Source organism: Kitasatospora sp. NE20-6 (assembly GCF_045862635.1).
This window is the reverse complement of sequence record NZ_BPRL01000053.1, coordinates 1-57671: the sequence shown is the minus strand read 5'-3', so window position 1 is coordinate 57671 and position 57671 is coordinate 1. Positions and strand designations below refer to the sequence as shown.

The window sequence follows — 57671 nt, the reverse complement described above, 5'->3', positions numbered from 1 at the left end:
GGCCACGGGGGGACGTCCTTGTCTGGGTCTCGTGGAAGGACTGGCGGGTGACACGGGACGGGGCACCGCGCGCACTGTCCAGTGTGCGCGGTGCCCCGGGGGTTCCGGGCGGCCGACGGGGGTGGTGCCGGTCGCCGGAGGGGTGCTGTCAGAGGTCCGGGTGGAGCGGGTGCTGCTCAGAGGTCCGGGTAGAGCGGGTACTTCGCGGCCAGCGCGGTGACGCGGTCCTTGAGGGCGGCGGCCTTGGCCTCGTCGAAGCCCGGCAGCAGGGTCTCGGCGATGACGTCGGCGACCTCGCGGAAGTCGTCGGCCCGGAAGCCGCGGGTGGCGAGCGCCGGGGTGCCGACGCGCAGGCCGGAGGTGACCATCGGCGGGCGCGGGTCGTTCGGGACGGCGTTGCGGTTGACCGTGATGCCGACCTCGTGGAGGCGGTCCTCGGCGTCCTGGCCGTTGAGCTCGCTGTTGCGCAGGTCGACGAGGACGAGGTGCACGTCGGTGCCGCCGGAGAGCACGGAGACGCCCGCGTCGACGGTGTCCTGCTGCAGGAGGCGCTCGGCGAGGATCTTCGCGCCCTCCAGGGTGCGCTGCTGGCGCTCCTTGAACTCCTCGGACGCGGCGACCTTGAAGGCCACGGCCTTGGCGGCGATCACGTGCTCCAGCGGGCCGCCCTGCTGGCCGGGGAAGACCGCGGAGTTGATCTTCTTCGCCCACTCGGCCTTGGAGAGGATGACGCCGCCGCGCGGGCCGCCCAGGGTCTTGTGGGTGGTGGTGGTGACCACGTCCGCGTACGGCACCGGCGAGGGGTGCAGGCCCGCGGCGACGAGGCCGGCGAAGTGCGCCATGTCGACCATGAGGAGGGCGTCGACCTCGTCCGCGATGCGGCGGAACTCGGCGAAGTCCAGCTGGCGCGGGTAGGCGGACCAGCCGGCGATGATCAGCTTGGGCCGGTGCTCCTTGGCGAGGCGCTCGACCTCGGCCATGTCGACCTGGCCGGACTTCTCGTCGACGTGGTACGCGGCCACGTTGTAGAGCTTGCCGGAGAAGTTGATCTTCATGCCGTGGGTGAGGTGGCCGCCGTGCGCCAGGCTCAGGCCCAGGATGGTGTCACCCGGCTGGATCAGCGCGAACATCGCGGCGGCGTTGGCCTGCGCGCCGGAGTGCGGCTGCACGTTGGCGTGCTCGGCGCCGAACAGCGCCTTCACCCGGTCGATCGCGATCTGCTCGGCGACGTCGACGTGCTCGCAGCCGCCGTAGTAGCGCTTGCCGGGGTAGCCCTCGGCGTACTTGTTGGTCAGGACCGAGCCCTGGGCCTCCATGACCGCCACCGGGGCGAAGTTCTCGGAGGCGATCATTTCGAGGGTGGTCTGCTGGCGGTGCAGCTCGGCGTCGACCGCGGCCGCGATCTCCGGGTCGAGCGCGTGCAGGGACTGGTTGAGAACCGTCATGAGGTGGGATCTCCCCGTGGGCGGAGCGGGCTGGGGCCAGGGTGGGGCGGCCGCTGCGCTGCGGCCGCCCCCGGGGTGGAGCGGCGGTCAGGCGCCGGTGAAGGCGGTGTACGCGTCGGCGTCGAGCAGTTCGTCGGTCGCCTCGACGCGGACCTTGAACAGCCACGCCTCGCCGAAGGGGTCGCCGTTGACCAGCGCGGGGTCGTCGACGACGCCCTCGTTGATCTCGACGACCTCGCCGGTGGCCGGCGAGTACAGGTCGCTGACCGACTTGGTGGATTCGAGCTCGCCACAGGTCTCACCCGCGGTCACCGTGTCGCCGACGGCGGGAAGCTGGACGTAGACGATGTCACCGAGGGCGTCGGCGGCGTGCTTGGTGATGCCGACCGTCGAGACACCGTCCTCGGCGGCCGTCAGCCACTCGTGCTCCTTGGTGTACTGCAGGTGCGTGGGGTTGCTCATGGCGTCATTCTCCAGGATCGCAAGAGGGTAGGGCGGAGCCGTCCGCTGAGCGGACCGGGCTGTGGTGCGGGGAACGGGCTCAGCGGGCGCGCTTGTAGAACGGCAGCGCCACGACCTCGACCGGCTCGGGACGGCCGCGGACGTCCACCGCCACGGCCGTGCCGGGCCCGGCGTGCGCGGCGTCCACGTACGCGATCGCGATCGGCTTCCCGAGGGTGGGCGAGGGTGCGCCGGAGGTGATCCGGCCGATCACGGCGCCGTCCGCGTCGACCACGGCGTACTCGGCGCGCGGCACCCGCTTGCCCTCGGAGACCAGGCCGACGAGCTTGCGCGGCGGCGCGGACTCCGCCTCGGCGGCGGCCTGCTCCAGCGCCTTGCGGCCGACGAACGCGCCGTCGTTGGTGGTCTTGTCGAAGCGCACCACCCGGCCCAGGCCCGCGTCGAACGGCGTCAGGTCGGTCGACAGCTCGTGCCCGTACAGCGGCATGCCGGCCTCCAGGCGCAGCGTGTCGCGGCAGGACAGGCCGCACGGCACCAGGCCCCTGTCCGCGCCGGCGCCGGTGAGGGCCTGCCACAGGTGCTCGGCGTCGGCGGGGGCGCAGAAGACCTCGAAGCCGTCCTCGCCGGTGTAGCCGGTGCGGGCCAGCCACACCTCACGGCCGGCGACGGTGGCGGGCAGCAGCGCGTAGTACTTGAGGCCCGGCAGGTCGGCGTCGGTGACGGAACCCAGGATGCCGTTCGCCTCCGGGCCCTGCACGGCGATCAGCGCGTACGCGTCGCGGTCGTCGCGGACGGTCGCGTCGAAGCCCGCGGCGCGCTCGGTCAGGGCGTCGAGCACGACCTGCGCGTTGGAGGCGTTGGCGACCACCATGTACGCGTCCTCGGCGGTGCGGTAGACGATCAGGTCGTCGAGGATGCCGCCGTCCTCGCGGCAGATCATGGTGTAGCGGGCGCGCAGCACGCCGAGGGCGGAGATGAAGCCGACCAGCGCGTGGTCGAGGAGCTCGCCGGCCTGCGGGCCGCTGACGGTGATCTCGCCCATGTGCGACAGGTCGAACAGGCCGGCCTTCGTGCGGACGGCGAGGTGCTCCTCGCGCTCGCTGCCGTAGCGCAGCGGCATGTCCCAGCCCGCGAAGTCGGTCATGGTCGCGCCGAGCGAACGGTGCAGCGCGTCGAGGGCGGTGTGGCGGAGGGACATGACGGCAGGACTCCTAGGCTGCTGAAGGGCATGCTGGGGTGGAGTCTCCCCGTCTGTCGTCAACAACCTGAGAGCTTCACCGCCTCCTTCCAGGATGGCGGCTTGCACCGTGGGTGGGCGCACGGCGCGGCCGTGTCCACTTTCCAGATGTGCCTCGCCCGTGCGGTATCTGTGCCTGAGAGATTCCGGGGAGGACTTGCTCCTTCGGCGCCGGCCACACCCCAGGGGCGTTCCGGACTCTCCCGCGCGGGTTCGAGCGGCCTGTATGAAGTTGGTGGTGTCGAGCGCGCTCATCATGGCATGCCGCCGGGCCTGATGGGAGAGGGGGGCGGCCCGCTAGGCTCTGTGCAGGGGTCGATCGAAGGGGCGGTTCATGGGGTATCCGGCGGGCGAGGCACAGGCGTGGGCCGCACCCGGCACGGCGCCGGAGGGCGGCAGCTGGCCGTCCAACGAACTGGAGCAGGTGCTCACCGCGGCGCTCGGCGACCCCGGCGCGACCCCCCGCGTGGTGGAGGTGCTCGCCCGCAGCCAGGTGTGGATCCCGCTGCCGGCCGGCGCCGACCCGCAGGGCGCCTCGCTCGACCTGCCGACGATCGAGCTGGCCGGCACGCCGTACGTGCCGGTGTTCTCCTCGCAGGAGCAGTTCCTCCGGCACGCGCCCGGCATGGCCTTCGCGATCGCCCCGGTGTGGGAGTTCGCCCGCGGGCTGCCGCCGGGCATCGGCATCGCGGTCAACCCCGAGGCGCCGGTCGGCATCCCGGTGCCGCCGGAGGGCGTCGGCGAGCTGCGCCGCGGCCCGCGGGACGAACGCTGGGCCGCCGAGCCGCTCTCCGAGGGCGCCGCCGTCGCGTTGCGCGAGCCCGAGCCGCACCAGGAGCCGTACGCGTTCCTGGCCGCCGCGACCACCGAACTCGCCTCGCTGCGCGGGGTGCTGACGGCCCGGCGGACCCTCGCCCGGGTCGAGGCCGACCCCGTGCAGCTCTACGTCGGCGTGCAGCTCGACCCGGCCGGGCCGGCCGATCCGGCGGCCGTCAACGAGGCGCTGGGCCGCGCGCTCGCAACCGCGCCGCCCGCCTGGGGCGTCCACCTGGTGCTGCTGGACATGGTCGACGACCCGGTGGTCGAGTGGCTGCTCACCCGGGTCGCCCCCTTCTACGTGCGCGGGTGAGCGACCTGGCCGGGAGACCGTGCGGGGGTGTGCGGCATGACGCGTGTCCGCCCCGCGCAATAGGGTGCTCCCCGGGAGTCCGGACGAACGGCGGAACACGCGACAAGACGGGGCACGGCGACGTGAGCGAGCGGAGCGAGGCGGGCGCATGAGCGCGGGAGCGGCAGACGGCGGGCCGGGCCGGTGGGGCCAGGCACCCGTGGCGCGCCCCGGCGGCGACCCGGGCGGCATCGAACGTGCCCTCGGCGCGGTCGCCCCGGAGCGTTACGACGCGTACGAGAACCTGCTGCGGGCGCTCGCCCAGGGGCAGGTCTGGATGCTGCTCTGGCACGGCACCCCCGGCAGCCCCGACGCGCAGTACGGCAACATGGACATCGGCGGGCACGGCTACGCCCCCGCCGCCACCTCCCCCGAGCAGCTCGCCGCCAGCGGCTGGGCCCGGGCGCACGAGGTGGTCTCCGGCGCGGAGATCGCCGGCGCGCTGTTCCGCACCCGCTGGGGCCTGTGGCTCAACCCGCACGTCCCCGGCGGCGGGGTCGGCATCCCGTGGGCCGACCTGAGACGGGTCGCGCTCGGCCTGGACCGGCTGCCGGCCGGGCCGCTGCGCATCTCGGAGCCCCGGCTCGACGCCCCGCAGTTCTGGGCGATGCTGGAGCAGCAGGCGGCCGAGATCCGTCCGCTGCGCTCGCTGCGGCGCGCGTGGGTGCAGCCGGCGCTCGGCGAGCCGTACGTCGCGATCGGGCTCGACCTGTACGACAACTCGCCGCCGTCGGTGGAGGCGGCGCGGGCGCTGGTGCAGCGGGCCGCGGCGCTCGTCCCGGACGGGACGGCGGTCTCCACGGTGGCGACGGCCGACGAGTTCGACCCGGTGGCGATGTGGATGCGCGCCAACGCCCGTCCCTTCTTCGACCGCGACACCCGGTACGGGCACCCGCAGCAGGCGGCCCCCTACCCGCCCTACGGTTACTCTCCGCAGTCGGCCCCGGGTCCGCAGGGATGGCCGCAGCAGCCCTGGCCGGGCTACCCGGGCCGCTGACCCGCAGCACCCGGCGACCCGTTCCGCCCCGTCCCGCCACCGCCTCCGCGCGATCTCCTCGCGCAGCGTCATGCCCAGGTGGTGGCGGGTTTCCGCCGTTGGCGGGCTTTGGTCAGTGGGCGTCTTGACCCGAATGTTTCAACCGTGTGAAGACGCCTATTCGGGCCCGACACGGGTGCATGCCGACAGATCACAGTTGGGCATCCTTCGGTTGCCTCCTCTGGCGGAACGACACCCCGATGACAGAGAGTGCTGCCCAACGCAGTGCGCGTGCCGACCCCCACAAAGGTGAGCGCGCCCTCGGCCGACCACGCGCGATGTGCATGCCGCGCCCGGCGCCCCGCACCAACCGCACCACCTGCAACGCCGTCAGACCGCCCCGTCCGGACCCCCGGACGACCGAGCGGCGGTCCGTGGCACCCCGAAAACGAAACCTGCACCGCCGCACCGGCGTACGGAACCACCGCACCGCTCTGCACCGCACTGTCGCGCACTCCGGACCGACCGAGGTCCGGGCCCGGACCGGGCCCGGGTCGCCTCGCCGGCCGGAACCGTGGGCCGGCCACCGTCGGCGAGGGGAACGAACTGACTCATGACCACACCCACCGAGACCACCGGCACCACGGTCGGTCCCGCCACCGCACCGGCGACGCGCATCGAGGGCCGTTCCCTCGGCCGGATCGCCTGGACGCGCTTCAAGCGCGACCGGCTGGCCGTCGCAGGCGGCGTCGTGGTGATCCTCCTGATCCTGCTGGCCGTCCTGGCCAAGCCGATCGAGGCGGTGTTCGGACTCGACCCCAACGCCCTCCACCAGGACCAGCTGGACGCCAACCTCGGCGGCATCCCGTTCGGTGACTGGGGCGGCATGAGCTGGGACCACCCGCTCGGTGTCGACGTCCAGTACGGGCGCGACATCATGACCCGCATCATCGAGGGCTCCTGGGTCTCGCTGCTGGTCGCCTTCGGCGCCACCGCCCTGTCCAACATCATCGGCACCGTGCTCGGCATCGTCGCCGGCTACTACGGCGGCTGGGCCGACACCGTCATCAGCCGGATGATGGACATGTTCCTGGCCTTCCCCCTGCTGCTCTTCGCGATCGCCATCTCCGCCTCGCTGCAGGACGGCGCGTTCGGCCTGCACGGCACGCCGCTCCACCTCGCCGTGCTCATCTTCGTGATCGGCTTCTTCAACTGGCCCTACATGGGCCGGATCGTGCGCGGGCAGACGCTGTCGCTCCGCGAGCGGGAGTTCGTCGACGCGGCCCGCAGCCTCGGTGCGCGGGGGCCGTTCATCCTCTTCCGCGAACTGCTGCCCAACCTGGTCGGCCCGATCCTCGTCTACTCGACGCTGCTGATCCCGACCAACATCCTCTTCGAGGCCGGCCTGAGCTTCCTCGGTGTCGGTGTCGCCCCGCCGCAGGCCTCCTGGGGCGGCATGCTCAGCGACGCGATCACCTACTACCAGGTCGACCCGCAGTTCGTGATGGTGCCCGGCCTGGCGATCTTCGCCACCGTGCTCGCCTTCAACCTGCTCGGCGACGGGCTGCGCGACGCCCTCGACCCCAAGAACAACTGACCCCCGGTCAGGTAGTCCCCACCGTCAGTCACCGTCCCCCAAGGGGTTGATCACACCCATGCGCAGGACCCGTATCACCGCACTGACCGCGCTCGCCGCAGCCACGGCGATCGCCCTGACCGGCTGCACCAGCAGCAAGGGCACCACCGGCAGCGACAGCGGCGCGGGCTCCGGCACCGCCGGCGCCAACGCGGCCACCACGAAGATCGTCAACGTGTCGGACAAGAAGGGGGGCACGGTCGTCTACGAGCACTCCGACGTGCCGGACTCCTTCGACCCCGGCAACACGTACTACGCGTACATGTACAACTTCTCGCGCCTGTACGGCCGCCCGCTGACGACCTTCCAGCCGGCCGCCGGCGACGCGGGCAACACCGTCGTCCCGGACCTCGCCGAGGGCCTCGGCAAGGTCAGCGCCGACGGCCTGACCTGGACGTACAAGCTGCGTGCGGGCCTGAAGTACGACGACGGCACCGCGATCACCTCCAAGGACGTGAAGTACGCGGTCGAGCGCTCCAACTTCGCGCCGGACGTGCTCTCCAACGGCCCGACGTACTTCCACGAGCTGCTCAAGGACAACGACACCCCGTACCAGGGCCCCTACAAGGACAAGAGCCCCGAGGGCCTCAAGTCCATCGAGACCCCGGACGACGTGACAATCGTCTTCCACCTGAAGCAGGCCTTCGCGGACTTCGACTACCTGGTCTCCGCCCCGCAGACCGTCCCGGTGCCGCAGGCCAAGGACACCGGCGCCGACTACGTGAAGCACATCGTGTCGTCCGGCAGCTACAAGTTCGAGAGCTACGAGGACGGCAAGGAGGTCGTGCTCGTCCCGAACACCAACTGGGACGCCAAGACCGACCCGATCCGCAAGCAGCTCGCCGACAAGATCCAGGTCAAGCTGAAGATCGCACAGGCGACCATCGACCAGGACCTGCTGGCCGGCAACGCCCAGGTCGACCTGGCCGGCAAGGGCGTCGACCCGCAGACCCAGGCCAAGCTGCTCCTCGACCCGAAGCTCAAGGCGCAGACCGACAACGCCTACGGCGGCCGCCTCGTCTACACCGCGATCAACTCCAAGGTCGCGCCGTTCGACAAGATCGAGTGCCGCCAGGCCGTCCAGTACGCCATCGACAAGGTCTCCGTGCAGACCGCGATCGGCGGCCCGATCCGCGGCGACATCGCCTCCACGGTGATGCCCCCCGACATCGCGGGCCACCAGGACTTCGACCTGTACAAGACCGAGGGCAACAAGGGCGACGAGGCCAAGGCCAAGGACGCGCTGAAGGCCTGCGGCAAGCCCGAGGGCTTCACGACCAACATCATGGCCCGCCAGGACCGCTCCACCGAGGTGGCCGCGGCCACCGCGATCCAGGCGGCCCTGAAGAAGGTCGGCATCACGGTCGAGATCCAGCAGTTCCCGCAGGGCAAGTACTTCTCCGACTTCGCGGGTGTGCCGGCCTACACCGACAGCCACAACACCGGCCTGATCATGATGCAGTGGGGCGCCGACTGGCCGACCGGCTACGGCTTCCTGCAGCAGGTCGTCGACGGCCGCGCGATCAAGAAGTCGGGCAACACCAACCTGTCGCAGCTGAACGACCCGGCGATCAACAAGCTCCTCGACGACGCGATCGCCAACCCCGACCGCGCCGCCCGCGAGAAGATCTACGCCGACATCGACAAGAAGACCATGGAGGCCGCGGTCATCGTGCCGCTCACCTACTACAAGGTCTTCCTCTACCGCCCGGTGAGCGGCAGCAACTACGGCTCCACCCCCGCCTTCTCCGGCGAGTACGACTACCTCAACATCGGTCTCTCCAAGTAAGACCTGGCTCCACACCCTGAAGGCAGGTGAAGGCAGCGGCGCCCGCCTCCGGCCCGGACACCCCGGGCGGAGGCGGGCGGCCGCCGCCGACCGACTATGTTCGCCTACATCATCCGAAGGACGGCCGCGGCGGTCCTGCTGCTCCTCGTGGTCAGTGCCGTCACGTTCGGCATCTTCTTCCTCCTGCCGGCCCTGGCGGGGGAGACCACCGACCAGCTCGCCGCCCAGTACGTCGGCAAGAACCCGAGCCCCGAGGCCATCGCCGCGGTCAAGCAGAACCTCGGCTTCGACCAGCCGCTGTACGTCCAGTACGGCCGGTTCCTGAAGGGCCTCGTCACCGGCGCCGAGTACAAGTTCGGCCCCGACCCGGTCAGCTGCCACGTGCCGTGCTTCGGGTACTCGTTCAAGAACCACGTCGAGGTGTGGCCGGAGATCGTCACCCGCATCCCCGTCACGTTCTCGCTGGCCGTCGGCGCCTCCGTCCTCTGGCTCGTCTTCGGCGTCTCCGCCGGCGCGGTCTCCGCGCTCAAGCCGAAGTCGCTCTTCGACCGCCTCTCGATGGGCATCGCCCTCGCGGGCGTCTCCAGCCCGGTGTTCTTCACCGGCGCGCTGCTGCTCTTCCTCTTCCACTTCACGTGGCCGATCTTCGGCAGCGTCGAGTACGTCGACTTCACCGCCGACCCGATCGCCTGGGCCACCCACCTGGTGCTGCCCTGGATCTCGCTGGCGTTCCTGTACTCGGCGCTCTACGCCCGGCTCACCCGCGCGGGCATGCTCGACACGATGAGCGAGGACTACATCCGCACCGCGCGGGCCAAGGGCCTGCCGGAGCGGCAGGTCGTGGTGCGCCACGGACTGCGGGCCGCACTCACGCCGATCATCACGATCTTCGGCATGGACCTCGGCCTGCTGCTCGGCGGCGCGCTGATCACCGAACAGGTCTTCTCGCTCAAGGGCATCGGCGCCTACGCCGTCGCCGCCATCGGGGAGAACGACCTGCCGAAGGTGCTCGGCGTGACACTGGTCGCCGCCTTCTTCATCGTCCTGTGCAACCTGCTGGTGGACCTGCTCTACGCCGCCGTCGACCCCCGCGTGAGGCTCTCGTGACCGACCTTGTGAAGCCTTCCGCGGACGCCTTCCTCTCCGTGCGCGACCTGCGCATCCACTTCGACACCGACGACGGCCTCGTCCGCTCGGTCGACGGGGTGAGCTTCGACCTGGAGCGCGGGAAGACCCTCGGGATCGTCGGCGAGTCCGGCTCCGGGAAGTCCGTCACCTCGCTCGGCATCATGGGCCTGCACCGCTCCAAGCGGGCCCGGATCTCCGGCGAGATCCACCTGGACGGCGAGGAGCTCGTCTCGGCCGACCCGGACCGCGTCCGGCGGCTCCGCGGCCGCAAGATGGCGATGATCTTCCAGGACCCGCTGACCGCCATGCACCCGTACTACACGGTCGGGCAGCAGATCGCCGAGGCCTACCGGGTGCACCACCCGAAGGAGGGCCGCAAGGCGGCCCGCAGGCGGGCCGTCGAGATGCTCGACCGGGTGGGCATCCCCCAGCCCGACCGCCGGGTCGACTCCTACCCGCACGAGTTCTCCGGCGGCATGCGCCAGCGCGCGATGATCGCCATGGCCCTGGTCAACGACCCCTCGCTGCTCATCGCCGACGAGCCGACGACCGCCCTCGACGTCACCGTCCAGGCGCAGATCCTCGACCTCATCCGAGACCTCCAGCAGGAGTTCGGCTCGGCCGTCGTCATCATCACGCACGACCTCGGCGTGGTCGCCGAACTCGCCGACGACATCCTCGTGATGTACGGCGGCAAGCCGGTCGAGCACGGCCCCGCCGTCGACCTCTTCGAGGCGCCGGAGCACCCGTACACCTGGGGCCTGCTCGGCTCGATGCCCCGCCTCGACCGGGAGATCCAGGACCGGCTGATCCCGGTCAGGGGCACCCCGCCGAGCCTGATCAACGTGCCGTCCGGCTGCGCCTTCCACCCGCGCTGCCCGTACGCCGGGCAGACCGGCGGCCGCTCCTCCACCGAGGTGCCCGTGCTGCACGAGTCCGGCCCCCGGCACCTCGCGGCCTGCCACCTGCCGATCGCCGACCGGCAGCGGATCTTCGCCGACGAGATCGCGCCGCGGCTGTGACCCGGCCGCCAGTACCAACCTCAGGAGACAACCGATGACGGACTCGTCGACGGCGGCGATCCCCGCGCCCGCACCCGCGCCCGCACCGGACCGCGAGCCGCTGCTCAGGGTGACCGGCCTGACCAGGCACTTCCCGATCGCCAAGGGACTGCTGCGCCGCGGCAGCGGCGGCGCCGTCCGCGCGGTGGACGGCCTGGACTTCGAGATCAGGGCCGGCGAGACCCTCGGCGTGGTCGGCGAGTCCGGCTGCGGCAAGTCCACCATGGGCCGGCTGGTGACCCGGCTGGACGAGCCCACCGGCGGGAAGATCGAGTTCGAGGGCACCGACATCACGCACCTCGGGGCCTCGGCGATGCGCCCGCTGCGCCGCGACATCCAGATGATCTTCCAGGACCCGTACTCCTCGCTGAACCCGCGGCACACCGTCGGCACCATCGTCGGTGCGCCGTTCCGGCTGCAGAAGGTGGCCACCGAGGGCGGCGTGAAGAAGGCCGTCCAGGACCTGCTGGAGCTGTGCGGCCTCAACCCGGAGCACTACAACCGCTACCCGCACGAGTTCTCCGGCGGCCAGCGGCAGCGCATCGGCATCGCCCGCGCCCTCGCGCTCAAGCCGAAGATGATCGTCGCCGACGAGCCGGTCTCCGCGCTCGACGTGTCGATCCAGGCGCAGGTGGTCAACCTCCTCGACGACCTGCAGAACGAGCTCGGCCTGACCTACCTGATCATCGCGCACGACCTCTCGGTGGTCCGGCACGTCTCGGACCGGGTCGCCGTGATGTACCTCGGCAAGATCGTCGAGATCGCCGACCGCGACGCCCTGTACGGCGCGCCGATGCACCCGTACACGACCGCGCTGATGTCCGCGGTGCCGGTGCCGGACCCCCGCCGCAAGGAGCGCGGCCAGCGCGACCGCATCCTGCTGACCGGTGACGTGCCGTCGCCGCTCAACCCGCCGTCCGGCTGCCGGTTCCGCACCCGCTGCTGGAAGGCGCAGGACGTCTGTGCCACCCAGGAGCCGCCGCTCGCCGCGGCGCGCGCGGGCCACCAGGTGGCCTGCCACTTCCCGGAGAACACCGGCGGGGCGGACCGGAGCCCGGCCTGACCCGCCCGGCCCGACCTCCCGCCCGGCCCGGACGCCTGCTCAGGCGTCCGGGCCGTGTGCTGTCCGGGCCGCGTGCCGTCCGGCCCGCTGCGCCGATCCGGTTGCGGACCCGCCCGTGCAGCCGCTAGGACCGGTGGCATGACCCTTGACTGGAAAGTCGTCGTCGACTGCGCAGACCCGCACCGCCAGGCCGCCTTCTGGGCCGAGGCGCTGGGCTACCTCGTCGAGGACCACAGCGCCCTGATCGCGCACCTCCTCACCGCCGGAGCCGTCACCCCCGACCTGCTCACCGAACAGGACGGCCACCGGGCCTGGCGCACCCTCGCCGCCGTCCGGCACCCCGACGACCCGGCCGACCCCGTCAGCGACGTCGGCCACGGCCGCCGCCTCCTCTTCCAGCAGGTGCCCGAACCCAAGTCGACCAAGAACCGCCTCCACCTCGACCTGCACGCCGGCCCCGACCGCCGCGAGGCCGAGGTCGACCGGCTGCTCGCCCTCGGCGCCACCGTGCTGGCCCGGATCGACGAGCCCGGCACCCGGCACGTCACGCTCGCCGACCCCGAGGGCAACGAGTTCTGCGTGCAGTGATCCCCTGGACGCATGGAAAGCTTCGCGGAGTTCGAACGGCGCGGCTGGGCGCGCCGCAGCAGCACCTACGGTGACGGCTTCGGCGCGATGACCGCCGGCGTGCACGGCACCCTGCTGGACGCCGTCGGAGCCGGCCCCGGCACCCGGCTGCTGGAGGTCGGCTGCGGCACCGGGCGGCTCGCCGCCCTGGCGTGCGGCCGCGGCGCCGCGACCACCGCCACCGACGCCGTGCCGGAGATGGTCGCGCTCGCCGCCGCGGCCGCGCCCGCCGCCCGGGTGGAGCAGGCCGTGCTGCCGGGCCTGCCGCACCCCGACGGCGTCTTCGACGCCGCGGTCGGCGCCTTCGTGCTCAACCACGTGCCGGACCCGCCCGCGGCGGCGGCCGACCTGCACCGGGTGCTCGCCCCCGGCGGCCGCACCGCCCTCGCCTGCTGGGACACCCTGGCGCGCAACCGGGCCCAGGGCGTCGTGTTCGACGCCGTCCGCGCCGTCGGCGGCACCCCGCCGACGCTCCCCGGCCCGCCGCCGTTCGCCCGGTACGCCTCCGCGGACGGCCTCGCCGGACTCCTCGAAGACGCCGGCTTCCGCCACGTCCGCGTCGACCACGCCCGCTGGACGCACCGCGCCGACCCGGCCGGCTGGTGGCGCGACGTGCTGGCCGGCACCGTGCTCACCGCCGCGCTGGTCGAGGGCCGCCCGCCCGGGGAGACCGAGCGCATCCGGCAGGAGTACCTCCGGCTCGCCGCCCCGTACGCCGCCGACGGCTTCCCGGTCGCCGCGCTCGTCGTGACCGGCACCCGCTGAACGGGGTCATTCGTCCGGACCAGCCGCCGCGGCCTGCTGTTGCACGCCGCCCGCGGCCTGCGTTCACTGACGGTGTCCGGACCCGATCGACGCACGGCCCCGCCCGGTGGCCGGGGGAGTAGGGCAGATGCTCTCAGCACGCAGCCTGTTCCAGGAGATCCACGACGACGACGACGCGTTCCGCCTGTTCTGCAGCATCGCGGCGAAGGGTGAGGACCAGGGCGGCTGGGAGAACGGGCGCATCTCCGCGCTCGTCGCCGACCAGGTCCTCGCCCCCAAGGTCGCCCGGCACGGCGCCGACGAGGACAAGCACGGGCGCATCTTCAAGGCACTGCTGCACAGGCGCGGGCTCGCCCCCGTCGACGTCCCCGGCGACACCGACTACACGATGCGCCTCGAACGCCAGGGCATCGGCCTCGCCCACAGCCGGCTGCGCCGCGACGAACCGCTCACCGAGGAGGACGTCATCGTCTACCTCGCGCACAGCCGCGTCACCGAGCAGCGCGCCTCCGAGCAGATGCGGCTCCTCACGAAGGTCTTCGGCGACCACCCGGACATCGGCCGCGCCGTCCGGATGATCTCGAACGACGAGGACAACCACCTCGCCTTCTGCCACGAGGAACTGCTGCGCCTCGCCGCCGCGGGGCACGGCCGCACCATCCTGCGGCACCTCCAGGAGACCGCCCACGCCGAGATCCGCACCTACCGCGACGTCAGCCTCGCCGTCATGGCCCACATGGGGGTCGTCCTCGACTGGCCGCGCGCCAGGTCCGCGGCCCTCGCGGCGGGGATCCGCTCCGTGTACGCGTGGGAGCGCGCCGCCGGCTGGCACCGCATGACGAGCCTCACCATGCCCGAACGGCTGAACGCCCTCGGCGGCCCCGTCCCGCAGGAGACCTTCGCCTGACGCGCCGCACCGCCCGGCCGCGCCGCACGGCCGCGGGGGCCGCTCCCGGACCGCCGGAGCGGCCCCCGCCGCCGTGCCCGCCCGCCGTGCCTGCCCGCCGCCCCACCGGCCGGTGCACAACCGGACAATCCGACCAGGGAGGATGAGGCGGTGAGCTCGCAAATCTTCCCCCCGGCGCTGCAGCAGACCGTGGACCTGGTCGGCATCTTCGTCTTCGCCCTGTCCGGCGGCCTGCTGGCCGTCCGCAAGAACATGGACATCTTCGGCATCTGCGTGCTCGCCGAGGCGACCGCGCTCGGCGGCGGCGTGATGCGCGACCTCGTCATCGGGGCGACCCCGGTGGCCGCCTTCAGCAACCTCGGCTACTTCTCCACCCCGCTCGCCGCCGGGCTCGTCGTCTTCTTCCTCCACCCCGAGGTCGAGCGGATCAACCGCGCCGTGCAGACCCTCGACGCGGCCGGCCTGGGGCTGTTCTGCGTCACCGGCACCATCAAGGCCCACGACTTCGGCCTGGGCTTCGTGGCCAGCGTCGCCCTCGGCATGCTCACCGCCGCCGGCGGCGGCGTCATCCGCGACCTGCTCGCCATGGACCCGCCCGCCCTGCTGCGCTGGGACCGCGAGATCTACGCGGTGCCCGCCCTGGTCGGCGCCACGCTGGTCGCCCTGCTCATCGCCGCCGGCCGGCTCACCCCGCTCAACGCCTGCGCCGCCGCCCTCACGGCCTTCGTCATCCGGATGCTCGCCCTCAGGTACGGCTGGCGCGCACCACGTGCTTGGCACCGCAACGGTTCTCGCACCAGCGAGGAGTAGGGGCGCCGCCGTACGCCAGCGAGATCGCCTCGGCCGTGCACAGCAGCTCCGGCAGCAGCCGGCCCAGCTCGGCCTCCGCGGCCAGCCGGCCCGGCGCCGAGATCGAGCACACCGCGATCGACCGGCCCTCGGCGCCCACGATCGGCGCGGCCACGCACGACACGGTCTCCCGGCGGCCCTGCGGCTCCTGGTCGACGGCCCAGCCCTGCCGGCGGACGTCCGCCAGCTCGGTCCGCAGCCGGTCCGCGGACACCGCCGCGCCCGGCCCGGCCGGCGCCCTGGTGCCCAGGTCGTCCAGATAGGCCGTCAGCTGATCCTCCGGCAGGTCGGCCAGCAGCACCTTGCCGACCGCGGTGGCCGCCGCCGGCGCGCGGGTGCCGATCCGGCCGGCGGGGGCGGGGGAGCCGCCGGGCGGCGCCGGGTAGCGGCCCTCCACGCGGTCCAGGCACAGCACCACGCCGTCCTCCAGCACGGCGAGCTGCACGGTGTGCCCGTACCGCTCGTTCAGCGACGCCAGGTAGGGCGCGGCGACCTGGCGGATGTCGATGCTCTCCAGCGCCTGCTGGGCCAGGCCGAACAGCCGGCCGCCGAGGCGGTAGCGGTGGTCGGGCTGCCGGTGCACGAAGCCGTGCTCCTGCAGCGTGCGCAGCAGCCGCAGGGCGGTGGACTTGTGCACACCGATCCGTGCGGCGGCCTGGTCGAGCGAGGCGGGGCCCTCCCCCAGCGAGGCCAGGATCGTCAGCGCCCGGTCCACCGTCTGCGACATCCGTCCACCCTCCGCGGCACGCCAGTGAGCCAGGAGGCTAACGGCGCGTTGCACGGGCTGCAATGGCCAAATCGTGACCCCCGCCACCCCGGGGCCCGGCGCACCCGGTGACGGCCCCTACACTGGGAGCCGCCATGCCATATCTCGACCACGCCGCCACCACGCCGATGCTGCCCGAGGCCATCGCCGCGATGCACGCGCACCTCGGGACGGTCGGCAACGCCTCCTCGCTGCACACGGCGGGCCGGCGCGCCCGCCGGGTCGTCGAGGAGTCCCGGGAGTCGCTGGCCGAGGCGCTCGGGGCCCGCCCGAGCGAGATCGTCCTCACCGGCGGCGGCACCGAGTCCGACAACCTCGCCGTGAAGGGCCTCTACTGGGCCCGCCGGGACGCCGACCCGCGCCGCCGCCGGGTGCTGTGCAGCCCCGTCGAGCACCACGCGGTGCTGGACGCCGTGCACTGGCTCGCCGAGCACGAGGGCGCCGAGGTCGAGTACCTGCCGGTCGACGCGTACGGCCGGGTGCACCCGGCGGCGCTCCGCGAGGCCGTCGAACGCGACCCGGACGGCGTCGCCCTGATCACCGTCATGTGGGCCAACAATGAGGTCGGCACGCTCCAGCCCGTCGTCGAACTCGCCGAGGTCGCCCGCGAGTTCGACATCCCGATGCATGCCGACGCGGTGCAGGCGCTCGGCCAGGTGCCGGTCTCCTTCGCCGACTCCGGGCTCACCGCGCTCACCGTCACCGGCCACAAGATCGGCGGCCCGTACGGCGTCGGCGCCCTGCTGCTGGCCCGCAGCGCCACGCCCGTCCCGCTGCTGCACGGCGGCGGCCAGGAGCGCGACGTCCGCTCCGGCACCCTCGACGTGCCCGGCGCCGCCGGTTTCGCGGCCGCCGCCGCCCTCGCCGTCGAACGCCGCGCCGCCCACGCCTCCGCCGTCGCCGCCCTCCGCGACGACCTCGCCGCCCGGGTGCGGAAGGCCGTCCCCGACGCCGTGCTCAACGGCGACCCGGACCCGGCCGGCCGACTGCCCGCCAACGCCCACTTCTCGTTCCCCGGCTGCGAGGGCGACGCCCTGCTCATGCTGCTCGACGCGCAGGGCGTCGAGTGCTCCACCGGCTCCGCCTGCTCCGCCGGCGTGCCCCAGCCCAGCCACGTGCTGCTCGCCATGGGCGCCGACCCGCTGCTCGCCCGCGCCAGCCTGCGGTTCTCCCTCGGCCACACCTCGGTGCCCGCCGACGTCGACGCGCTCGTCCACGCGATCACCCCCGCCGTCGAACGCGCCCGCAACGCCGGCCTCGCCGCCGCCGCCCGCCGCTGACCGCGGCCGACCCCGTACCCTGGTGGGCATCATGAGTGACTTCCCCGGTGCCCCGACCACCCCCTCCGACGGCCGGCGCCTGCGCGTGCTCGCCGCGATGTCCGGCGGGGTCGACTCCGCCGTGGCCGCCGCCCGCGCCGCCGAGGCCGGGCACGAGGTGACCGGCGTGCACCTGGCGCTCGCGTCCAACCCGCAGTCGTTCCGCACCGGCGCCCGCGGCTGCTGCACCCTGGAGGACTCCCGGGACGCCCGCCGCGCCGCCGACGTCATCGGCATCCCGTTCTACGTGTGGGACCTCGCCGAGCGCTTCCGCGAGGACGTCATCGACGACTTCGTCGCGGAGTACGCCGCCGGGCGCACCCCCAACCCGTGCCTGCGCTGCAACGAGAAGATCAAGTTCGCCGCGCTGCTCGACAAGGCCGTCGCCCTCGGCTTCGACGCCGTCTGCACCGGCCACTACGCCCGCATCGTCGAACTCCCCGGCGGCGCCCGCGAGCTCCACCGCGCCGCCGACGCCGCCAAGGACCAGTCGTACGTCCTCGGCGTGCTCGACGCCGACCAGCTCGCCCACTCGCTCTTCCCCCTCGGCGACACCACCAAGGACGAGATCCGGCTGGAGGCCGGGCGCCGCGGACTCGCCGTCGCCAAGAAGCCCGACAGCCACGACATCTGCTTCATCGCCGACGGCGACACCCAGGGCTTCCTCGCCCGCCACCTCGGCACCGCCACCGGCGACATCGTCGACGCCGACGGCACCAAGCTCGGCGAGCACGACGGCGCGTACGGCTTCACCATCGGCCAGCGCAAGGGCCTGCGGATCGGCCGCCCCGCCGCCGACGGCAAGCCCCGCTACGTGCTCGACATCTCACCCGTCACCAACACCGTCACCGTCGGCCCCGCCGAGGGCCTCGACGTGCACGCGCTCACCGCGATCAGGCCGCGCTGGTGCGGGATCCCCGCCGAGGGCGAGGGCCGCTACACCGCCCAGCTCCGCGCCCACGGCGAGGAGGTGCCCGTCACCGCCGCCGTCGACGGCGGCGAACTGCGGGTGCGCCTCGACGCCCCCGCCCGCGGCATCGCCCCCGGCCAGGCCGTCGTGCTGTACGACGGCACCCGCGTCGTCGGCTCCGCCACCATCGCCACCACCGAGCGGCACGCCCTCACCCCCTGACCGGGGGCGCCGGAAACCCGGTGCCGGGGCCCCGGCGCGCCGTGGTAGACCTGAGGGCCTATGAACATCACCGTCTTCTGCTCCGCGTACTCGCTCGACGGCCGCTACACCGCCCCCGCCGCGGAATTCGCCCGGCTCCTCGGCGAGGGCGGCCACACCCTCGTCTGGGGCGGTTCGCACGCCGGCCTCATGGGCCTGCTCGCCGACGGCGTCAAGGAGGCCGGGGGCCGGCTCGTCGGCATCTCCGTCGACCTGCTCGCGCACAAGGCGTACGAGGGCGCCGACGAACTCGTCTCCGCCCCCGACCTCGCCACCCGCAAGGCCCTGCTGCTGGAGCGGGCCGACGCCCTCGTGGTGCTGGTCGGCGGCCTCGGCACCCTCGACGAGATCACCGAGGTGCTGGAACTGAAGAAGCACGCCCTGCACGCCAAGCCGGTCGTCGTCCTCGACACCGAAGGCTTCTACACGGGCCTGCGCACCCAGCTGGAGCGCATGGACGCCGAGGGCTTCCTGCCCCGCCCGCTCGCCGAGCTGGTCACCTTCGCCACCACCCCCGCCGAGGCCCTCGCGGCGCTCGGCCGGGCCGCCTGAGAGGACGCCCCCGCATGGGCACCCACCTGATCACCGGCGCGGGCTCCGGCATCGGCGCCGCCGTCGCGACCCGCCTCCTCGCCCGCGGCGAGGAGGTCCTGCTGCTCGCCCGCGACGCCCGCCGCGCCGCCCAGCTGCGCGAGCGGTTCCCCGGGGCCGCCACCCTCGTCGGCGACCTCGCCGACCCGGCCAAGCTCTCCTGGGCCTTCGGCCACCAGCACCTGCCCGTCGAGATCGACTCCCTGCTGCACGTCGCCGGGGTCGTCGAGCTCGGCCACGTCGGCGACCTGCCCGTCAAGGCCTGGCAGGAGCAGCTGAACGTCAACGCCGTCGCACCCGCCGAGATCACCCGGCTCCTGCTGCCCTTGCTGCGCCAGGCCCGCGGCCACGTCGTCTTCGTCAACTCCGGTGCCGGACTGACCGCCCACGCCAACTGGAGCGCGTACGCCGCGAGCAAGTTCGCCGTCCGCGCGCTCGCCGACGCGCTGCGCGCCGAGGAGCACGCCAACGGCGTCCGCGTCACCACCGTCTACCCCGGCCGCACCGCCACCCCCATGCAGGAGAAGGTGCACCGCCAGGAGGGCCGCGACTACGACCCCGCGCAGTGGATCGACCCGGAGTCCGTCGCCACCGCCGTCGTCACCGCCCTCGACCTCCCGCGGGACGCCGAGATCACCGAGATCACCGTCCGGCCCGGGCGCTAGTCCCCGCCCGTTAGGCTCGTGCCCGTGAGCACTGAGCACCCCTTCCCCGAGCTGTACGGCGCCGCAACGGGCGTCGGGTCGATGCCCGGCACCGACGCCCGCGAGGCGGCCAGGACGGCCGTCGGCGCCCTGGAACAGCTTCCCCACCTGCCGGAGCTGCCCGCCCGCGGCCCCGGCGCCGACATGATCGGGCGGGGTGCCGGGCTGCTCGTCGAGCTCTTCGCCCAGACCGAGCCGAGCGGCTGGCGGTTCGCCGACCGGCCCGGCCGCGACACCCGCCGCGCGCACTCCTGGCTCGGCGAGGACCTCGACGCCCTGGAGGAGTTCACCCAGGGCTGGGAGGGCCCGGTCAAGGTGCAGGCCGTCGGCCCGTGGACGCTCGCCGCCTCGATCGAGCTCAGGTACGGCGAGAAGGCCCTCTCCGACCCCGGCGCCTGCCGCGACATCACCGGCTCCCTCACCGAGGGCCTGCGCCGCCACCTCGCCGACGTCCGCCGCCGCATCCCCGGCGCCCAGGTCGTGCTGCAGCTCGACGAGCCCTCCCTGCCCGCCGTGCTCGACGGCTCCGTGCGGACCGCCAGCGGCTTCCAGCGGCTGCGCTCCGTCGACCGGCAGGTCGCCGAGGAGGCGCTGCGCTCCGTCGTCCGCGCCCTCGACGTGCCCGTCGTGGTGCACAGCTGCGCCCCCGGCGTGCCGCTGCCGCTGCTGCGCCGTGCCGGGGTCGCCGGGATCTCCCTGGACTTCGGGCTCCTGACGGAACGTGACGACGACGAGCTCGGCGAGGCCGTCGAGGCCGGCACCGTGATCCTGGCCGGTGTGGTGCCCTCCGCCGGTGACGGATTGTCCGACCCGGCCGGTAGTGTCCAGGGTGTCAGGAGGTTGTGGCGCAGGCTCGGGCTCGGCCCGGAGCTGCTGGGCCGCCGGGTGCTGGTGACGCCCACCTGCGGGCTGTCGGGGGCGTCCCCCGCGTACGCCCGGCAGGCGCTGTCACACAGCGTGAAGGCGGCGCGGAGCCTGGTGGACAACCCGGAGTGAGACGGTAGGAGGCGCACGGTGGCGGCTGTCGAGGGCTGGGACGAGGTCCCGGCGGGGGCACGGGAGCGGCACGCCGCGCTGGCGGCCGAGATCGAGGACCACCGGTTCAAGTACTACCAGCTCGACACCCCCGTGGTCAGCGACGCCGAGTTCGACCGGCTGATGCGCGAGCTGGAGGCCGTCGAGGCCGAGCACCCGGTGCTGCGCACCCCCGACTCGCCTACCCAGAAGGTCGGCGGCGCCGTCACCGAGCTGTTCGCCGCCGTCGAGCACCGCGAACGCCTCCTCAGCCTCGACAACGCCATGGACGGCGACGAACTCGCCGCCTGGGCCGACCGCGTCGCCGCCGAACTCACCGGGATCGACCACCACTACCTGTGCGAGCTCAAGGTCGACGGACTCGCCGTCAACCTCACCTACGAGAACGGCCGGCTGGTGCAGGCCGCCACCCGCGGCGACGGCCGGGTCGGCGAGGACATCACCGCCAACGTCCGCACCATCAAGGAGATCCCGCACCGCCTCCGGGGCGACGACGTGCCCGCGCTGGTCGAGATCCGCGGCGAGGTGTACTTCCCCACCGAGGCCTTCGACGCGCTCAACGCCTCCTTCGCCGCCGAGAACGAGCGCCGCACCGCGGAGAACGAGCAGCGCGCCAAGGAGGGCAGGCGCCCGCAGGCGCTCGTCCGGCTCTTCATGAACCCGCGCAACGCCGCCGCCGGCTCGCTGCGCCAGAAGGACCCGCACGTCACCGCGGCCCGCCCGCTGCGCATGGTCGTGCACGGCATCGGCGCGCGCACCGGATTCGACATCGACTGCCAGTCGCACGCCTACGAGCTGCTGCGCGGCTGGGGCCTGCCCACCGCGCGCCACAACCGCGTCGTCGGCACCCTCGACGAGGTCCGCGCCTTCATCCGGCAGTACGGCGAGCAGCGGCACTCCGTCGAGCACGAGATCGACGGCGTCGTGGTCAAGGTCGACGAGATCGCCCTGCAGGGCCGGCTCGGCGCCACCTCCAAGTCGCCGCGCTGGGCGATCGCCTGGAAGTACCCGCCGGAGGAGGTCACCGGGAAGCTGGCCGCCATCGAGGTCGGCATCGGCCGCACCGGCCGGGCCACCCCGTACGCGGTGCTCGCCGAGCCGGTGAAGGTGGCGGGCTCGATGGTGCAGTACGCCACGCTGCACAACCAGCAGGTGGTCAAGGCCAAGGACGTGCTGCTGGGCGACACCGTGGTGCTCCGCAAGGCGGGCGACGTCATCCCCGAGATCCTCGGCCCGGTGTACGACCTGCGCGACGGCAGCGAGCGGGAGTTCGTCATGCCCGCCGCGTGCCCCGAGTGCGGCACCGCGCTACGGGCGATGGCCGAGGGCGACATCGACCTGCGCTGCCCGAACGCCCGGCACTGCCCGGCCCAGATCCGCGAGCGGATCGCCTTCCTCGGCGGCCGCTCCTCGCTCGACGTCGAGGGACTGGGCTACGTCGCCGCCACCGCGCTGACCCAGCCGCTGGACCCGGCCGACGCCCCTGTCAAGGACGAGGGGGACATCTTCGGCCTCTCCGCGGAGCAGCTGCTCCCGATCCGGGTGCTCGTCCGCGACCCGAAGACCGGCATGCCCAGGCTCGACGACACCACCGGCGAGGAGAAGGAGGTCTTCTTCTTCGCCACCACCGCGGGCGAGCCGAAGAAGACCACCGGGCTGCTCCTGGACAACCTGGAGAAGGCCAAGGACCGGCCGCTCTGGCGGTTCCTCAACGGCCTGTCGATCCGGCACGTGGGGCCGGTCGCCGCCCAGGCGCTGGCCAGGGAGTTCCGCGACCTCGACGCGGTCTTTGCGGCCGACGAGGAGCGGCTCGCCGCCACCGAGGGCGTCGGCCCGGGCACCGCCCGCGCCGTCCGCGAGTGGTACGCCGAGGACTGGCACCGCGAGATCCTGGAGAAGTGGCGGGCCGCCGGGGTGCGGTTCACCGAGGAGGGCGCCGAGGAGCAGGGCGAGCGCCCGCTGGAGGGCCTCACCGTCGTCGTCACCGGCACCCTCGCCGGCCACACCCGGGACGGCGCCAAGGAGGCCCTGACCTCCCGCGGGGCGAAGGTGACCGGCTCGGTGTCGAAGAAGACGCACTTCGTGGTGGCCGGCGACAATCCCGGCTCCAAGTTCGACAAGGCCGTCCAGCTGGGCCTGCCGGTGCTCGACGACGCCGGCTTCGCCGTCCTGCTGGCCGACGGGCCCGCCGCCGCCCGCGCCCACCTGGGCCTCGACACCGGTGACGCCGGGGACACCCCCGACGCCGGCGCTGCCGCCGCAGGTGTCACCACCGATGCCACCGCCGTGGCCTCCGCCGACGGCGCCGCCGACACCGCCGGAGCCCCCGCGGACGGGACCGGCGAAGAGGCCGCCGGAGCCTGACCGCCGCATCCCGTTACCTTCCTGACACCGCGTCACGGGGTGCGTCGGCCGGAAAATCAGGCATTCTGTCACTGTCCGGCAGCGGTCTGCCGGTGACGCGCCCAGGGTTGTCCGAAACTCCGCCCTGTCGGCGGACACCGGCTTACCCTTGGCGCAACAGCGAGTCAGGCGGGTGAACGGCGGCGGCCTGGGCCGCCGCTCGTGGGGATCACCGGAATCTGACGTCCACCGGCACCGGGTGCGGTGCCTCACCGTAAGGCGGCCTGACGGGGCGGGGCCCGACGGAGGACTGGGCATATGGATCGTACGACCGGCGGCGCGCCCACACGCCCGCCGCAGGGGGTGGCAGGGGCGGTCCTGCTGCTCGGCGTGCTGCTGGCCGGGGCCGCGCCGCTCATCCCGCTGGCCGTGCTGGTCTACCGGTACGAACCCGAACTGCTGCCGCTGTTCGCCGTGCCGCTGGCCGTCCTCGTCGCCGCCTGGCGGATCGCCCGGGACCGCGCCAGGGACCAGCTCACCGACCACCTCACCGACCTGCCGAACCGTCAGGCGCTGCTCCTCGCCGCGCAGGAGGCCATCGCCCGGCACGACGGCGAGGACGACTACAGCGTCGGCGTCATCCTGCTCGACCTCGACCGCTTCCGGTCGCTCAACGACGCCCTCGGCCACACCGCCGGCGACCGCCTGCTGGTGCACATCGCCCGCCGGCTGCACCGGGCGCTGCGGGCCGGCCACGCCCGGCCCTCCGGCGTCACCTCCCGCTCCGCCCCGGTCGAGGTCGCCGCCGCCCTGTCGGCGCCCGGCCACCGCGGGGCCCGGCCGGTGGTGGCCCGGATGGGCGGCGACGAGTTCGCGGTGCTGCTGCCCGGCCTCGGCGACCCCGAGACCCTGGAGCGGCTCGCCCGCGCCCTCATCGCCGAACTGGCCGCACCGATCCGCCTGGACGGCCTGCTGCTCGTCCTGGAGGCCAGCGCCGGCGTCTGCGTCTACCCCACCCACGCCCGGGACGCCGAGGCGCTGCTGCGCCGCGCGGACGTCGCCATGGGCCACGCCCAGCGCGGCCGCAGCGGCGTCGAGGTCTACCACGAGGCCCAGGACATCGACACGCCCTTCCGGATCGGCCTGCTCGGCGACCTGCGGCGCGCCCTGGAGACCGGCGAGGTGCAGCTCCACTACCAGCCGAAGGTCGCCTTCGACGGCCGGGTGGTCGGCCTGGAGGCCCTGCTGCGCTGGGACCGCCCCGGGCAGGGCCGGGTGCCGCCCGACGAGTTCATCGGCCTCGCGGAGTCCAGCGGCCTCATGCCGCGACTCACCGACTACGTGCTGGAGGCGGCCGTCGGCCAGCTCGCCGCCTGGCGCGACCAGGGCCTGCAGGTGCCGGTGGCGGTCAACGTCTCCCCGCGGGACGTCCTCAACCCCGGCTTCGCCGCCCGGGTGGCCGGGCACCTCACCCGCCACCAGGTGCCCGCCCACGCCCTCCAGCTGGAGATCACCGAGCGGCTGCTGCTCGACGACTCCCGCCGCGCCGCCGAGACCCTCGCCGAGCTCCGCCGCTACGGGGTCGGCATGTCGCTGGACGACTTCGGCACCGGCCACTCCTCGATGGCGCGGCTGCGCAGCCTGCCGGTCGGCGAGCTGAAGATCGACCGCTCGTTCGTCTCCCGGATGGTCGCCGACGACCACGACGCCGCCGTGGTGCGCTGCTCGGTCGAGCTCGCGCACTCGCTGGGCCTGACCGTGGTCGCGGAGGGCGTCGAGGACGACGAGACCTGGGAGCGGCTGCAGGGCATGGGCGTGGACGCCGTGCAGGGCTGGCTCGTCTCCGCCGCGCTGCCCGCCGACCAGGCCACCGCCTGGCTGATGGTGCGGCAGGCCGGCACGCCCCGGGTCGAGCGGCTCGCGCCGCAGCCGCCCGTCCCGCAGGTGCCGCCCGTGCCGCAGCCGCGGTCGCTGCCGGTGGTGCCCGCCCAGGCGGAACTGCCCGCGCCCGCGCCGACCACCCAGACCTGACCTCGGACCCCTCCTTGTTGCGGATGCGGTGACTCCGGTTGAGTGTGACCCTCTGAGCACACACCGGACGCGTCGAAGGAGACCCCGTGAGCGAGCAGCGCACGGTCGCAGTGCTGGCCGGCCTCGCCCTGCTGGCGGGTGCCGCCGCGTGCGGCCAGGCCGGGAACGACCCCGCGGCGGGCGGCGCCGGCCCGGCCGCGGCGACGGCCGCGGGCTCCGCCGGCGGCAGCGGTACGGCCTCCGGCGGCCCGTCCGGCGGCCCGTCCTCCCCGGCGGCGCCCGCCGCCTCGACCGCCCCCGCCAACGGCGTGGAGGCGCTCCCCGCGGGCGAGATCGTCGACCGCTCCGTGGCCGCCCTCAAGGAGGCCCGCTCGGTGCGGATCACCGGCAAGGGCACCAGCGGCGGCCAGTCGGTCACCTTCGACCTGGCCGCCGACGCCGACGGCAACTGCGCGGGCACCATGGGCCTGAGCGGCCAGGGCAGCTTCCGGCTGGTCAAGCTCGGCACCCAGCTGTGGGTGAAGCCCGACGCGGTGTTCTGGCTCGGCCACGGCGGACCCGCCGCCCAGGACCTGGTCGGCGACAAGTACCTGAAGACCACCACCGACAACACCGACTTCTCCGCCATGGGCACCGTCTGCGACCTGGACGCCCTCGGCGGCTCCCTCGCCGACCGGGCGGGCGTCCTCGCGGTCGGCGGCACCACCACCGTGGCGGGCGCCCCGGCGGTCACCGTCACCGGCGACGGCGAGGACGGCCGCAGCACGCTGGCGGTGGCCACCCGCGGCGCGCCGTACCCGCTGCAGGTGGAGCGGACCGGCGGCGCCGAGACCGGCCGGGTCGACCTGAAGGAGTTCGGCGTCCCCGTGCCGACCACCGCGCCCTCGCCCGCCGAGACCGTCGACCTCGACGCGCTGAACGGCGGAACCGACGACGGCAGCGAGCCCACCGATCCCGCCGACCCGTCCGATCCCGCCGACCCGTCCGGCTCCGCGGAGCCGTCCGAGCCGTCCGATCCCGGGCCGGTGAACCCCGTCGGCCTGCTGCTCTGACCGCCGGCCGCCGCACCGGGCCCGCGCCCGCGACCGCCCGGCCCGGCGGTCGCGGGCTTCTGCGTCACGGGGCGCCGCGGTGCGCGCCATAGGATGTGTCCCTAGACCAAGAGGACGGGCCCGCCCCCGGTCTCACCCGAACCCGAACCTGAGGATCGCTGCATGCCTGGCATCACGCGCGAGGAGGTCGCCCACCTCGCCCGGCTGTCGCGTCTGGAGTTGCAGGCCGAAGAGCTGGACCACTTCGCCGAGCAGCTCGACGTGATCATCGGCGCGGTCGCCCGCGTATCCGAGGTCGCCGGACAGGACGTCCCGCCGACCTCCCACCCGCTGCCGCTGACGAACGTCATGCGCGCCGACGAGGTGCGGCCCTCGCTCACCCCCGAGCAGGCCCTCTCCGGCGCCCCGGCCAGCGAGGAACAGCGTTTCCGTGTGCCCCAGATCCTCGGGGAGGACTGACCGATGACCGAGCTCATCCACTACACCGCCGCAGAGACCGCCGCCGCGATCTCCGCCGGCCGGGTCTCCGCCGTCGAGGTCGCCCAGGCGCACCTGGACCGCATCGACGCCGTCGACAAGAAGGTCAACGCCTTCCTCCACGTCGACACCGAGGGCGCGCTGAACGCCGCCCGCGCCGTCGACGGGAAGCGCGCCCGCGGCGAGGAACTCGGCCCGCTGGCCGGCGTCCCGCTCGCCCTCAAGGACGTCTTCACCACCAAGGGCGTCCCCACGACCTGCGGCTCGAAGATCCTCGAAGGCTGGATCCCGCCGTACGACGCCACCGTGACGACCCGTCTGAAGGACGCCGGCGTCGTCGTGCTCGGCAAGACCAACATGGACGAGTTCGCGATGGGCTCCTCCACCGAGAACTCCGCCTACGGCCCCACCGGCAACCCGTGGGACCTCTCCCGCATCCCCGGCGGCTCCGGCGGCGGCTCCGCCGCGGCGCTCGCCGCGTACGAGGCCCCGCTCGCCATCGGCACCGACACCGGCGGCTCGATCCGCCAGCCCGGCGCCGTCACCGGCACCGTCGGCGTCAAGCCGACCTACGGCACCGTGTCGCGCTACGGCCTCGTCGCGTTCTCCTCCTCGCTCGACCAGGGCGGCCCGTGCGCCCGCACCGTCCTCGACGCGGCCCTGCTGCACGAGGCCATCGCCGGGCACGACCCGCTCGACTCCACCTCGGTCGACGCCCCCGTGCCCGCCGTCGTCGCCGCCGCGAAGCTCCGCGACGTCCGCGGCATGCGCATCGGCGTCGTCAAGGAGTTCGGCGGCGAGGGCTACCAGGCCGGCGTCATGCAGCGCTTCCACGAGTCCGTGGAGCTGCTGCGCGAGCTCGGCGCGGAGGTCGTCGAGGTCTCCTGCCCGTCGTTCACCCTCGCCCTGCCCGCCTACTACCTCATCGCGCCCAGCGAGGCCTCCTCCAACCTGGCCCGCTTCGACGCCATGCGGTACGGCCTGCGCGTCGGCGACGACGGCACCCGCTCCGCCGAGGACATCACCGCCCTCACCCGCGAGGCCGGCTTCGGCGCCGAGGTCAAGCGCCGCATCATCCTCGGCACGTACGCCCTCTCCTCGGGCTACTACGACGCCTACTACGGCTCCGCGCAGAAGGTCCGCACGCTCATCTCGCGCGACTTCGACGCGGCCTTCGCGGGCGTGGACGTGCTGATCTCGCCCACCACCCCGACCACGGCCTTCCCGATCGGCGAGCGCGCGGACGACCCGATGGCCATGTACCTGGCCGACCTGTGCACCATCCCGTCGAACCTGGCGGGCAACGCGGCCATGTCGCTGCCCTGCGGCCTGGCCCCGGAGGACAATCTCCCGGTCGGCCTCCAGATCATCGCCCCCGCGATGGCGGACGACCGCCTGTACCGCGTGGGCGGCGCCGTCGAGGCCGCACTCAACGACAAGTGGGGACACCCCCTGCTGGAGGAGGCACCGGCTCTGTGAGCAGCATCGCGAAGGCCAAGGGGTTCAAGCACTCCAAGCCCGGCCTCTGGCTGTCCATCGGCACCACCGCGTTCGGCGCGGTCTCGATCGTCAAGGACGTCCGGAAGGCCCGCGGCGACCACGACACCCTCAAGCTGATCAACGCCCTGGTCGGGGCCGCCGCCCTGATCACCGGCACCGCCCTGCTGCTGCGCGAGCTCAAGCAGCTCGGCGACGACGACGTCCTGCTGGGCTGACGGGCCCGCACCTCTCAAGATTTCAACGAAGGGGGCGCAGTGAGCGCCATTAGCCTGGTCTCGTACGAGGACGCTCTCGCCTCGTACGACCCGGTGATGGGCCTTGAGGTCCACGTCGAGCTGGGGACCAAGACCAAGATGTTCTGCGGCTGCTCGACCGAGCTCGGCGCCGATCCGAACTCCCAGACCTGTCCGACCTGCCTCGGCCTGCCCGGCTCGCTGCCGGTCGTCAACGCGGTCGGCGTGGAGTCGGCGATCCGCATCGGCCTGGCCCTGAACTGCTCGATCGCCGAGTGGTGCCGGTTCGCCCGGAAGAACTACTTCTACCCGGACATGCCGAAGAACTTCCAGACCTCCCAGTACGACGAGCCGATCGCCTTCGACGGCTACCTCGACGTGCAGCTGGAGGACGGCGAGGTCTTCCGCGTGGAGATCGAGCGCGCCCACATGGAGGAGGACACCGGCAAGTCGACCCACGTCGGCGGAGCCACCGGCCGCATCCACGGCGCCTCCCACTCGCTGCTCGACTACAACCGGGCCGGCATCCCGCTCATCGAGATCGTCACCAAGCCGATCCAGGGCGCCGGCGAGCGGGCCCCCGAGGTCGCCAAGGCGTACGTCGCCGAACTGCGCGAGCTCATCCGGGCGCTCGGCGTCTCCGAGGCCCGCATGGACAAGGGCCAGATGCGCTGCGACGTCAACCTGTCGCTGCGCCCCAACGGCACCGAGAAGTTCGGCACCCGCAGCGAGACGAAGAACGTCAACTCCCTGCGCAGCGTCGAGCGGGCCGCCCGGTTCGAGATCCAGCGCCACGCCACCGTCCTCACCGACGGCGGCACCATCGTGCAGGAGACCCGGCACTTCCACGAGGAGAACGGCAGCACCACCGCCGGCCGGATCAAGGACAACGCCGAGGACTACCGGTACTTCCCGGAGCCCGACCTCGTGCCGATCGCCCCGGCCCGTGAGTGGGTCGAGGAGATCCGGGCGTCGCTGCCCGAGCTGCCGCGGGTGCGCCGCGCCCGTCTGCAGGCCGAGTGGGGCCTGTCCGACAAGGACATGCAGGCCGTGCTGAACGCCGGCGCGGTCACGCCGATCCTGGAGACCATCGGCGCCGGCGCCCCCGCCGACCAGGCCCGCAAGTGGTGGCTCGGCGAGCTCGCCCGCCGCGCCAACGAGTCCGGCACCGAGCTCACCGACCAGCCGATCACCCCGGCCCAGGTCGCCCGGGTCTGCGCCCTGGTCGCCGAGGGCAAGCTCAACGACAAGCTGGCCCGCCAGGTCATCGAGGGCGTCCTCGCCGGCGAGGGCGAGCCGGACGAGGTCGTCGCCGCACGCGGCCTGGCCGTCGTCTCGGACGACTCCGCGCTCGGCGCGGCCGTCGACCAGGCCATCGCCGACAACCCGGACGTCGCCGCGAAGATCCGCGACGGCAAGGTGCAGGCCGTCGGCGCGCTGGTCGGGGCGGTCATGAAGACCACCCGCGGCCAGGCCGACGCGGCCCGCGTCAAGGACCTCATCCTGGCCAAGCTGGTCTGAGGCCCCGCGCTCCCCGGAGCCCGCCCCGTCGCCCCGGCGACCGGGCGGGCTCCGTGCGTCCGGCCCCCACCGGCAGCAGGTCCCGTCGGCCGGTCCCGTCGGCCGGTCCCGGCAACCGGTCCCGTCGGCCGGTCCCGTCGGCCTAAGGCACCCCCGGCCACCGCCTAAGGCCCCGCACCCCGGGGAGATCCGGCATCCTGCCGATGCGGCCTACCCCCCTGGGCGAGGAGGCTCGTGGTCGACGACGAACGAGGGGACCACGATGATCGAGTACGAGCTCGCCCGGCAGCAGCAGGCGGAACTCCACCGGCAGGCCGCCCACGCCCGGCTCGCCCGGGAGGCCGCCGAGGCCGCCCGCGGCGACCGGACACCCGCCCGCTGGCGGCGGTTCGCCGACGGCGTACGCCCGGCCGGCCGGCGCCCCGCGCGCACGGCCGAATGCTGACAGAACGGTACGACCCGGCCGTCCGGCCGGTGCACGGAGGGGAGGACGCCGACGGCGCCTCCCCTCCCGGCCGTCCGGACCGCGGAAAAACCCCTCCGAACCCGTCCGGCCCGTGTGGCATGCTCGCCGCCATGGAGCAGCAGTACTCGGTGAGCCCCGTCTTCGTCGGCCGCGGCACGGAGTGCGAGGCGCTCGCCGCCGCGCTGCGCCGCGCGGACGCCGGCGAACCGCAGGCCGTCCTGGTCGGCGGCGAGGCCGGGGTGGGCAAGACCCGCCTCGTCGAGGAGTTCCTCGCCACGGCCGCCGCCGCGGGCGCCGTCACCGCCCTCGGCGGCTGCCTGGAGATCGGCGCCGAAGGCCTGCCGTACGCCCCGCTGGCCACCGCGCTGCGCCGCCTGCACCGGCTGCTCGGCGCCCGCCTCGAACAGGCCGCCCGCGGCATGGAGGGCCATCTCGCCCGCCTGCTGCCGGACTTCGGCGAGGCCGACGGCGAACCCAACAACGAGTACGGCCGGGCCCGGCTCTTCGAGCACACCGAGCGCCTCTTCGAACGCCTCGGCGCGGAGCGCACCCTCGTCCTCGTCGTCGAGGACCTCCACTGGTCGGACCGCTCCACCCGCGAACTGCTCGCCTACCTCATCCGCACCCTGCACCGCGCCCGGGTGATGATCGTCGCCACGTACCGCACCGACGACCTGCACCGGCGCCACCCGCTGCGGCCCTTCCTCGCCGAGCTGGAGCGCCAGCGCACCGTGCAGCGCCTCGAACTCGACCGCTTCGACCGGCCCGAGGTGACCGCCCAGCTCGCCGGGATCCTCGGCACCGAGGCCCCGGAGCTGGCCCTCGTCGACCGCATCCACCGCCGCTCCGAGGGCAACCCGTTCTTCGTCGAGGAACTCGCCACGGCGCACCAGCAGGGCTGCCTCGCCGGGATGACCGACTCGCTGCGCGACATCCTGCTGGTACGCGTCGAGGCACTGCCCGACGCCACCCAGCAGGTGCTGCGGATCGCCGCCGAGGGCGGGTCCTGCGTGGAGCACGCCCTGCTGGCCGCCGTCCTCGACGAGGGCGAGGAGCGCCTCATCGAGGCGCTGCGCACCGCCGTCGGCGCCAACATCCTGCGGCCCGACCCCGACGGCGAGGGCTACTGCTTCCGGCACGCGCTCGTCCGCGAGGCCGTCTCCGACGACCTCCTGCCCGGTGAGCGCCACCGCATCAACCGCCGCTTCGCGGCCGCGCTGGAGGCCGACCCCTCCCTCGTCGGCGGGGACGTCCGGCCCGCCCGGCTCGCCAACTACTGGTACCACGCGCACGACCCGGCCCGCGCCCTCCCCGCCGCCCTGGACGCTGCCCGCGCGGCCCGCCGCCGCAACGCCTTCGCCGAGCAACTGCGCATGCTGGAACGGGCCCTGGAGCTCTGGGACGAGGTCTCCGAGGAGGACATGGCCCGCACCCTGCGGCCCTACGACTGGGCGGAGACCTACCCCGCCTGCACGTGCGCGAGCAGCACCCACGACGACTCCTGCGACCGGCTGAAGATCGTCGACGTGCTCGCCGAGGCCGTCGTCGCCGCCCGGCGCAGCGGCGAACGCGAACGCGGCCTCAGCCTCGCCAAACGGGCCGTCGGCATGGTCGACGAGGGCCGCAGCCCGCTGCGCGCGGCGTGGTTCCGGATGCAGCGGGCCCGGATGCTCGGCCACCTGCACCGGCCCGGCGGCGACACCGAGCTGGAGCACGCCCGGCAGCTGGTCGCCGACCTCGGGCCGTCCGCGGTGCAGGCCGAGGTGTTCGCCCTGGAGGCCTCCCACGCGATGCTGCGCCGGCCCGGGCCGGGCCACCTGGAGCTAGCCGAGCGGGCCGTGCGGATCGCCCGCGAGGTCGGCGCCGTGGACGTCGAGCAGCACGCCCGGATGACCCTGGCGGGCCTGACCGCCGACTTCGGCGACCCGGCGGCCGCCGAGGCGCTCCTCGCGGACGCGGTGGAGCGCGCCCGCGAGATCGGCACCCCCGACCTCTACCTCCGCGGCCTCAACAACCTGGCCAGCCTGCTCAACGACCTCGGCCGCTCCGAGCGGGCCGCCGAGGCGGCCGAGCGCGGCCTGGAGGCGGCCGGCCGCACCGGCCTGCTCGGCAACACCGGGGCGATCCTGTCGGGCAACCTGGTGGAGGCGCTGATCACGGCGGGCCGCACCCGGCGGGCCGCCGAGGTGCTCGACGACTGGGACACCGACCCGGCGCGGGCCTCCAGCCACGAGTTCCGGCACCGCCTGCACGCCGAGCTCGCCCTGCTGGACGCCGACCCGGAGAGCGCCGCCGCCCACCTCGCGCAGTCCCGCGCGGCCGGGCGCAACGACCAGCCGCAGCACACGCTGCCGGCCGCGCGGGTCGCCGTCGGCGTCGAGGCGCGCCGGGGGCGGCCGCTCGCGGCCCGGGCGGAGCTGCTGGCCGTGCTCGACGCCGGGCTGCCCGCGGGCAGTGCCGGGACCGTCCTGCCGCTGCTCGCGGCCGCCGCGGCGGCCGAGGCCGACGCCCGCGCGCTGCCCGCCGCGGCCGAGGGCCGGGCCGCCGTCCTGGCCCGGATCGCCGCGGCGACGCCGCCGGGCACCGGAGTGCCGCTGCACGCGGGCTGGGCCCGGCTGCTGGAGGGCGAACTCGCCCGCGCGGCCGGCGACGACGGGCGGGCCGCCGCCTCCTGGCAGGCGGCGATCGACGTGCTGCGGCCGTGCGGACCGCCCGGTCCGACGGCCCTGGCCCTGCTGCGGGCCGCCGAGTGCGCCGCCGCGGCCGGGCGGCGCGAGGAGGCGCGGGCGCTGCTGCAGGAGGCCGCCGACCTCGCCGGGAGGGCCGGGGACCGGCACCTGGCGGCGGAGGCCGCCCACCTCGCCGACCGGGCCGGGCTCGCCGCGGCGCCCGCCGGCCCGCGGGTGCCCGTCCGGGCGGCCGGGCCGGAGGCCGTCCTCGGTCTCACGCCGCGCGAGCACGACGTGCTGCGGCTGCTGGCGCTGGGCCGCACCAACCGGCAGATCGCGGAGGAGCTGTACATCTCGCCGAAGACGGCGAGCGTGCACGTCTCCAACATCCTGGCGAAGCTCGGGGTGGCGGGCCGCGGCGAGGCGGCGGCGGTCGCGCACCGGCTGCGGCTCTTCGGTGCGGACGGCCCCGCGCGTGCGGGCGCCTGACGTCCGGCCGGTGGGCCGACCGCCGGGCCGATCGCCGGGCCGACCGGGGGGCGTGACCGGCACAACGGGGCGCACGGCACATTCCGGGCGCCCGTGCCGCCGCCCGCCGGCCCGGCACGGAGGACTCCGTCACCCCCGGCACCATTACTCTAAGTTGAGCATGCGTGCCGTTGAGTGACCGCTGTGGTGTAGTGTCCCGGGTGGGAACACTGGTACGGCACGGCGGAACAGGCCCCCCGCGACGCGACGGTGACGTGGCGTCAGGGTGCTTCTGGTCGCTGCGAAGCCGAGGTCCGGGAGCGGACGAGCCCCGGGCCGGAGGGGGAGATGTCGAGTGAACTCCACCGATGCGCTGCTGCCCGCCGCAGCCCCGGCCTCCGCAGCACAGGACGCCGCCGGCCCGCGCCGCCGGTCCGCGGCGCGCGCCGCCCGCAGGCCCGGCCTTCCGGGGTTGCCGGCCGGCGTGCTGCTCGTGGTCGCCACCGCGTACACCGTCGGGGCGGCCCTCGGCTGGGGGACGCACCAGCTCGCCCTGGTCATGGGTGACTTCGGCCTCGCCGCCGCCGCGGCCGCCGCCGCGCTCTCCTGCCTCGTGCACAGCCTCCGGATCGGCGGCCCGGCCCGGCCGGCCTGGCTGCTCTTCGGCCTCGCCTCCGCCGTCGTGGCCTTCGGGAACGGCGCCTGGGGCTGGTACGAGGTCGTCCTGCGGACCCCGCTGCCGCAGGACTCGCCCGCCGACTACGCCTTCCTGCTGTTCGCGCCGCTCGCCATCACCGGGCTGCTGGTGCTGGCCCAGCGGCCCCGCACCGCGGCCGGGTGGTTCTGCCTGCTGCTGGACGGCTGGCTGGTCGCCGGGTCGCTCTTCACGCTGAGCTGGAGCCTCGCGCTCGGCCGTACCGCGCAGGGCCAGTCCGGCGACCCGCTGGACGTCGCCCTCGCGCTCGCCTACCCGGTGATGGACATCCTGCTGGTCAGCCTGGTGGTGGGCCTGCGCTTCCGGCGGCGCGACGGCAACCGCGCCGCGGTGCACACCGCGATGGTGGCGCTCGCCGTCACCGTCGTCTGCGACGCCCTCTTCACCTCGCCGGAACTGCGCAGCAGCTACCACTCCGGCGAACTCCTGGACGCCGGCTGGTTCGCCGGCAGCCTGCTGCTCGCCTGGGCGCCGTGGTCGCCGGGCGCCCGCCGCCCCTCCCACGAGCACCCCTCCGCGGGCGGCGTCCCGCGGCGCCGGGTGGCCTCCACCTTCAGCGCCCTCACCCCGTACGCGGCCGCCGCCGTCTGCACCGCCGGCATCCTCTACAACGCGCTCGGCGAGGAGCACCCGGTCGACCGCGTGGTGCTCGCCGCCGCCTGCACCGTGGGCCTCGCGCTCATCGTGCGGCAGGGCGTGATGCTGCTCGACAACCTGTCGCTCGCGCAGGAGCTCGCCCACAAGGAGTCGCACTTCCGCTCCCTGGTGCAGGGCTCCAGCGACGTCATCATGATCGCCGGGGCGGACGGCGTGCTCTCCTACGTCAGCCCCGCCGCGCTGGGCGTCTACTCGCGCGACCCGGAGGACCTCGTCGGCGGCAACCTGCTGACCCTGGTGCACCCCGAGGACGTCGACCGGGTGCTCCGCGAGGTGCGCCGCTTCCTGGCCCGCGGCCACCTGCCCGGGCTCGCCGAGAGCACCGAGCCCTCCGCCCGCGTGGAGTGCCGGATCCGCTCCGGCACCGGCGAGTGGCTGCACGTCGAGTCCACCGTCAACCGCCACCGCGACGGGCTGATCCTCAACAGCCGGGACGTCACCGAGCGGGTCCGGCTCCAGGCGCAGCTCCAGCACAACGCCTTCCACGACCCGCTCACCGACCTGCCCAACCGGGCGCTGTTCGCCCAGCGCCTCGGCGCCGCGCTCGCCGGCCCCGCGGGCGGCCCGGCCGGCGCCGGGCGCGAGCCGGACACGGGCCGCACCGGGGCCGCCGTCCTCTTCGTCGACCTCGACGGCTTCAAGGCGGTCAACGACAGCGTCGGCCACCAGGCCGGCGACCAACTGCTGGTGCAGGCCGCGGGCCGGCTCCGGCGGGCGGTGCGCTCCGGAGACACCGTCGCCCGGTTCGGCGGCGACGAGTTCGCCGTGCTCGTCTGCGGCCGGCTCGGCCCCGAGCGGGTCCAGGACCTGGCCGAGCGGGTCCGCGCCGCCCTCTCCGAGCCGTACTGGATCGGCGGCACCGAGCTCGGCGTCGCCGCCAGCATCGGCATCGCCATCGCCCCGCACGACCACGTGCCCGGCGCGGGCCCGAAGGCCGCCACCGACGAACTGATGCGCAACGCCGACCTCGCGATGTACCGGGCGAAGTCCGAGGGCAAGGGCCGGGTGGTGCTCTACCAGGCCGGGATGCGGGCCGACCTGGAGCGCCGGGCCGACCTGGAGGGCCGCCTGCGCACCGCCGTCCGCGAGGGAGGCTTCACCCTGCTCCACCAGCCGGTCGTCGACCTCGCGACGGGCCAGGTCGTCGGGGTCGACGCGCAGGCCCGCTGGCGTTCCGCGCAGGGGCTGCTGCTCACGCCGGCGGAGTTCCTGCGGACCGCGGAGCAGGGCGACGCGGCGGCGAGGTTCGCCCGCTGGATGCTGCAGGAGGCGGTGGCCGCGGCCGCCGCCCGCCGCCGCGAGTGGTCCTGCACCGTGCCGGTGCGGGTGCGCCTCAGCGTCGAGCGGCTCTGCGCGCCCGGCCTGTACGAGGCGGTCGCGGCCGCCCTCCGGGAGACCGGCCTGCCCGCCGGGCAGCTGGTGGTGGAGCTGGCCCGGACGGGCCCGGACCGCACCGCCGACGAGCTCGGCCGGCGGCTCGCCGCCCTGCGCCGGCTCGGGGTGTCGACCGCGGTCGGCGGGTTCGGCGCGGGCAGCGGCTCGCTGGGGGCGCTGGCCCGGCTGCCGTTCGACCTGCTCGGGCTCGACCGCAGCCTCGTGCAGGACGTCGCCGACTCGGCCCTGTCCCGCGCCCTGGCCGGCCACGCGCTGCGGCTGGGCCGCGACCTCGGCCTGGTGACGGGGGCGGACGGCGTGGACCACCCGCGCCAGGCCGCCGTCCTGCGCGAACTGGGCTGCCGTCAGGCGCAGGGCCAGGCGTTCGCCCCGGCGCTGGACGAGACGCGGCTGAGACGGGCGCTGACCCGCCGCGCGTACCCGGTGCCGCGGCCGCTCGGGGCGCCCGCGGGCCGGCGCCCGCACCCCGGCGCGGAGGCCCGACCGGGTGGCCGGCCGGACGGCGGGCAGGGCCGGGGCGGCCCGCTCCACACCGCCTCCGACCTGCCCGAACGCCATGTCGTCGGCGGTCCGCAAGGGGGTCCGCATGGCGAGACTGCGATCCCACCAGCTTGACACCCCATGCCGCAGGGGAGGAAGGTCGGTGCCATGCGCACCCGAATTCTCGTACTTGGCGGGCGCGTCGGCTGAGTGGGCCTGTGTGCTCCACTGCATGAGACCGACGCGCCACCCCTCGCATGCCCTGGGCACGAGGGGTTTTTTGTTGCACGCGAACCGTTCCACCTTCGCCAGACCACTGGCCCCAAACGCCGCAGACCGGGACGATTGGGGCAGAGCCGGAGACCGGCCCACCGCACGGCAGGTCCCTCGACTGCCGGGGCCGGCAGAACCCGAGAAGAGACAGGCAGATGACTGAGCACGCCGCATCCCCCCGCCGCGGGGACACCCCGGCAGCCCACGCTCCGGGTCCCCAGACGACCGTCGAGACCATGACCGGAGCGCAGTCCCTCATCCGCTCGCTCGAAGCCGTGGGCGCGGACACGGTCTTCGGCATCCCCGGCGGTGCCATCCTCCCCGCCTACGACCCGCTGATGGACTCCACCAAGGTCCGCCACATCCTCGTCCGCCACGAGCAGGGCGCGGGCCACGCGGCGACCGGGTACGCGCAGGCCACCGGCCGGGTCGGCGTCTGCATGGCGACCTCCGGCCCCGGCGCCACCAACCTGGTCACCCCGATCGCCGACGCCTACATGGACTCCGTGCCGATCGTCGCGATCACCGGCCAGGTCGCCTCCAAGGCGATCGGCACCGACGCCTTCCAGGAGGCGGACATCTGCGGCATCACGATGCCGATCACCAAGCACAACTTCCTCGTGACCGACCCGGCCGAGATCCCCCGGGTCATCGCCGAGGCGTTCCACATCGCGGCCACCGGCCGGCCCGGCCCCGTCCTGGTCGACGTCGCCAAGGACGCGCTGCAGGCCACCACCGTCTTCCGCTGGCCCGTCGAGACCTCGCTGCCCGGCTACCGCCCGGTCACCAAGCCGCACGCCAAGCAGATCCGCGAGGCCGCCAAGCTGCTGGTCGGCGCCCGGCGCCCGGTGCTGTACGTCGGCGGCGGCGTGCTCAAGGCCCAGGCCGCCACCGAGCTGCGCATCCTCGCCGAGCTGACCGGCGCCCCGGTCGTCACCACCCTGATGGCGATCGGCGTCTTCCCGGACAGCCACCCGCAGCACCTCGGCATGCCCGGCATGCACGGCTCCGTCCCCGCGGTCACCGCGCTGCAGAAGGCCGACCTGCTCTTCACCCTCGGCGCCCGCTTCGACGACCGCGTCACCGGCAAGCTCGACAGCTTCGCCCCCAACGCCAAGGTCGTGCACGCCGACATCGACCCCGCCGAGATCGGCAAGAACCGCCCGGCCGACGTGCCGATCGTCGGCGACGCCCGTGAGGTCCTCGCCGACCTGATCGTCGCCGTCCAGGCCGAGTACGACGCCGGCCACCGCGGCGACTACACCGAGTGGTGGTCGAAGCTCGACGACTGGAAGAAGACCTACCCGCTCGGCTACGAGCCCGCCCCGGCCGGCGAGTTGTCCCCGCAGCAGGTCATCGAGCGGATCGGCCAGCTCGTCGGGTCGGACGCCATCTACGCCGCGGGCGTCGGCCAGCACCAGATGTGGGCCAGCCAGTTCATCACCTTCGAGAAGCCGGCGACGTGGCTGAACTCCGGCGGCGCCGGCACCATGGGCTACGCCGTGCCGGCCGCGATGGGCGCCAAGGCGGGCAAGCCGGACACCCCGGTCTGGGCGATCGACGGCGACGGCTGCTTCCAGATGACCAACCAGGAACTGGCCACCTGCGCGCTCAACAACATCCCGATCAAGGTCGCCGTCATCAACAACGGCTCGCTGGGCATGGTCCGCCAGTGGCAGACGCTGTTCTACAACCAGCGCTACTCCAACACCGTGCTGCACGCCGGCCCGGAGCACGACGGCATCGAGCCGCCCGCCCGCGGCACCCGCATCCCCGACTTCGTGCTGCTCTCCGAGGCGATGGGCTGCGTCGGCCTGCGCTGCGAGCGCCCGGAGGACCTCGACGCGGTCATCAAGCAGGCCATGGAGATCAACGACCGCCCGGTCGTCATCGACTTCATCGTCCACCAGGACGCCATGGTCTGGCCGATGGTGGCCGCCGGCACCAGCAACGACGAGATCCTCGCCGCCCGGGACGTGCGCCCGGACTTCGGCGACGACCTCGACTGAAGCCCCCACGGACAGATAGAGAGCCAATGACCGTCATGTCCAAGCACACCCTCTCCGTCCTGGTCGAGAACAAGCCCGGCGTGCTCGCCCGCATCGCCTCCCTGTTCTCCCGGCGGGGCTTCAACATCGACTCCCTCGCCGTCGGCCCGACCGAGCACCCGGACATCTCCCGGATGACCATCGTGGTCAACGTCGAGGACCTCCCGCTGGAGCAGGTGACCAAGCAGCTCAACAAGCTGGTCAACGTGATAAAGATCGTCGAGCTGGACCAGGCCCAGGCCGTCCAGCGCGAGCTGGTCCTGGTGAAGGTCCGCGCGGACGCCGAGTCCCGCTCGCAGATCGTCGAGATCGTCCAGCTGTTCCGCGCGAAGACCGTCGACGTCTCGCCCGACGCGGTGACCATCGAGGCCACCGGCAGCAGCGACAAGCTGGAGGCGATGCTCCGCATGCTGGAGCCTTACGGCATCAAGGAGCTCGTCCAGTCCGGTCTGGTGGCGATCGGGCGCGGTGCCCGGTCGATCACCGACCGCTCGCTGCGCGCCCTCGACCGCAGCGCGTAGCCGAGCCGTCTCACCACCTGAAGCAACGCCCCACACCCCGCCGGGTCACCGTACGGTGGAGACCGCACCACCCGGCATCACCATCACGCAAGGAGATGTGCCCCCGTGGCCGAGCTGTTCTACGAAGACGACGCCGACCTCTCCATCATCCAGGGCCGCAAGGTCGCGGTCATCGGCTACGGCAGCCAGGGCCACGCCCACGCGCTGTCGCTGCGCGACTCGGGCGTGGACGTCCGTGTCGGCCTCCTGGAGAGCTCCAAGTCCCGTGCCAAGGCGGAGGAGGCCGGCCTGCGCGTCGTCACCCCGTCCGAGGCCGCGGCCGAGGCCGACGTCATCATGATCCTGGTGCCGGACCCGATCCAGTCCGACGTGTACGAGGAGGCCATCGCGCCGAACCTCAACCCGGGCGACGCCCTGTTCTTCGGCCACGGCCTGAACATCCGCTTCGGCTTCATCAAGCCCCCGGCCGACGTCGACGTCTGCATGGTCGCCCCGAAGGGCCCGGGCCACCTGGTCCGCCGCCAGTACGAGGAGGGCCGCGGCGTCCCGTGCATCGTGGCCGTCGAGCAGGACTCCACCGGTGGCGCCTTCGACCTGGCGCTCTCGTACGCCAAGGGCATCGGCGGCACCAAGGCCGGCGTCATCAAGACCACCTTCACCGAGGAGACCGAGACCGACCTGTTCGGTGAGCAGGCCGTCCTCTGCGGTGGCACCGCCGCCCTGGTCAAGGCCGGTTTCGAGACCCTGGTCGAGGCCGGCTACCAGCCGGAGATCGCCTACTTCGAGTGCCTGCACGAGCTGAAGCTCATCGTCGACCTCATGTACGAGGGCGGCCTGGAGAAGATGCGCTGGTCGGTCTCCGAGACCGCCGAGTGGGGCGACTACGTGACCGGCCCCCGCATCATCACCGCCGACACCAAGGCCGAGATGAAGAAGGTCCTCGCCGAGATCCAGGACGGCACCTTCGCCAACACCTGGATCGCGGAGTACAAGGCCGGTCTGCCGAAGTACAACGAGTACAAGAACGCCGACGCCGAGCACCTGCTGGAGACCACCGGCAAGAAGCTCCGCAAGCTGATGAGCTGGGTCGACGAGGAGGCGTAAGCGCCTTCGGAGGTCCTTCCTCCTTGTACAACACGGCTGTTCCCGTCCGGGTGATTTCGCCGGACGGGAGCAGCCCGTGCACCAGCCCGCCGATACACTTCCGAGTGCGCGTCAGGCCCACAGCGTCGTGCGTCTCCTACGCGGCATGCCACCTTCCCCCGCCGATCACGCCACCTACGTGCCGGGGCGAACCGGACAGTTAAGGACAACACTGTCGTGAGCAAATCCGTCGTTCTGATCGCCGAAGAGCTGTCGCCCGCCACCGTCGACGCCCTCGGTCCCGACTTCGAGATCCGGCACTGCAACGGTGCCGACCGCACCGAGCTGCTGACGGCCATCGCCGACGTGGACGCGATCCTCATCCGCTCCGCCACCAAGGTGGACGCCGAGGCCCTGGCCGCCGCGAAGAAGCTGAAGGTCGTCGCCCGGGCCGGTGTCGGCCTCGACAACGTCGACGTCTCCGCCGCCACCAAGGCCGGCGTGATGGTCGTCAACGCGCCGACCTCCAACATCGTCACCGCCGCCGAGCTCGCCTGCGGTCTGCTGATCGCCAGCGCCCGGCACATCGCGCCCGCCAACGCCGCGCTCAAGCAGGGCGAGTGGAAGCGCAACAAGTACACCGGTGTCGAGCTCTCCGAGAAGGTGCTCGGCGTCGTCGGCCTCGGCCGCATCGGCGTCCTGGTCGCGCAGCGCATGTCGGCCTTCGGCATGAAGATCGTCGCGTACGACCCCTACATCCAGGCCGCCCGCGCGGCCCAGATGGGCGTCAAGCTCGTCTCGCTGGAGGAGCTGCTGGAGGTGTCGGACTTCATCACCGTCCACCTCCCCAAGACCCCCGAGACGATCGGCCTGATCGGCGACGAGGCGCTGCACAAGGTCAAGCCGACCGTGCGCATCGTCAACGCCGCCCGCGGCGGCATCGTCGACGAGGCCGCGCTCGCCTCCGCGCTGAAGGACGGCCGCGTGGCCGGCGCCGGCCTGGACGTCTACGCGAAGGAGCCGTGCACCGACTCCCCGCTGTTCGCCTTCGACAACGTGGTCGCCACCCCGCACCTCGGCGCCTCCACCGACGAGGCCCAGGAGAAGGCCGGCATCGCCGTCGCGAAGTCGGTGCGCCTCGCGCTCGCCGGCGAGCTCGTGCCGGACGCGGTCAACGTGCAGGGCGGCGTGATCGCCGAGGACGTGCGTCCGGGCCTGCCGCTCGCCGAGAAGCTCGGCCGGATCTTCACCGCGCTGGCCGCCGAGGTGGCCGTCCGCCTCGACGTCGAGGTCCGCGGCGAGATCACCCAGCACGACGTCAAGGTGCTCGAACTCTCCGCCCTCAAGGGTGTGTTCGAGGACGTGGTGGCCGAGACGGTGTCGTACGTCAACGCCCCGCTGTTCGCGCAGGAGCGCGGTGTCGAGGTGCGCCTGACGACCTCCAGCGAGAGCCCCGAGCACCGCAACGTCATCACCGTGCGCGGCACGCTGGCCGACGGCGGCGAGGTGGCCATCTCCGGCACGCTCTCCGGCCCGAAGCAGATCCAGAAGATCGTCGGCGTGGACGGCTTCGACGTCGACGTGGCGCTCACCGACCACATGGCGTTCTTCACCTACGAGGACCGTCCCGGCGTGGTCGGCACCCTCGGCCGCATCCTCGGCGACGCCGGCATCAACATCGCCGGCATGCAGGTCGCCCGGGACGGCTCCGGCGCGCTCGCGTCCATCACCGTCGACAGCGAGATCTCGCAGGACGTGCTGAACGCCATCGCCGCCGAGATCGGCGCGAAGTTCGCCCGCGCGGTGAACCTCGGCTGAGTCCCTCCAGGGCTGTGACCAGGGCCCGGACCGCTTCGGCGGTCCGGGCCCTGCGCGTTCCCGCCGGTGTTAGCGGGCGTTCGCGTCTCAGATACTAGGAAATCCAACTATTCGTGCAGACATCCCGGCCGGACCGTCGTACGGTGAAAGGGTCATACGGTGAGCCACCCCCGAAGCCCGGGGCGCGTGGCCCGTGTGCGCGCACGTACGCGCATCCGGCAGGCGATCCCTGCCCGCGGCGTACCAACCCTCCCCACCGTCGCGCCCCCGAACGGCGCATGCACCAAGGAGCCGGTATGCCCCCCGTCGCAGACCGCCACGCCCCCACCACCCCCGCCGCCCCCGCGCCGCGCCGCCGCCGGCGCGGCGAACCCGCCCCCCGGCACGCCGCCGACGCGCTGCAGCGCGCACTCGACCGCCGTGACAACGGCGGGGTGACGGGTCATCACCTGCACTGACGACCGCGCTGGGCCGAACGACTGACGTGGCGTCACTCCAACGAGTGCACCATGACCACGGACGAGCGAAAGGGCTCGCCCTCCCCGGCGCGATGATCCTAATTTGGGCCGTCCGGGAGGGTGATCGACGTCCGCGCGGTGCGGGCGGCCGCAGGATCAGGCCACCCCTGCCGGGGAGACCCTCCCGTGCGCATGCCCGCAGCCCTCGCCCTCGCCCTCGTCACCTTCGCCGCCCCGGCCGCCTGGGCCGAACCCGGCCCCGACCGTGCCCCGGCACCACCGGGCACCCCGGTGACCGTCCTGCTGGAACTCGACGCCGAAGCCGCCGCCCCCGCCTGGCAGCGGGCCGCCGCCGACGCCCGGCGGCAGCGCCGCAGCCCGGAGGCCGTCCGGTCGCTGGCGGCCCGGGCCGGCGCCGAGCAGCGCGCCCGCGCCGCCCGCGCCCTCGACGGCCTCGCCGGCTCGGTGCGCGCCGCGGCCCCCGGGGCGCGCGTCGTCTACCGCACCCACACGCTGGTCAGCGGGCTCGCCGTCGCGGTGCCCGCCGCGTCCGTGCCCCGGCTGTCGGCGCTGCCCGGCGTGCGCGCCGTCCACCGGATCGCCCTCAAGCACCGGGCCAACGCCTACTCGGTGCCGCTCACCGGAGCGCCCGCCGTCTGGTCCGGCCCCTCCGGGAACACCGGCACGGGGGTGCGGATCGGCATCATCGACTCCGGCATCGACTACACCCACGCCGACTTCGGCGGGCCCGGCACCACCGCCGCCTTCACCGCCGTCGACGGGGCACGACCCGCACCCGCCGGGCTCTTCCCGAACGCCAAGGTGACCGGCGGCACCGACCTCGTCGGCGACGACTACAACCCGGACCCCTCCGCCGAGCACTACCAGCCCGTCCCGCACCCCGACGCCAACCCCATCGACTGCGCGCTCAACGGCCACGGCACCCACGTCGCCGGCACCGCCGCAGGCCTCGGCGTCACCCGCGACGGCCACCCCTACACCGGGCCCTACCGCACCGGCCTCGACCCGGCCGGGTTCACCGTCGCCCCCGGCGCGGCCCCCGGCGCGCAGCTCCACGCCATCCGCGTCTTCGGCTGCGACGGCTCCACCGACCAGCTCTCCCAGGCCCTCGACCTCGCCGCCGACCCGAACGGCGACGGCGACCTCACCGACCGCCTCGACGTCGTCAACCTCTCCCTCGGCAGCGGCTTCGGCAGCCCCGACGACGCCGACGCGCTCGCCGCCGACCGGCTCTCCGAGCTCGGCACCGTCGTCGTCGCCTCGGCCGGCAACGAGGGCGACGTGTACGGCATCGGCGGCAGCCCCGGCAGCGCCGCCCGGGCCGTCACCGTCGCCGCCTCCGTCGACCCGCACAGCGACGCCGACGGCATCCGGGTGCTCGCCCCCGAGCCGCTCGCCGGCACCGTGCCCGGCCACTGGAGCGCCGAGTACCGCGGCTGGGCCGACCACGACGTCACCGCCGAGCTCGCCCTGCCCGCAGGCCAGACCGACGGCTGCACCGCCTTCGACGCCGCCGACGCCGCCCGCCTCAAGGGCCGCATCGCCGTCCTCGCCTGGCGCAGCAAGGACGCCGACCGGGCCTGCGGCTCCGCCCCGCGCGCCGACCACGCGGCGGACGCCGGCGCGGTCGGCGCGCTCTTCGCCGCCGACGCCGAGGGCCTCGCCGAGATCGCCGGCAACGACCGCATCCCGGCCGTCCTCCTCGCCCGCACCGACGGCGACCGGCTCACCGCCGCGGCCGCCGCCGGCCCGGTCCGCGTGCAGCTCGCCGCCCCCGGCAACACGCTGCACGGCGCCGTCGGCCAGGAGCAGCCCGGCCGCACCGACACCCTGACCGCCTTCACCTCCCGCGGCATCGGCGTGCCCGGCGTCGTCAAGCCGGACGTCGCCGCGCCCGGCGAGACCATCTGGTCGGCCAAGGCCGGCAGCGGTGCCGGCGGCATGCGCGAGGACGGCACCTCGATGGCCGCCCCGCACGTCGCGGGCCTCGCGGCACTCGTCCGCGCCGCCCACCCCGACCGGACGGTCGCCGAGGTCAAGGCCGCACTCATGAACACCGCGGTCGACACCCACCGCGGCGAAGGCCCCGACGGCCCGGTGTACGGGCCCGAGCGCACCGGCGCCGGCCGCGCCGAGGTCGACGCCGCCGTCGCCACCCCCGCCGTCGCCTACGCCGCCGGCGAGGGCGCGGTCGACGGGGCGGTCGGCGTCTCGTTCGGCCCGGTCGCCGTCACCGGACCCACCGAGCTGCGCCGCGAGGTGGAGGTCCGCAACTTCGGCGACGCCCCGCTGACGTACGCCACCGGCTACGCCCCTGCCACCGAGCAGCCCGGCGCCTCGTTCGGCCTCTCGCCCGCACAGGTCACCGTGGAGCCCGGCGGCACGGCCAGGGTCACCGTGACCCTGCGCGTGCCCGGCCGCCTCGACCGCACCCCCGACCCCACGCTCGACCTGACCCAGGCCGGGCACGCGCGCAGCCTGCGCGGCGAGCTCTCCGGACGCCTGCGGCTCACGCCGGTCGGCGCGGACGTGCCGGTGCTGAGGGTTCCGCTGTTCGCCGCGCCCCGGGCCGCGTCCGCCGTCGCGGCCGGTCCGCAGGTCGCCGCACTCCGCGCCGGGACCGAACTGCTGGCCCTGACCGGCAGCGGCGCCCCGACGGCCGACGGCGCCGGCCTGCTGAGCGCCTTCGTGCTCGGCGGGGAGGCGCCGCGCTGGCCGGACTGCTCGGCGGCCCCCGAGCAGCAGCCCGAGGACATCTGCGTGGACCGGCCCGGCGAGCGGGCCGCCAACCTGCGGGCGGCCGGTGCCGCCAGCGACGCGCCCGCGCACGCCGACCCGCTCGCGGAGGGCACCCTCTACCTGGCCGCCGCCCTGTGGGCGCCCGCCCCGACACCCGTCGGGATCTTCGGCGTGCGCGCCTCGCTCGACACCGACGGCGACGGCCGCACCGACGCGATCACCGCCGCCGCCCGGCTGCGCGGCAGCGACGTGCTGGTGGCCCGCACCACGGACGCCCGGACCGGCAAGGAGCTCGACGTCCAGCCGCTGAACGCGCGCTGGGGCGACACCGACACCGCCCTGCTCGACGGCGACGTGCTGGTGCTGCCCGTCCGGCTCTCCGCACTGCCGGGCCTGCGGGCGGGCGCGAGCACCGTCCGGTACGCCGTGTGGACGGCGCAGGTGCTGCCGGGTGCGCCGAGCGAGCAGGACGCGATCGCCTCGATCGGGCTCACCGGGGGCCGTCCCGGCCTGGCCCTCGACGTGCTGCACCCGGCGCTGGACGTCCGGCACGGCGTCGACGGACCGCCGGCGGTCGTCGTGCCGGAGGGGCCGGGAGCGGTGCTGCGGGTCACCCGGAACGACGCCGGGGCCCGGCTGCTACTGCTCCACCACCTCAACGCGGACGGGCGCCGCGCCGAGATCGTCACCCTGCGCTGAGCCCGCCGCCCGGCCCGGTGCGGGCCGGGCGGGGGCCTCGTCCCGCCCGGTCAGCACGGTCTTCGACAGCACGTAGGTGATCGGGATCGCGACCGCTGCGGCCGGCAGCGGCGCGATCCGGTCGTCCATCCGCGCCCATTCGACGAGCACGAAGACGCCGCCGCTCTGCACGAGGTAGTTGGTGATGTTCGGCAGGGGGAAGAGCAGGAACTTCCGCCAGGTCGGCCTGGTGCGGTACGTGAAGTAGGTGTTCATGAAGAACGACCCGACCATGCTGAGGAAGAACGCCCCGGTGAAGGCCGCGAAGTACGGCAGGTGCGGGTGCAGCACCAGGTACAGCAGGTAGAACGTGCCGGTGTTGACCGCGCCGACCAGGCCGAACCGGACGATCTGCCAGAGCTGCGGCCTCACACCGGCTCCCCGGCGCGGTAGCCCTCGGCGCGGAACGCGGCGCGCGGCACGTTGGTCTCCTTGACCAGGAAGTGCGGGCGCCGCTTGGTCTCGTAGTAGATCCGCCCGATGTACTCGCCTATCAGGCCCAGCATCACCATCTGCAGACCGCCCAGGCCGACGATGGCGACGATCAGCGTGACGTACCCGGGGGAGTCGACGCCGTCGATCAGGGCCACGCCGGTGATCCACGCCGCGTACAGCGCGGCGACGCCGACCAGGGCGAGGCCCAGGTAGATGCCGATCCGCAGCGGCCGGTTGTTGAACGAGATCAGGCCGTCGATGCCGTAGTTGAGCAGGGCGCCGAAGTGCCACTTCGTCTCGCCGGCCTCGCGGGCGACGTTCTCGTAGTCGAAGGTGACGGTGTCGAAGCCGATCCAGGAGAAGAGGCCCTTGGAGAAGCGGTTGTACTCCGGCAGTGCGAGCAGGGCGTCCACCGCGGGGCGGGAGAGCAGCCGGAAGTCGCCCACGCCGTCCTGGAGTTCGACGTCGACCCAGCGGTTGACGAGCCGGTAGTAGAGCTTGCTGACCGCGGTGCGCAGCGGCCGGTCGCCCGTCCGGCTGCGGCGTGCGACGACCTGGTCGTGGCCGCGGTCGTAGAGCTCCAGCATCCGCTCGATGAGCTCCGGCGGGTGCTGGAGGTCGGCGTCCATGAGGACCACCGCGTCGCCGGTGGCCTCCTTGAGGCCGGCGAGCATGCCGGCCTCCTTGCCGAAGTTCCGGCTGAAGGAGACGTAGCGGGTGGTGTCCGGGTGCTCGGCGGCGATCTTGCGCAGCCGGTCGAGGGTGTCGTCGGCGCTGCCGTCGTCGACGTAGCAGAGCTCGTAGTCGACGGGGAGCGCGTCGAGGGTCTCCCGGATCGCGGCGTCGAAGAGTTCGACGACCGCTTCCTCGTTGTAGCAGGGCACCACGACGGACAGTCGCACCCGCGCACCTCCGGCCTTCCCGCAGTCGGCGGCCGAACGCATCGCCCCCTGGCCCTGCCTGTCTGAATTCACACAGATGGTACCGGTCCGCCACTCGCCGCAGACGTGTTCCGGCGCCGCAGCGGGGTGACCACCGCCACGCCGAGGAGCACCGCGGCGGCCGCCCCGCTCGCGGCGAGACCGGCCGTCAGGCCCGGCGGACGGTAGTCGCAGGAGACCTCGGACGCCCCGGTGCCGAGCGGGACGCCGATCATCCCCAGCTCGGAGCGCGGGGCGCGGGCGGGCCCTCCGTCCACCGAGCAGCGCCAGCCGTCGACGGCCGGCACCGAGACGAGCGCGGTGCCGATCGACCCGGCCGGCAGCCGGGCGTGCAGGGTGTGGCCGCCGGTGGTGACCTTCGTCGCACCGGTGAGCCCGCCCAGGGCGGCGTGCAGCGCCGTGCGGTCGAGGCAGCCGACCGGCAGGCCGGGGATCTCCGTCCGGTGGGAGGCGCGCAGCCGGACGGTGAGGGTGCCGTCGGCGGGCACCGGGCCGAGTTCGCGGATCGGCATCGCGGTCATCGGCTGCCGCCCCCAGCTGCCGGACGTGCCCCGGGGGCCCATCACGGCGCCGCCGAGCCACGGCGCGTAGAGGAAGGCGGTCCGGCCGGGCGTGCAGGACGCGGCGAAGGTCGTCCAGGTGCCGCCCTTGCGGGTCGCCGGGACCGTCCAGCCGCCGGCGGAGCGGACCGGGCGGGGCCCGTCGGTCCAGCGCGGTTCGGGGGTCTCGTACACGTGCGCGCCGAGCAGCGACTCCTGGCGGCTCCACACCGAGCGGGTGTCCGGGGCGGCGGCGGGGTGCACGGTGACCAGCGGCGCGGCGGGGGAGTGCCGGACGGCGAAGCCGCCCGGGGCGGCGGTGCCGTCGAGGTGGGTGGTGACGCCGAACAGCGCCTGCCCGACCGGGTCGGCCGGGCTGAGGGTGTGCCGGCCCTGGATGTACCAGCCGGCGCCGAGCCCGTGCAGCATCCCGGCGGTGACCGCGGGCAGGTAGCTGCTGTAGTACGAGCCGCCCTCGCCGCCGAGCAGCAGCGGGTCGTTGTTGGCGAACTCGTGCGGGCCGGGGTCGGTGCGGCCCCGCGGCCACTGCTCCTCCTGCTGCAGGGCGTCCCGGGCGTCGAGCGCCTGCGCGGAGAGCGTCGTGCGGGGCACGTAGAACGGCAGCCCGTCGCGGATCTTCGTGACCGCCCAGGTGGTGTGCACCGCACCGGCGAACACCCCCAGCACGAGCAGCACGCCGGCGGACCGGCGCACGAGCGGGCGCGCCGGCCGGCGGGCGAGCGCGAGCAGCGCGCCGAGGACGAGCAGCCCGCCGCCCGCGGTCGCGATCCAGGTCGACCAGCGCACCGAGCTCTGCCCGTGCCCGGCCAGCGCCAGCACGGCGACCAGGCCGGCGCCGCCGAGCAGCGCCCGGGTGTCCGGGCGGCGTGCGAGCGAGACCCAGGCGGCCGTCACCAGCAGGCCGCTGAGCACGAACGAGGCCCGGTAGGGGCTGCCGTTGGGGATGGCCAGCCCGTGCCAGAGCAGGATGGTCGGCTCCCACACGAAGCTCGCGCCGACCAGGACGAGCAGGGCGCACCACCCGGCCCGCTCGGCCGGGCGGACCTTCCGGTTGAACGGCAGCGAGGCGGCCAGCAGCAGGCCCAGCATGCCGACGAAGACGTTCGGCAGCTGGTGGTCGGCGCGGCCGCCGGGCAGCAGCTGCGCGAGGTAGTCGGTGAGGCCGGGCGCGCCCTCGTACACGGCGGGCGGGGCCGGCTGGGACGCCTTGCTGGCCTTGAGCGACACGGTCATGGCGGGTGCGGCCAGCAGGATGCCGACGGCGAACATCGAGGCGGCCCGCCCGGCGGGCCGCAGCCGGGCGCGCACCGGCCGGCCGTCCAGCGCCAGGCGCAGCAGCAGCACGAGGGCGGAGGCGAGGGTGGCCATCGCGGCGGTGTAGAAGTTGCCCGCCCACGCGGCGGCGACCAGCAGGGTGCCGAGCACCCAGTGGCGGCCGCGCAGGCACCAGTCGCAGGCCAGGCCGACGGCGGGCAGCGAGACCAGGCCCCACATCCACATCGGGTCGGGGGATCCGTCGTTCAGCACCCAGGCGCACAGGCCGTAGCCGACCGCGAGCAGGGCCCGCTGCCAGGGCGCGCCCGGGGCGATGCGGCCGAGCAGCACCGTCATGGCGGCGGAGCCCGCACCGATGCCCAGCAGGGTGACGAGGAAGACCGGCAGGTCGACGGCGTCCCGCGGGAAGAGGCCGACCAGCCAGGAGAACGGGTTCATCAGGTAGGTGAAGAAGTCGCCGAGGAACGGTGCGCCGTACCCGCTGTTCCAGTTGAGGAACAGGTCGCCGGTGGACTCGCCGTGCATCAGGTCCCACAGGTGCGCGTGGAACGGCACGAACTGGTTGCCGAGGTCGTTCACCGCCCGCGAGCGGCCGCCGAAGGGGTACGTGCCGCGCAGCGCCGTCGCCAGGCAGAACGCCGACATCGACAGCACCGCCGCCAGGCCTGCGGCGGCCGCCCCGCTGCTCCGGAGGCGGCGCGCGATGGATCCCTGGCTCACTGCGGGGTGCTCCTGTCCGGCCCGTGCGGGCCCCACGGATGATGCGGTCGCGCGGCGGCGGGCCGGGCGGTCACCGAGCATAGGCATGGCGTCAGCCCGCCTGGCCCCACGTGCCGAACGGGGCGCCCGGCACGGGTTGACGCGCGGTGTAGAGGTGGCCGTCGCAGCCGAGCGCCGCGGCGGTGATCCGCCCGTCGGCGTCGGAGGCGAGGGCGGGGGTGTGCGCGAGCAGCGGCCCGTCGTGCTGCCAGTCCCGGCCGTCGGCGCGCAGCGCGGTGCGCCCGCCGTCGTCGCGGACGGCGAGCGCGCCGTCGGCGGCGGCGACCCGTCCGAAGCCGCCGGGCGGCGCGGACTCGGCGACCACCCGCCAGCCCGCGGTGCCCGGGCGCCGTTCGGCGGTCAGCACGCGGGCGCTGCGGGGCTCGCGGAAGTGCACCCGCAGCGCGCCGTCCGCGGCGAGCCGGGCGGTGACGGGCCCGGCCGGCACGGGCAGTCCCGTCGGGCGGGCCGGGCGCAGCGGGCCGCCCGGGGTGTCGGAGGCCCAGTGCGCGACGGTGCGGCCCGGGGCGAAGAGGTGGCTGTTGCCGTCGGCGTCGACCACGGCGCCGAGGCCGTCCTGGACGCCGGGGCCGGCGTCCGGCGGCAGGGACAGCACGGTCCAGGGGCCGTCCAGGGTGCGGACGGCGACCGAGCCGTTCCAGCTGCGGACGGCGACCTGCACGGTGCCGTCGGGCAGGGCCAGCCCGATCGGGTAGCCGGCCTCCATCGAGCGCACCGGATCCGCGTCGTCGGGCGTCCCGAGGCTCTGCCACGGCCCGTACGCGGCCGGCCCGGTCTGCACCGCGGTGACGATCTCGCGGCGGTGGTCGGCCGGGGCGTGGCCGAGCCGGGTGCGGACCCCGAGCAGCCGCAGCCGGCCGTCGGCCTGGCGGAGCGCGTGCAGCTGCCCCTCCATGCCGGTGCCGTCGATGCGGTGCGGGCCCGTCCAGCGGCTGCCGGTGCGGGTCCAGTGCACGGCGGTGCCGTTGAGGAGGGCGAAGGCGGCGAGGCCGCCGCCGGTGAGCGGCTGCAGCCAGGCGCCGCTGCCGGGGGCGCGGTACCGGGTGGACTGGGCCCAGCCGTTGCGCAGCGCTCCGGCGCCGACCTTGCGGTCGCCGCAGCCGGCCGGGTCGCCGCAGTGGCGGTTGTCGGCCCAGCCGTAGCTGTTGAGCGCGACGACCTTGCGGCCGACGGCGGCCTGGTCGAGGTTGTGGGGGAGGACGGCGTTGACGTAGCCGAGGTAGTGCTCGACGGAGGCGGCGCGGGCCTGCCCGCCGGCCCAGTGCCGGGCGAGGGCGGCCTGGGCGAAGTACGCGGAGTAGGTGTGGTCCTGGTGGTCGAGGTAGACCGGGGCGGACTGCGGGGTGCGGCCGGGCTTGGTGGAGTGCTCGGGGTTCGGGTCGAGGGTGCGCACGACGGTCGGACGGAAGTGGTCGAGCACGGCGTGGAGGGTGGCGACGAGCTGCTCGCGGCTGTACCCGGCACCGGGCGGCAGGCCGCTGCGGACGGGCGGCAGGGTGGCCAGGCTGGGGGTCTCGCCGACCCAGAGGCCGCGCAGGCTGTCCTTGCGGTGGAGGCTGACGGAGCGGGCCTCGACCAGGGCGAGCAGGATGAGCTGGACGTGCGGGGCGGCCCGCAGCGTGTGCTGCTCGACCTGGTGGCCGTCGATGTAGCTGACCAGGGATATGTCCCATGCGCCGGTCTCGTCGCCGGTGGCGAGCAGGGACAGGGCGGCGGTGAGGCCGTTGATCCGGGCCCGGGTGTAGGCCGGGCGGTCGGCGCGGGTGACGCGGCCGAGTTCGTTGTGGAGCACGTTGCGGCCGTCCGACTCGCCGTCGGTGAGGCAGACCGTGACGCAGGCGGCGCCGGAGGCGAGCGCGTGGTCGAGGTCGGGATTCATGAAGTAGAGATTGTCGTCGGGATGTGCGATGACGTGCACGAACGACTCGGTGATGTCGTGTGCGGCGAGCGCGGTCGCCCGGACCGGCGCGGCCGGCCGCGCCGGTCCGGGCCCGCGGTCCTCGCGCACGGCCCGTGCGATGCCGCAGCCTGCGGCGGGCAGGGCGAGCGCCCCGCCGGCCATCCAGAGCAGGCGGCGTCTGCGGATCCGACCCCCCATGGTGCTTTCCCCCGTGAATTCCCCGTGCAGATCTGTGGGATTTTAACCGAGCGATTTCCGGTGCGGCCCGGCCCCCCGGTCGGCGACCCTTCCGGGACGTCCGAATAGTGGACATAAGGTGTCATCCACTGGGACGCGGAGTAGGGTCCGGGACATGTCTCGCAGCCTTCGTCTCGCAGTGATCCCCGGTGACGGCATCGGCCAGGAAGTCGTGGCCGAGGGCCTCAAGGTGCTCGGCGCCGCCCTCCCCGCCGACGTGAAGCTGGAGACCACCGAGTACGACCTCGGTGCCCGGCTCTACCACCGCACCGGCGAAACCCTGCCGGACTCCGTGCTGGAGGAGCTCAAGGGCCACGACGCGATCCTCCTGGGCGCCATCGGCGACCCGAGCGTGCCGTCCGGCGTGCTGGAGCGCGGTCTCCTGCTGAAGCTCCGCTTCGCCTTCGACCACCACATCAACCTCCGCCCGGGCAAGCTCTTCCCCGGCGTGAAGTCGCCGCTGGCCGGCGACCCGAAGATCGACTTCGTCGTCGTCCGCGAGGGCACCGAGGGCCCGTACGTCGGCAACGGCGGCACGCTGCGCACCGGTACCGAGCACGAGGTGGCCACCGAGGTCAGCCTCAACACGGCCTTCGGCATCGAGCGCGCCGTGCGCGACGCGTTCGCCCGGGCGCAGGCCCGCCCCCGCAAGAAGCTCACGCTCGTCCACAAGAACAACGTGCTGGTGCACGCCGGCCACCTGTGGACCCGGATCTTCGAGCGGGTCGGCCGGGAGTTCCCCGAGGTCACCACCGACTACCTGCACGTCGACGCGGCGACGATCTTCTTCGTCACCCAGCCCGAGCGCTTCGACGTGATCGTCACCGACAACCTGTTCGGCGACATCCTGACCGACCTCGCCGCGGCCGTCACCGGCGGCATCGGCCTGGCCGCGTCCGGCAACATCAACCCCACCGGCGCGTTCCCGTCGATGTTCGAGCCGGTGCACGGCTCCGCCCCGGACATCGCCGGCCAGGGCAAGGCCGACCCGACCGCCACCGTGCTGTCCGTCGCCATGCTGCTGGAGCACCTCGGCTACGCCGCCGAGGCCGCCGCCGTCGAGGCCGCGGTCACCGCGGACCTCGCCGAGCGCTCCGGCACCCGCTCCACCTCCGAGGTCGGCGACGCGCTCGCCGCCCGAGTATCCGGCTGACGGGCCGGGAACCATCCGTTCCGGCCGCGGGCCGGACCCAGCACAGCAGCCGACCGGCTGTTCGGCACGGCCCTCTGGATGCGAGTATCGACAGTGGGCCGTGCCGTCGTGCGTTCTTCACTCCGGCGGGTCGGCCCCGACCAACCCCACGGTGAAGGACAGACAGTCATGAGTACGCCCACCCAGGCGCCCATCGCGTTCGACCTCAAGCCCTCCGCGCACCCGCTGTCCGACGCGGAGCGCGAGGCCCGGCTGGCCAATCCCGGGTTCGGCCGGATCTTCACCGATCACATGGTCACCATCCGGTGGACCGAGGGCCTGGGGTGGCACGACGCCCAGCTGACGCCGTACGCCCCGCTGGAGATCGACCCGGCCAACATGACGCTGCACTACGGCCAGTCGATCTTCGAGGGCCTCAAGGCGTACCGCCAGGCGGACGGTTCCATCGCCACCTTCCGGCCGGAGGCCAACGCGGCCCGCTTCCAGTCCTCCGCCCGCCGGCTCGCGATGCCCGAGCTGCCGGTCGAGACCTTCGTCGAGGCGGTCGAGCTGCTCGTCCAGCAGGAGCAGGCCTGGGTGCCGGACCAGCCCGAGCAGAGCCTCTACCTGCGGCCCTTCATGTTCGCCACCGAGGTCGGCCTGGGCGTGCGCCCGGCCAACTCCTACCTCTTCATGATCATCGCTTCGCCGGCCGGTGCCTACTTCCCCGGCGGCATCAAGCCCGTCTCCGTCTGGCTCTCCGAGGAGTACGTCCGGGCGGCGCCCGGCGGCACCGGCGCCGCCAAGTGCGCGGGCAACTACGCCGCCTCGCTCATCGCCCAGGCCCAGGCCGCCGAGAAGGGCTGCGACCAGGTCGTCTGGCTCGACGCCGCCGAGCACCGGTGGATCGAGGAGATGGGCGGCATGAACCTCTACTTCGTCTTCGGCGAGGGCCGGGACGCGACCATCGTCACCCCCGAGCTGTCCGGCGCCCTCCTGCCCGGCATCACCCGCGACTCGCTGCTGCAGCTCGCCTCCGACCTCGGCTACACGGTGGAGCAGCGGAAGATCTCCACGGACGAGTGGAAGCAGGCCGACGCCGACGGCACCCTCACCGAGGTCTTCGCCTGCGGCACCGCCGCGGTCATCACCCCCGTCGGCTCGGTGAAGTCCACCCGTGCCGACTGGACCGTCGGCACGGGCGAGCCCGGCCCGGTCACCATGGAGCTGCGCAAGGCCCTGCTGGCCATCCAGGGCGGCCAGGCCCCCGACACCCACGGCTGGCTGCACAGGATCGTCTGACCCGCCGCGCACGGGCGTCCCGCCCCGGCGGGACGCCCGGCCCGGGTAACCTCGGAGTGCTCCGCTCGTCGAGCCGGACGACATCGGAAGGAGCGGCCGTGAGCGCGGTGACGCACGACCTTCACGACACCTGGCCGAGCGGCGACGACGATCTGCTGGAGGCCTTCCTCACGCCGGACACCCCCGAGGGGTTCACGGCGGAGATCGTCGAGGGGGAGATCGTCGTGACACCACCACCCGACGGCGACCACGAGACCGCGATCGGCCGGATCGTCCGTCAGGTCCACCGGCACGGCGAGTACACCACCGTCACCGGCGTGCCGGCGGGGGATCCGCTGCCGCTGCCCGCGCCGTTCGGCTTCACGCTCGCCACCGACCGCCTCACCTGAGCCGTTCCGCATCGCGAGACACCGGCGCCGCATTCCGGATGGTGTGCCAGACTGCGAACGTGTCCTCGCTCTCGCTGATTATTAGCAGCAGGCGCGCCGGTCCGCAGTGACCGCCCCGCAGTACCCGATGCGGAGCGCCCACGAGCGTCCAGACCCGCGCGCAGACCTCTCGCACCCGCGAGGGGTCTTTTGTTTTGCCCCCCGGACCGGCCGGAGCCCCCACAAGGGGCGCAGGGACACCGGGAGCGCGCGGGATGCTGGACAGTGGAGCCGGTCCCCAGACCCGGCAACAGCAGTAACTCCCCGAACGGAGAACCCAGGGCCATGACCGAGGCCAGCACCCCCAACGACAGCTTCCACGTCTTCGACACCACGCTGCGAGACGGCGCCCAGCGCGAGGGCATCAACCTCACCGTCGCGGACAAGCTGACCATCGCCCGGCACCTGGACGAGTTCGGCGTCGGCTTCATCGAGGGCGGCTGGCCGGGCGCCAACCCCCGCGACACCGAGTTCTTCGCCCGCGCCGCCGTCGAACTCGACCTGCAGCACGCCCAGCTGGTCGCCTTCGGCGCGACCCGCCGGGCCGGCGGCCGTGCCGCCGACGACCCGCAGCTCGCCGCCCTCGTCAACTCCGGCGCCCCGGTGGTCACCCTGGTCGCGAAGTCGCACGACCGGCACGTCGAGCTCGCCCTGCGCACCACGCTCGACGAGAACCTGGAGATGATCCGCGACAGCGTCGCGTACCTCCGCGAGCAGGGCCGCCGGGTCTTCATCGACTGCGAGCACTTCTTCGACGGCTACAAGGCCAACCCGCAGTACGCGCTCGCCGTCGTCCGGACCGCCCACGAGGCCGGCGCCGACGTCGTCGTGCTCTGCGACACCAACGGCGGCATGCTGCCGCTCGGCGTCCGGGAGACCGTCGCCGAGGTGCTCGCCGCCACCGGTGCCCGGCTCGGCATCCACGCCCAGGACGACACCGGCTGCGCGGTCGCCAACACCCTCGCCGCCGTCGACTCCGGCGCCACCCACGTGCAGTGCACCGCCAACGGCTACGGCGAGCGGGTCGGCAACGCCAACCTCTTCCCGGTGGTCGGCGCCCTGGAGATCAAGTACGACCGCCGGGTGCTCCCCGAGGGCCGGCTCGCCGAGATGACCCGCATCTCGCACGCCGTCGCCGAGGTCGTCAACCTCGCGCCCTCCACCCACCAGCCGTACGTGGGCTTCTCCGCGTTCGCGCACAAGGCCGGTCTGCACGCGTCGGCCATCAAGGTCGACCCCGACCTGTACCAGCACATCGACCCCGAGCGGGTCGGCAACACCATGCGGATGCTGGTCTCCGACATGGCCGGCCGGGCCTCCGTCGAGCTCAAGGGCAAGGAGCTCGGCTACGACCTCTCCGCCGACCGCGACCTCGTCGGCCGGGTGGTCGCCAAGGTCAAGGAGCAGGAGAACCTCGGCTTCACGTACGAGGCCGCCGACGCCTCGTTCGAGCTGCTGCTGCGCGACGAGGTGCGCGGCCGCCGGGAGCGCTTCTTCACGCTGGAGTCCTGGCGGACCATCAGCGAGCAGCGCACCGAGGGCACGGCCGGCAACGAGGCCACCGTGAAGCTCTGGGCCAAGGGCGAGCGGCGGATCGCCACCGGGGAGGGCAACGGGCCCGTGGACGCCCTCGACAAGGCCCTGAGGGCCGCCCTGGAGCGCATCTACCCGCAGCTCGGCAAGCTGGAGCTGGTGGACTACAAGGTGCGCATCCTGGAGGGCCAGCACGGCACCGGCTCCAAGACCCGGGTGCTCATCGAGTCCGGCGACGGCGAGGCCACCTGGGCCACCGTCGGCGTCGCCGACAACGTCATCGGCGCCTCCTGGCTGGCCCTGGAGGACGCCTACACCTACGGGCTGCTGCGGGCCGGGCTGGAGCCCGACGCCGCCTGACAGGGCCCGGCACGGCCCGGCGGGGCCGGACGCGGAGGGGCCGGCCGGACATGGTGGTCCGGCCGGCCCCTTCCGTCGTCCGCGGTCGGTTCCCGCGGACGGCTCCCCGCGGTCAGCGCAGGCGGGCCAGGAGGGCGTGCTCGACGAGGGTGATGAGGGCGCTCTTGGCGCTGTCCCTGCGTCGGGCGTCGAGGGTGACGATGGGGGTGTCGGGGCCGAGCTGCAGGGCCTCGCGGACCTCGTCGGGAGTGTGGGCCTGGTGTCCGTCGAAGCCGTTGAGGGCGACGACGAAGGGCAGGCCGCTGTTCTCGAAGTAGTCGAGTGCGGGGAAGCAGTCGGCGAGGCGGCGGGTGTCGACGAGGACGACGGCGCCGATGGCGCCG

At 73.9% G+C, this 57671-nt stretch carries 44 protein-coding genes, 2 pseudogenes and 1 riboswitch (1 of these 47 running past the window's edge); of the genes and pseudogenes, 36 read left to right on the top strand and 10 right to left on the bottom strand.

The features are described 5' to 3' along the window. The 4 genes from SNE206_RS29630 to gcvT form a co-directional block, all read right to left on the bottom strand. On the bottom strand, positions 1-6 hold the start of the coding sequence (locus SNE206_RS29630; RefSeq protein WP_407916587.1) for an L-serine ammonia-lyase. Its footprint begins 1362 nt before the window's first position; 6 of the gene's 1368 nt are visible here — the first part of the coding sequence; the start codon lies at positions 4-6; its stop codon lies beyond the left edge, outside the window. A 170-nt stretch (positions 7-176) separates the two neighbouring features. Next, on the bottom strand, positions 177-1445 hold the full coding sequence (glyA, locus tag SNE206_RS29625; RefSeq protein ID WP_407916586.1) for a serine hydroxymethyltransferase: 1269 nt from the start codon (positions 1443-1445) through the stop codon (positions 177-179). An 87-nt stretch (positions 1446-1532) separates the two neighbouring features. Then, on the bottom strand, positions 1533-1907 hold the full coding sequence (gene gcvH, locus SNE206_RS29620; protein WP_407916585.1) for a glycine cleavage system protein GcvH: 375 nt from the start codon (positions 1905-1907) through the stop codon (positions 1533-1535). A gap of 79 nt (positions 1908-1986) precedes the next feature. Further along, the gene (gcvT, locus tag SNE206_RS29615; RefSeq protein WP_407916584.1) at positions 1987-3105 is read right to left on the bottom strand and encodes a glycine cleavage system aminomethyltransferase GcvT; all 1119 of its coding nucleotides are present in this window, start codon (positions 3103-3105) and stop codon (positions 1987-1989) included. Between the two features lie 153 nt (positions 3106-3258). Beyond that, positions 3259-3360: riboswitch (glycine riboswitch) on the bottom strand. A gap of 118 nt (positions 3361-3478) precedes the next feature. Between gcvT and SNE206_RS29610 the strand changes: the two genes are divergently transcribed. From SNE206_RS29610 to SNE206_RS29560, 11 genes are all read left to right on the top strand, one after another. Further along, positions 3479-4273, top strand: a complete 795-nt coding sequence (locus SNE206_RS29610; protein WP_407916583.1) for an enhanced serine sensitivity protein SseB — start codon at positions 3479-3481, stop codon at positions 4271-4273. A gap of 148 nt (positions 4274-4421) precedes the next feature. Beyond that, positions 4422-5309 (top strand): enhanced serine sensitivity protein SseB C-terminal domain-containing protein, encoded by an 888-nt coding sequence (locus SNE206_RS29605; RefSeq protein ID WP_407916582.1) that lies wholly within the window; start codon positions 4422-4424, stop codon positions 5307-5309. Between the two features lie 592 nt (positions 5310-5901). After that, positions 5902-6885 (top strand): ABC transporter permease, encoded by a 984-nt coding sequence (locus SNE206_RS29600; RefSeq protein WP_407916581.1) that lies wholly within the window; start codon positions 5902-5904, stop codon positions 6883-6885. Positions 6886-6943: 58 nt separating this feature from the next. After that, on the top strand, positions 6944-8713 hold the full coding sequence (locus SNE206_RS29595) for an ABC transporter substrate-binding protein (protein WP_407916580.1): 1770 nt from the start codon (positions 6944-6946) through the stop codon (positions 8711-8713). A gap of 96 nt (positions 8714-8809) precedes the next feature. Next, entirely contained in the window at positions 8810-9820 is a 1011-nt protein-coding gene (locus tag SNE206_RS29590) for an ABC transporter permease (RefSeq protein WP_407916579.1), read from the top strand. Continuing rightward, positions 9817-10863, top strand: coding sequence for an ABC transporter ATP-binding protein (locus tag SNE206_RS29585; RefSeq protein ID WP_407916578.1), 1047 nt, complete (start codon positions 9817-9819; stop codon positions 10861-10863). Before SNE206_RS29590 ends, SNE206_RS29585 begins: the two co-directional genes overlap by 4 nt. Before the next feature lie 34 nt (positions 10864-10897). Continuing rightward, the gene (locus SNE206_RS29580; RefSeq protein WP_407916577.1) at positions 10898-11965 is read left to right on the top strand and encodes an ABC transporter ATP-binding protein; all 1068 of its coding nucleotides are present in this window, start codon (positions 10898-10900) and stop codon (positions 11963-11965) included. A gap of 138 nt (positions 11966-12103) precedes the next feature. Then, positions 12104-12553, top strand: coding sequence for a VOC family protein (locus SNE206_RS29575; RefSeq protein ID WP_407916576.1), 450 nt, complete (start codon positions 12104-12106; stop codon positions 12551-12553). Between the two features lie 12 nt (positions 12554-12565). Then, a complete protein-coding gene (locus SNE206_RS29570) occupies positions 12566-13357 on the top strand; it encodes a class I SAM-dependent methyltransferase (RefSeq protein WP_407916575.1) in 792 nt (263 codons plus the stop codon). A gap of 127 nt (positions 13358-13484) precedes the next feature. Next, positions 13485-14264, top strand: coding sequence for a ferritin-like domain-containing protein (locus SNE206_RS29565; protein WP_407916574.1), 780 nt, complete (start codon positions 13485-13487; stop codon positions 14262-14264). Positions 14265-14414: 150 nt separating this feature from the next. Next, positions 14415-15074: a trimeric intracellular cation channel family protein gene (locus SNE206_RS29560; protein WP_405011493.1), complete on the top strand. Its 660-nt coding sequence runs from the start codon at positions 14415-14417 to the stop codon at positions 15072-15074. Here the strand turns inward: SNE206_RS29560 and SNE206_RS29555 are convergent. Continuing rightward, positions 15010-15840: an IclR family transcriptional regulator gene (locus SNE206_RS29555; protein WP_407916573.1), complete on the bottom strand. Its 831-nt coding sequence runs from the start codon at positions 15838-15840 to the stop codon at positions 15010-15012. The two genes, SNE206_RS29560 and SNE206_RS29555, sit on opposite strands and share 65 nt — an antisense overlap. Positions 15841-15974: 134 nt before the next feature. On the opposite strand from SNE206_RS29555, the gene SNE206_RS29550 reads away from it, so the two are divergent. The 21 genes and pseudogenes from SNE206_RS29550 (at position 15975) to SNE206_RS29450 (ending at position 46366) form a co-directional block, all read left to right on the top strand. After that, positions 15975-17159, top strand: coding sequence for a cysteine desulfurase family protein (locus SNE206_RS29550; protein ID WP_407916572.1), 1185 nt, complete (start codon positions 15975-15977; stop codon positions 17157-17159). A 31-nt stretch (positions 17160-17190) separates the two neighbouring features. After that, complete coding sequence (gene mnmA, locus SNE206_RS29545) at positions 17191-18330, top strand: tRNA 2-thiouridine(34) synthase MnmA (RefSeq protein WP_407916571.1); 1140 nt, start codon at positions 17191-17193, stop codon at positions 18328-18330. A gap of 60 nt (positions 18331-18390) precedes the next feature. After that, positions 18391-18921 (top strand): TIGR00730 family Rossman fold protein, encoded by a 531-nt coding sequence (locus SNE206_RS29540; RefSeq protein WP_407916570.1) that lies wholly within the window; start codon positions 18391-18393, stop codon positions 18919-18921. A gap of 14 nt (positions 18922-18935) precedes the next feature. Then, entirely contained in the window at positions 18936-19625 is a 690-nt protein-coding gene (locus tag SNE206_RS29535; protein ID WP_407916569.1) for an SDR family oxidoreductase, read from the top strand. Positions 19626-19649: 24 nt separating this feature from the next. Continuing rightward, on the top strand, positions 19650-20660 hold the full coding sequence (locus tag SNE206_RS29530; RefSeq protein ID WP_407916568.1) for a methionine synthase: 1011 nt from the start codon (positions 19650-19652) through the stop codon (positions 20658-20660). A gap of 18 nt (positions 20661-20678) precedes the next feature. Then, positions 20679-23063 (top strand): NAD-dependent DNA ligase LigA, encoded by a 2385-nt coding sequence (ligA, locus tag SNE206_RS29525; RefSeq protein WP_407916567.1) that lies wholly within the window; start codon positions 20679-20681, stop codon positions 23061-23063. 360 nt (positions 23064-23423) lie between these two features. Continuing rightward, positions 23424-25073 (top strand): annotated as a pseudogene (locus SNE206_RS29520) (putative bifunctional diguanylate cyclase/phosphodiesterase); the annotation flags it as partial. 86 nt (positions 25074-25159) lie between these two features. Beyond that, the gene (locus SNE206_RS29515; protein WP_407916566.1) at positions 25160-26125 is read left to right on the top strand and encodes a hypothetical protein; all 966 of its coding nucleotides are present in this window, start codon (positions 25160-25162) and stop codon (positions 26123-26125) included. Positions 26126-26287: 162 nt separating this feature from the next. Next, complete coding sequence (gatC, locus tag SNE206_RS29510; protein WP_033820075.1) at positions 26288-26584, top strand: Asp-tRNA(Asn)/Glu-tRNA(Gln) amidotransferase subunit GatC; 297 nt, start codon at positions 26288-26290, stop codon at positions 26582-26584. 3 nt (positions 26585-26587) lie between these two features. After that, positions 26588-28081, top strand: coding sequence for an Asp-tRNA(Asn)/Glu-tRNA(Gln) amidotransferase subunit GatA (gatA, locus tag SNE206_RS29505; protein ID WP_407916565.1), 1494 nt, complete (start codon positions 26588-26590; stop codon positions 28079-28081). Beyond that, on the top strand, positions 28078-28317 hold the full coding sequence (locus tag SNE206_RS29500; protein WP_407916564.1) for a hypothetical protein: 240 nt from the start codon (positions 28078-28080) through the stop codon (positions 28315-28317). The genes gatA and SNE206_RS29500 overlap by 4 nt, the downstream gene beginning before the upstream one ends. Positions 28318-28356: 39 nt before the next feature. Next, positions 28357-29856: an Asp-tRNA(Asn)/Glu-tRNA(Gln) amidotransferase subunit GatB gene (gene gatB / locus SNE206_RS29495; protein WP_407916563.1), complete on the top strand. Its 1500-nt coding sequence runs from the start codon at positions 28357-28359 to the stop codon at positions 29854-29856. Positions 29857-30118: 262 nt separating this feature from the next. Next, on the top strand, positions 30119-30301 hold the full coding sequence (locus tag SNE206_RS29490; protein WP_407916562.1) for a hypothetical protein: 183 nt from the start codon (positions 30119-30121) through the stop codon (positions 30299-30301). Between the two features lie 131 nt (positions 30302-30432). Further along, on the top strand, positions 30433-33480 hold the full coding sequence (locus tag SNE206_RS29485) for an AAA family ATPase (protein WP_407916561.1): 3048 nt from the start codon (positions 30433-30435) through the stop codon (positions 33478-33480). Between the two features lie 334 nt (positions 33481-33814). After that, positions 33815-36841, top strand: a complete 3027-nt coding sequence (locus SNE206_RS29480) for a putative bifunctional diguanylate cyclase/phosphodiesterase (protein ID WP_407916560.1) — start codon at positions 33815-33817, stop codon at positions 36839-36841. A 293-nt stretch (positions 36842-37134) separates the two neighbouring features. Further along, positions 37135-38988: an acetolactate synthase large subunit gene (locus tag SNE206_RS29475; RefSeq protein ID WP_407916559.1), complete on the top strand. Its 1854-nt coding sequence runs from the start codon at positions 37135-37137 to the stop codon at positions 38986-38988. A 35-nt stretch (positions 38989-39023) separates the two neighbouring features. After that, on the top strand, positions 39024-39548 hold the full coding sequence (ilvN, locus tag SNE206_RS29470; protein ID WP_380553057.1) for an acetolactate synthase small subunit: 525 nt from the start codon (positions 39024-39026) through the stop codon (positions 39546-39548). 105 nt (positions 39549-39653) lie between these two features. Next, positions 39654-40652 (top strand): ketol-acid reductoisomerase, encoded by a 999-nt coding sequence (ilvC, locus tag SNE206_RS29465; protein WP_407916558.1) that lies wholly within the window; start codon positions 39654-39656, stop codon positions 40650-40652. Between the two features lie 216 nt (positions 40653-40868). Then, positions 40869-42449 carry a phosphoglycerate dehydrogenase gene (gene serA / locus SNE206_RS29460; protein WP_407916557.1) on the top strand — a complete coding sequence of 527 codons (1581 nt, stop codon included), beginning with the start codon at positions 40869-40871 and terminating at the stop codon, positions 42447-42449. A gap of 296 nt (positions 42450-42745) precedes the next feature. Next, positions 42746-42907: a hypothetical protein gene (locus tag SNE206_RS29455; protein WP_407916556.1), complete on the top strand. Its 162-nt coding sequence runs from the start codon at positions 42746-42748 to the stop codon at positions 42905-42907. A 192-nt stretch (positions 42908-43099) separates the two neighbouring features. After that, positions 43100-46366, top strand: coding sequence for a S8 family serine peptidase (locus SNE206_RS29450; RefSeq protein WP_407916599.1), 3267 nt, complete (start codon positions 43100-43102; stop codon positions 46364-46366). Here the strand turns inward: SNE206_RS29450 and SNE206_RS29445 are convergent. The 4 genes from SNE206_RS29445 to SNE206_RS29430 all read right to left on the bottom strand — a co-directional run bounded on the left by SNE206_RS29445 (position 46307) and on the right by SNE206_RS29430 (position 52494). Beyond that, complete coding sequence (locus SNE206_RS29445) at positions 46307-46777, bottom strand: GtrA family protein (protein WP_407916555.1); 471 nt, start codon at positions 46775-46777, stop codon at positions 46307-46309. The genes SNE206_RS29450 and SNE206_RS29445 overlap by 60 nt on opposite strands. After that, on the bottom strand, positions 46774-47742 hold the full coding sequence (locus SNE206_RS29440) for a glycosyltransferase family 2 protein (protein ID WP_407916554.1): 969 nt from the start codon (positions 47740-47742) through the stop codon (positions 46774-46776). The genes SNE206_RS29445 and SNE206_RS29440 overlap by 4 nt, the downstream gene beginning before the upstream one ends. A 68-nt stretch (positions 47743-47810) precedes the next feature. Then, on the bottom strand, positions 47811-50336 hold the full coding sequence (locus SNE206_RS29435; protein ID WP_407916553.1) for a YfhO family protein: 2526 nt from the start codon (positions 50334-50336) through the stop codon (positions 47811-47813). Positions 50337-50427: 91 nt separating this feature from the next. Next, positions 50428-52494: a PIG-L family deacetylase gene (locus tag SNE206_RS29430; protein ID WP_407916552.1), complete on the bottom strand. Its 2067-nt coding sequence runs from the start codon at positions 52492-52494 to the stop codon at positions 50428-50430. 154 nt (positions 52495-52648) lie between these two features. Between SNE206_RS29430 and SNE206_RS29425 the strand changes: the two genes are divergently transcribed. The 4 genes and pseudogenes from SNE206_RS29425 to cimA all read left to right on the top strand — a co-directional run bounded on the left by SNE206_RS29425 (position 52649) and on the right by cimA (position 57288). Next, positions 52649-53686, top strand: coding sequence for a 3-isopropylmalate dehydrogenase (locus tag SNE206_RS29425; RefSeq protein WP_405011470.1), 1038 nt, complete (start codon positions 52649-52651; stop codon positions 53684-53686). A 168-nt stretch (positions 53687-53854) separates the two neighbouring features. Beyond that, on the top strand, positions 53855-54967 hold the full coding sequence (locus SNE206_RS29420) for a branched-chain amino acid aminotransferase (RefSeq protein WP_407916551.1): 1113 nt from the start codon (positions 53855-53857) through the stop codon (positions 54965-54967). A 98-nt stretch (positions 54968-55065) separates the two neighbouring features. Continuing rightward, a pseudogene (locus tag SNE206_RS29415) lies at positions 55066-55257 on the top strand (Uma2 family endonuclease); the annotation flags it as partial. Positions 55258-55680: 423 nt separating this feature from the next. Further along, positions 55681-57288 carry a citramalate synthase gene (cimA, locus tag SNE206_RS29410; protein ID WP_407916550.1) on the top strand — a complete coding sequence of 536 codons (1608 nt, stop codon included), beginning with the start codon at positions 55681-55683 and terminating at the stop codon, positions 57286-57288. A 112-nt stretch (positions 57289-57400) separates the two neighbouring features. Here cimA and SNE206_RS29405 read toward each other — a convergent pair. Continuing rightward, positions 57401-57671 (bottom strand): ATP/GTP-binding protein (locus SNE206_RS29405; RefSeq protein ID WP_407916549.1); only part of this gene is annotated, 271 nt, incomplete at its 5' end.

Bases quoted from the DNA above. Each gene is read 5' to 3' on its own strand.
- ilvN (WP_380553057.1), top strand. From the start codon at position 39,024: ATGTCCAAGCACACCCTCTCCGTCCTGGTCGAGAACAAGCCCGGCGTG.
- SNE206_RS29490 (WP_407916562.1), top strand. From the start codon at position 30,119: ATGATCGAGTACGAGCTCGCCCGGCAGCAGCAGGCGGAACTCCACCGG.
- cimA (WP_407916550.1), top strand. From the start codon at position 55,681: ATGACCGAGGCCAGCACCCCCAACGACAGCTTCCACGTCTTCGACACC.
- SNE206_RS29550 (WP_407916572.1), top strand. From the start codon at position 15,975: ATGCCATATCTCGACCACGCCGCCACCACGCCGATGCTGCCCGAGGCC.
- SNE206_RS29590 (WP_407916579.1), top strand. From the start codon at position 8,810: ATGTTCGCCTACATCATCCGAAGGACGGCCGCGGCGGTCCTGCTGCTC.
- SNE206_RS29565 (WP_407916574.1), top strand. From the start codon at position 13,485: ATGCTCTCAGCACGCAGCCTGTTCCAGGAGATCCACGACGACGACGAC.
- SNE206_RS29580 (WP_407916577.1), top strand. From the start codon at position 10,898: ATGACGGACTCGTCGACGGCGGCGATCCCCGCGCCCGCACCCGCGCCC.
- SNE206_RS29430 (WP_407916552.1), bottom strand. From the start codon at position 52,494: ATGGGGGGTCGGATCCGCAGACGCCGCCTGCTCTGGATGGCCGGCGGG.
- glyA (WP_407916586.1), bottom strand. From the start codon at position 1,445: ATGACGGTTCTCAACCAGTCCCTGCACGCGCTCGACCCGGAGATCGCG.
- SNE206_RS29450 (WP_407916599.1), top strand. From the start codon at position 43,100: ATGCCCGCAGCCCTCGCCCTCGCCCTCGTCACCTTCGCCGCCCCGGCC.
- gcvT (WP_407916584.1), bottom strand. From the start codon at position 3,105: ATGTCCCTCCGCCACACCGCCCTCGACGCGCTGCACCGTTCGCTCGGC.
- gatA (WP_407916565.1), top strand. From the start codon at position 26,588: ATGACCGAGCTCATCCACTACACCGCCGCAGAGACCGCCGCCGCGATC.
- SNE206_RS29485 (WP_407916561.1), top strand. From the start codon at position 30,433: ATGGAGCAGCAGTACTCGGTGAGCCCCGTCTTCGTCGGCCGCGGCACG.
- SNE206_RS29575 (WP_407916576.1), top strand. From the start codon at position 12,104: ATGACCCTTGACTGGAAAGTCGTCGTCGACTGCGCAGACCCGCACCGC.
- SNE206_RS29605 (WP_407916582.1), top strand. From the start codon at position 4,422: ATGAGCGCGGGAGCGGCAGACGGCGGGCCGGGCCGGTGGGGCCAGGCA.
- mnmA (WP_407916571.1), top strand. From the start codon at position 17,191: ATGAGTGACTTCCCCGGTGCCCCGACCACCCCCTCCGACGGCCGGCGC.
- SNE206_RS29455 (WP_407916556.1), top strand. From the start codon at position 42,746: ATGCCCCCCGTCGCAGACCGCCACGCCCCCACCACCCCCGCCGCCCCC.
- SNE206_RS29425 (WP_405011470.1), top strand. From the start codon at position 52,649: ATGTCTCGCAGCCTTCGTCTCGCAGTGATCCCCGGTGACGGCATCGGC.
- SNE206_RS29540 (WP_407916570.1), top strand. From the start codon at position 18,391: ATGAACATCACCGTCTTCTGCTCCGCGTACTCGCTCGACGGCCGCTAC.
- SNE206_RS29610 (WP_407916583.1), top strand. From the start codon at position 3,479: ATGGGGTATCCGGCGGGCGAGGCACAGGCGTGGGCCGCACCCGGCACG.
- SNE206_RS29420 (WP_407916551.1), top strand. From the start codon at position 53,855: ATGAGTACGCCCACCCAGGCGCCCATCGCGTTCGACCTCAAGCCCTCC.
- SNE206_RS29600 (WP_407916581.1), top strand. From the start codon at position 5,902: ATGACCACACCCACCGAGACCACCGGCACCACGGTCGGTCCCGCCACC.
- SNE206_RS29555 (WP_407916573.1), bottom strand. From the start codon at position 15,840: ATGTCGCAGACGGTGGACCGGGCGCTGACGATCCTGGCCTCGCTGGGG.
- gatC (WP_033820075.1), top strand. From the start codon at position 26,288: ATGCCTGGCATCACGCGCGAGGAGGTCGCCCACCTCGCCCGGCTGTCG.
- SNE206_RS29595 (WP_407916580.1), top strand. From the start codon at position 6,944: ATGCGCAGGACCCGTATCACCGCACTGACCGCGCTCGCCGCAGCCACG.
- SNE206_RS29570 (WP_407916575.1), top strand. From the start codon at position 12,566: ATGGAAAGCTTCGCGGAGTTCGAACGGCGCGGCTGGGCGCGCCGCAGC.
- SNE206_RS29535 (WP_407916569.1), top strand. From the start codon at position 18,936: ATGGGCACCCACCTGATCACCGGCGCGGGCTCCGGCATCGGCGCCGCC.
- SNE206_RS29475 (WP_407916559.1), top strand. From the start codon at position 37,135: ATGACTGAGCACGCCGCATCCCCCCGCCGCGGGGACACCCCGGCAGCC.
- gcvH (WP_407916585.1), bottom strand. From the start codon at position 1,907: ATGAGCAACCCCACGCACCTGCAGTACACCAAGGAGCACGAGTGGCTG.